Raw genomic sequence first — 57,671 nt, forward strand, 5'->3', positions numbered from 1 at the left:
AAACTGCACTTGCAAACCCGAAACCGCCTCCCTCCTGACCAGCCCGGTCAGGAAAACTGCACTTGCAAACCCGAAACCGCCTCCCTCCTGACCAGCCCGGTCAGAAAAACTACACTTCCCACCCCAAAAACCGCATCCCTCCTGACCAGCATGGTCAGGATAATGACCTTTCCCGTCCCGAAACTGCATCTTTACTTACCAGCGTGGTCAGGAAAGACGCGGTTGTGGTCACATTGGCAGCGGTGCGGCGGTGGATTGGTAAAGAGAAATCACATCTAACGGAGAACACGCTTATCCCACGTCAGTCGGGTAGGGAGATGGGCGCGATTGAAAGAGGGAATGATGCAAGAAAAGGTAGGGGTTTGGGCAGGGGCGGCGATATTGGGGATGAAGAGGTGGTGCGGCGGTGAAAATGTGGGGTGGAGATCAAGGAAGTAGGGAAAAGAAAAACCTTCACGCACCCAACAGAGGCCGCTTACCCTTGCTACGTTCCCGTCCTGGGGGGATTGGGCGACTTGTTGCCGCGTGAAGGCTCTACCAAGTGTACACCATGCCCGGACTTATGGTCATGGAAACGCAAAATGGTATCCCGGACGGGAACGGCTCGAGGTGTGCGGGCCGAGAGTGACATCTCCCGCGATGCGGGATTATGGGGATACGGAAGCAGCATCAAATGGGAATACCCGAGGCTCGCAGGTTAAGTCCGATTTCGGTAGCGCAGAGTTATAGGGATGCAAAACGCATTTCGGACGGGAACGGCTCGAGGTGTGCGGGCCGAGAGTGACATCTCCCGCGAGGCGGGATTATGGGGATATGGAAGCAGCATCAAATGGGAATACCCGAGGCTCGCAGGTTAAGTGGGGCGAGTATGTGGCGAACTGGTGTGGGAATAGGGCCGGAGTGTGCCGTTATCCCCCAGGCCTGTGGGGCGAGTATGTGGCGAACTGGCGGAGGGATAGAGATGGTTGTAGAAACGCGGAAGCGCACCCCGAGGGGCGCGCTTCACGTTATGCCGTTGCGGCGGCCAGTGGAACGGCCGCGTAGCGGCGGAAATAATCAAACAAGAAACGGCGGAACGGATCAGGCCTTCCAGACGTCCTTGCCAGCGGCCTTGGCGGCGGCGACGTCGGCGTCGAGCTGAGCTTCGTCACCCTCGACGTTGCCGGCGATGAACTCTTCAACGAGCTGACGGGCTTCGTTGTCTTCATGCTGCACAGCCGGGGACTTCATGAAGTAGGAGGACGGCGCGAGAATCGGGCCAGCCAGACCGCGGTCGAGAGCGATCTTGGCGGCACGCAGCGCGTCGATGACGATGCCGGCGGAGTTCGGGGAATCCCAAACCTCAAGCTTGTATTCGAGGTTCAGCGGAACATCGCCGAACGTGGTGCCTTCGAGACGCACGAACGCGAACTTGCGGTCGTCGAGCCACGCCACGTAATCGGACGGGCCGATGTGCACGTTGTACGGATCCATATCGTGAGGCACGACGGACGTGACGGCGCGCGTCTTCGAAATCTTCTTGGACTCGAGGCGCGAACGCTGCAGCATGTTCATGAAGTCCATGTTGCCGCCGACGTTGAGCTGGTACGTGCGGTCGAGACGCACACCGCGGTCCTCAAACAGGCGAGCCATCACGCGGTGCGTAATCGTGGCGCCAACCTGGGACTTGATATCATCGCCAACAATCGGCACGCCAGCGTCACGGAACTTCTGAGCCCACACAGGGTCGGAAGCGATGAACACGGGCAGGCAGTTGACGAACGCGACACCAGCGTCCATGGCGGCCTGAGCGTAAGCCTTGTCGGCCTCCTCAGAACCCACGGGCAGATAGGAAATCAGCACGTCAACGTTCTTGTCGCGCAGCACCTGGGCCACGTCCACGGGCTCGGCGTCGGACTCGGTGATCATCTGACGGTAGTACTCGCCCAGACCGTCATTGGTCGGGCCACGCAGCACCTCGACGTCCAGATTCGGCACGTCGGAGAACTTGTACGTGTTGTTCTGCGAGGCGAAGATAGCCTCGGACAGGTCCTTGCCAACCTTCTCGGCATCCACATCGAAAGCCGTGACGAACTCGATGTCGCTGACACGGTAGCCTCCGAAGTTGTTATGCATCAGACCGGGGATCTTGTCTTCATCCTTGGTATCTTTGTAATACTCAACGCCCTGCACGAGTGACGAGGCGCAGTTACCCACGCCTGCAATTGCCACGCGAATGCTCATCTCTAACGGCTCCTCTAAATAGTCCTAGATAGTTAGTTCAACCCTGCGGAAGGTTTCCAACCATATAGCATACCTTGCACTACGCTCAACGTTGCGATATCAAGGATTCCGCACTGATTTTGCGCTGACTTGACTGTGAAGGAAGGAAGGGGTGGGGAGGGAGCAGCGAGGGGGGTTGTCAGCCGGATCTTCGCGTTGGTAGCGAGAATGGACACGGTTTTCGGGCATGGCGGCTACCTTGGAACCTATGGCTTCACAGACACGCACCGCGAGTTCAAGCGCCAATTCAAGTTCCGCACGCACTGCGCGCAGCACTGCCGGCACACGTTCAAACGGCCCGGCACGGCGCTCCGCTTCCAACGCGACTTCTTCATCGACCCAGCGTTCCAACGGCCCACGCCGTAAAGCTCCGAACAGGCATTCCAATAACCCCAAGCGCAAGCACAAAGGTTTGTGGTGGAAGATTCCGCTTGGCATCATTGGCGGACTGTTCGTGATCGGCATCGCCGTGTTCGCGTTCCTTTATGCCACGACGGACATTCCCCAGCCAGACAAGATCGCGTTGTCGGAGAAGACGACGGTCTACTACTCGGACGGCACCACGCGCATCGGTTCGTTCGCTGAGCAAAACCGCGAAGTGATCAACTGTTCGGTATTGCCCAAATATGTGGGGCAAGCCATTGTCGCATCCGAGGACCGTTCGTTCTATTCCAATAACGGCATCGACCCGATCGGCATGACGCGAGCATTGATCAACAACCTGTCGGGCGGCGCGCGCCAAGGCGGTTCCACCATCACACAGCAATACGCCGAACGGTATTATTTGGGCGAAACCACTTCGTATTCGGGCAAGGTCAAGGAAGCCATCCTGGCCATGAAAATCGCCAACTCCCAAGACAAAGACGAAGTGCTGTGCAATTACATGAACACGATCTATCTGGGTCGTGGCGCTTACGGCATCCAGGCTGCGGCACAGGCCTACTATGGCAAAGATGCAAAGGACCTGACGCTTGGTGAGGCGGCGACCATTGCCGGCATCATTCCGGCCCCGAGCGCCTGGAACCCGGGTGTCAACCCCGACAAGGCCAAGCAGCGTTATGACCGCGTGATGAAAATCATGGTCGAAGACGGCTATATCACGCAGCAGCAGGCTGATGACGCGAAGTTTGGCGAGCCAATTCCTGAAACGTTGAACAATGATTTCGCTGGTGAAAACGGGTATTTGCTGACCACTGTGCAAGACGAGCTCGTCAACGCGAAGGCGTTCACGAAGGAAGAGCTTGAAACTGGCGGCTACAAGATTGTGACGACGCTCGACAAAGACATGCAATCACGCATGACTGAAGTCGGCAATGAACGCCCCGAGGGCATGCCCGACACGTTGCAGGTGGGCGGCATCGCCGTCGACCAGAAAACGGGTGAAGTCAAAGCCATGTATGGCGGGCGCGATTACATCAGCAAGGCGTTGAACAACGCGACCCAGGCTGGATTCCAGCCGGGTTCGACGATGAAACCGTTCGGCCTGATCGGAGCCGCCCAAAGCGGCGTGAGCTTCAACACGCTGTTTAACGGCAACTCCCCCGTACTCTTTGAAACCACGCCAGGCGTGTTCGCCGAAGTGCCGAACGCGTTGAACATCAGCTACGGCAACATCAACCTCTACCAGGCCACGGCCAACTCGGTGAACACCGTGTTCATGAATGTCAACCAGAATCTGACGCCAGAGCGTTATGCCGAGATTGTCAAAGACGCCGGCATTACGAGCGAAATCAACCCTGATACGCTCTACAACATTCTGGGCATCAACTCGATCACCGTCTGGGACCTGGCCCAAGGCCACGCGACGATTGCGGCCAATGGCATGAAGACACCGTTGCATGTGGTCTCCGATGTGACCAAGGATGGCAAGGACCTGTACAAGCCGAACGTGACGAGCACGAAGGTGTTTGAGGAGAACGACTGCGCGCTGACGCAAAGCGCCATGCTCGGCACCACGCGTAACGGTACGGCGGCCGGCGTCTCGCAAGCGTTGGGCCGCCCCGTCGCAGGCAAGTCCGGTACGGCCAATGATGAGACAGCCGCCAGCTTTGTGGGATACACGCCACAGCTGATGAATGTGTGGGCTATCTGGAATCCGGCCGCTGATGGCAGCGCACAGGTGGTGCCGCCATTCGCAGGCTATGGTGTGAGCTCCACTGGTTACCCGGCTCATTTGTTCCAAGAATTCATGACGACGGCCGTGGCTTCGATGCCGGTGGAAGAGTTCCCGACGGCTATTGACAATGGCAAGATTGGCGGCCCTGACGGTAAGTGGGGCATCAACGGCGGCAGCAGCGCAGGCTCGCAACGCCCCTACACGCCATTGGAACAGCCGACCACGGAGCCGAGCCCGTCGGATTCGCCGAGCTCGCAGTCCCCGACTCCGAGCTCGCCTCAGCCGGCACAGCCCACTCCTGAGCAGCCGACCACGCCCGAGACGCCGGACACTCCAACGCCGACCGAGTCGCCTACCGAACCAGCGCCGGAACCATCGACGACCACACCGGCAGCGCCGGCAACGCCACAGGCGCAAAACCGTCAGGCATCGAACACCAATGCGAATGCGGCGGCAAAACAGCCATGAGGGTTGCGCGAAAATAAATAAAAACAGCCCCTCGCCCCCCCCCAAAAAAAACGGGAGGGGAGGGGCACACAACGGCCAAGGCCCGGCATCTCAACTTGCGTGAGATGCCGGGCCTTGGCGTTGCGCGGACGGAGCCGACCGAGCCGACCGAGCCGACCGAGCCGACCGAGCGGACGGAGCGGTCCGGTCAGCGCTGGTAACGGTTGATTGCCGAAATGATGGCCTTGAGCGAGCTCGTGACGATCGACGAGTCGATACCGACGCCCCACACGACGCGACGCTCAGCGTGCTCGCCAATCTCACACTTGACGTAAGCCGCAGCGAACGCGTCGGAACCGACGGACATCGTGTGCTCGGCGTAATCCTGGACGGACGCGATGATGCCGAACGTCTTGACAGCGTCGAGGAACGCAGCGATCGGGCCGTTGCCGCTGCCCTCAATCGTGCGTTCGATTTCCTCGTCCTCACCAGGATTGATGCCGCGGTCGAGCAGCGTGGCCTGCAGCTGCGTGTCCGAACCGTCTTCACCCGACGAAACCGACACCTTGAGCAGCTTGAGACGGCCCCACTGTTCGAGCGACTCGTCGTGATCCTGCACGGCCGCACCCTCAATTTCCGTGGCACCGCTCTCCTGGACGGGCAGATACTCGTCCTTGAACAGACGCCAGATGTCGTCGCTCGTCACTTCCTTCTTCGTGCGGTCGGCATGGGCCTGCACCACCTTGTCGAACTCGATTTGCAAGCTCTTGGGCAGGTCAAGATGATGCTTCGTTTTAAGCAGATACGCCATGCCGCCCTTGCCCGACTGCGAATTAACACGGATGATCGCCTCATACGAGCGGCCCACATCCTTGGGATCAATCGGCAGATACGGCACGAGCCAGACGAAGTCCTCAAGCTTGGCACCCTGCTGTTCGGCAGCGAACTCGCGCGCTTCCAAGCCCTTCTTGATCGCGTCCTGATGGGAGCCCGAGAAAGCCGTGAACACGAAGTCGCCGGCATACGGATGACGCTCGGAAATCTTGATCTGGTTGCAGTATTCAACCGTCTTGCGAATCGCCGGCACATCGGACACCTCAAGCTGCGGGTCGATGCCCTGCGTGAGTAGGTTCAGCGCGAGCGTGATCAGATCCACGTTGCCCGTGCGCTCACCATTGCCGAGCAGGCAGCCTTCGATACGGTCGGCACCGGCCAGCATGCCGAGCTCAGCGGCGGCCACGCCCATGCCTTCATCGTTGTGCGGGTGCAGCGACAGCACGACAGAGTCACGATGGTCGAGGTTCGTTGACATGTATTCGACCTGGTCGGCGAACACGTTCGGCGTCGTCATTTCGACGGTGGCCGGCAGGTTGATGATCATTGGATGTTCAGGAGTGGGCTTGATCACGCTGATTACGGCGTTGCACACCTCGAGCGCATACTCGGGTTCGGTACCCGTGAACGATTCGGGCGAATACTCGTAGTAGAGGTCGATGCCCTCGGCTTCGCTTTCGAGCTGCTTGCACAGTTCGGCGGCGTCAGTGGCGAGCTTCGTGATGCCCTCGCGGTCCTTGCGGAACACGACTTCACGCTGCAGCACCGACACGGAGTTGTAGAAGTGCACAATCGCGCGCTTGGCGCCTTTGAGGCATTCATATGTCTTGCGGATCAGATGCTCGCGGGCCTGCGTGAGCACAACAATCGTGACATCATCGGGGATCAGTTCACGTTCAATAAGAATACGGATAAAGTCGTAATCGGTTTCGGACGCGCTCGGGAAACCGACTTCAATCTCTTTGAAACCCATCTTGAGCAACAGGTTCCAGAAACGCAACTTGCGCTCGGAGTCCATAGGGTTGACCAGCGCTTGGTTGCCATCGCGCAAATCCACGGAACACCAGCGTGGGGCGCGGCGCAGCGTCTTATTCGGCCAGGTGCGCTGCGGATAGTCGAACGGCACCTGCTTGTTGTAGGCCAGATACTTCGTATACGGCATTGTGCTGGGCTTCTGCGGGCATCCGATGAATCGTGCCGGAGGCAGCAGCGGATCGTTGTTTCCTCCGTTGGATGCCGCTGCAACTGCGGCAAGATCAAACACTGACGATTGATCCTGTGCCATCTGTCCTCCTTCGTGTTGGTTGGTACGCGGGCTGCTTCATGGTCAGGCCGTTGATCGGTGATCAGGGCATGACTGACCGCGTGGTGTGTTCCGACTTTACCGCGTTACGACACGGATGTTGGTAGACATTTCAAAAATCTGCACAAATAATGAGCAAATCATGCGAAAACACGTGGGGGGTGAGTATGGGGGTGGGGTTGGGGGTGCTCTTGAGGCGTGTTTGGAGAGTCGATTTTTGGGTGCATGGTGCTGGGGTCAGCTGGGATCCGCTGGGGTTCGGCTGAGATTCGGGTTGAATCCGACCGCGATTCAAGCCACATGCAAAACAGATCCGGCAGCCAGCCGTCCTCGGTTGCAGCGCTTACGAAACGTGGGGACGCGCAACGGCACGCTTGCCACGAGGGTATGCAGCAATATAAAAATTTTCAGAAAAACAGCGTCCCCGCTTACAGAACCGTCCGCAACCCAACCGCCCCCAGCCCAACCGCCAGCGCCTCTCTCAGGCCATCAAATTGACGCCCACGCGGTCGACGCAGTACGCGTTGCCGAGCCAGGTGTGACGCGAGTTGGGCCACACGGCGCCGAGGCGCGGGGCGTTCTGGCTCATCCAGATGCTTGGCACGCGGCCGTCGTTCGAGCGCGAGCCGAGCAGATTGAAGCCGTTTTTCTCGAGCAGCCACTCGGGATGCTGCGTGGCGATGGCCAGGCCTTCTTCGAGTGTGAGTGGCAGCCGTTCGTCGGTCTCGATCAGTTTGCGCGCCACGTCGGGCTCGCGGTTGACGTAGCAGGTGCCCGTGTGCGGTTCGATGACGAGATAGAACGGGCCTTCGGGCGGCTCGAACCCGTCGGTGGGCACGAAACTGGCGATATCTCGCGGCGGCATCGTTGTGAAGCCGGCCATGCGGTTGATGGACGTGCGTGCGATCAACGATTCGGGCGTCACGAGCTCGCGCGTGGGCACGAGCAGAATGTTGCGGCCCAAATCAAGCTCGCCTGACTCGGCCTGCTCGTCCAACGAACGCAGCAGCGGGTCGGCGAGGGCCCGGAATGCGGCGGCGCTCATATCCGCCACATCCGGGTAGCCCAACGCGATGATACGTTCAAGCTGTCTGCGTGCTTCTTTCGATGCTTCCGACATGTTTTCCAGCCTAGCGCCCGGTGCCGCACGTCACGGACCGGGCTTGTTGCTCAGAGCTGATCCGCGTAATGCTTGCGGGCGACGATTTCGGCGAGTTCCACGGCGTTGAGCGCGGCTCCCTTGCGCAGGTTGTCGTTCGTGACGAACAGCGCGAGGCCCTTCTTGCCGTCCACAGCCTGATCCTGGCGGATGCGGCCCACAAAGCTCGGCGTCTGGCCGGCTGCCATCTGGGCCGTCGGAATGTCGACGAGCTCAACAGCCTCGGCCTCAGCCAGCACGCGGCGCGCGTCGTCCGGCGTCACGTCGTTCTCAAACTCGGCGTTCACGCTCATGCCGTGCGAAGTGAACACGCCCACGCGCACGCACGTGCACGACGCCTTGAGGTCGGGCAAGTGCAGAATCTTGCGGCTTTCGTTGCGCAGCTTCTGCTCTTCGTCGGTCTCCTCGGAGCCGTCGTCCACGAGGTCGCCGATGAACGGGACTTCGTTGAACGCGATCGTGCGCACGATCTTCGTGGGTTCAGGGAAGTCGATCGCGTCGCCACCGAACACAAGCTTGTCGGCGCCCTGCTCGACGGCCGCGGCAGCCTCGTTCATCAGCTGCTCAACGCCCGCGCGGCCCGCGCCCGACACGGCCTGGTAGGAGCTGACAATCAGGCGCTTGAGGCCGAACGCGTCCGCCAGCGGCTTCATGACAGGCATGATCGCCATTGTCGTGCAGTTCGGGTTGGCCACGATACCGGCCGGAATCTCGTCAAGGTCGTCAGGGTTGACTTCAGCCACGACGAGCGGTACGTCGTCGTGCAGACGCCACTGGGAGGAGTTGTCGATGACGATTGCGCCAGCTTCGGCGAACTTGGGGGCCCACTGCTTGGAGGTGCCGCCACCGGCCGAGAAGATGGCGATATCAATGCCGCTCAGGTCAGCCTTGGCCACGTCCTCGACGGGCACTTCGTGGCCTTCCCATTCGAGCGTCTGGCCGGCCGAGCGGGCCGACGCGAGGAAGCGGATGTCCTTGACCGGGAAGTTCCGTTCGGCCAGCACGCGTCGCATGACCATGCCGACCTGGCCCGTGGCTCCCAACACGGCAACGTTTACGCCGCGTTCATTGATCTGTACCATGTGCAATCTCCTGCCTTGTGGTGGGCGGCGTGGGACCGTCCAAATTCATTCACGTAATTGGAATCGGGTGGGGTGAGAGTGGGTTCAGCGACCCGTGCCGCCGTAGACGACGGCCTCAACCTTGTCGGCGTCCAGACCGTAGGCCGTGTGCAGGGCCTTGACGGCCGCGTCAAGCTGGTCGAGCGGCACGAGCGCGGCGATACGGATTTCGGAAGTGGAAATCATCAGCACATTGATGCCTTCCTCACTGAGCGCCTGGAAGAAGATCGCCGCCAGACCCGAGTGCGTTTTCATGCCGATGCCGACCACGGCCACCTTGCCGACGTTCGTGTCGACGTCAAACGAGTTGAAACCGAGCGTGTCCTGGTGCTGGATCAGCAGTTCGCGTACCTTGCCGGCCGCATCGCCCGGCATCGTGAACGAAATGTCCGCCAGGCCCGTGGAGGCGCCGGCCTGCACGATCATGTCCACGTTGATGCCGGCTTCAGCCAGTCCGCGGAACACGCGCGCCGCCATGCCCGGCTCATCGGTCACGCCGCGCAGCGTGACGAGCGTTTCGGTCTTGTCGTGCGCCACGCCCGAGATAATCGGGGTTTCCTGGCCCAGGTCGGGGAAAAGGTCGCCGAGGTTCTGCTGTGCCGCTTCAGTCATGGGGTTGTTCTCCTACGTTGATGATGAACGTTCGTCAAGTTCAGGTTGGGTGGGGATTGGGTTGGGTGATGTGTTTTGTTTCCCGTATTGCAACTGTGGCGTTCCGTCACAGGTTGGGCAACGCGTCTGCATCAACCCCTGGCGGCACAATCACCGTGCCGCGGCGATGCGAGAACGAGCTGCGCACATGCAATGGCATCTTGAACCGCTGTGCGTATTCCACGCAACGCAGCGCGAGCACCTTGGACCCGCAGGATGCCATTTCAAGAATCTCTTCATACCCGATGGACGGAATGCGCTTGGCTGTGGGCACGATGCGCGGATCGGCCGTGAACACGCCATCAACATCCGTATAAATCTCACATACGTCGGCACCCAATGCCACGGCCAATGCCACAGCCGACGTGTCCGAACCGCCACGGCCCAGCGTAGTGGCGTCGCCTTTCTCATTGCGGCCTTGGAAACCGGCCACAATAGCTACACTGCCCTTGTCGAGCGCGCGGCGCACACGTGCCGGGTTGACGGCCTTGATGTGGGCGGCTCCGAACTGGGCGTCGGTCATGAAACCGGCCTGCGAACCCGTGAACGAATAGGCGTGCGAACCGGCCGCATGGATCGCCATGGCCAGTAGGCTCATCGAGATGCGTTCGCCTGCCGTCATCAGCATGTCCATCTCGCGTGCCGGAGGTTGCGAATCAATGCTCAGCGCTTGGTCAATGAGGTCATCGGTGGTGTCGCCCATGGCCGAAACAACAACGGCGACTTCGTTGCCGGCGTTCTTCGTCTCAATAATGCGTCGAGCGACTCGTTTGATGCCTTCGGCATCAGCCACGGATGATCCGCCATATTTTTGCACGATGAGCGCCACAACAGTCCTGTCTCTCAAATGTTCGGTTCACGTCCCGCATTAACGTCCTGCATTGAAGGAAATCCTGGATGGATACGGGGCTTGTATGGGGTGCCACCGGAACATGGCACGTATCGCGATTATAGAAACCGTTCGCTACACACCCCACAGGTCTCCCATTATGCGAAATGTTGCGGCTTCTGGTCTGTTGCGGCCTTAGGCGTCACGCCGTCCCATCAGCGCGCGAGACAACGTGATTTCATCGGCGTATTCAAGATCCGCGCCCACAGGCAGGCCACTGGCCAGACGCGTGACTTTGATTTCCAGCGGCGACAGCAAGCGGCTCAGATACGTGGTGGTCGCTTCGCCTTCGATGTTGGGGTTGAGCGCCACGATGACTTCGGTCACGCTGTCGTCTTTGAGGCGGTCCAACAATGCGGGGATCGCCAGGTCGTTGGGGCCGATGTTGGCCATCGGGTTGATGGTGCCGCCGAGCACATGGTAGAGGCCACGGTATTCGCGTGTGCGTTCGATGCTCATCACATCCTTGGGCTCCTCGACGACGCAAATCATCGTATGGTCGCGGCGCGGATCGGAACAGATCGCGCAAGGACTCGTTTCGCAAACGTTGCCGCAAATCTCGCAGAAACGCACTTTATGCTTGACTTCCTCAATCGCATCCGCCAGACGCTGCGCCTCCTCGTCGGAAGCGCTGAGCAGATGGAACGCAATGCGCTGCGCACCTTTGGGACCAATGCCCGGCAAGCTTGCGAATGCGTCGATCAGACGCTGGATCGCGCCATCATAAGCCAATGCCATCGTTCATCCTCCAAATGATTGCCTATGGGTCAAGCGCACGCTGCAGGCTGCACGCTACATACGCTCATGAAGACGCGCGCGTGGAAGGCCGCATCATCATGAGCGCTGTGTATGCGAGTTGTGCGGGTTATGCGGGTCGTCGGCGGCGAAATGCTCCTCGGACTTGACTTCAAACATACGCTTGATTTCCTCGATGTCTACAACGCCGGAGCCTTCCAGACTGTCGTCATCAAGCGAATACACATCGTCTTCAGCCGAAACTTCAGGCACTGCAGGTTGGGCTTGCGCAGTGTGCGCGGAGCCCTGACCGGCTTCGGGCTGCTGCGCAGGCGGCACAGCGCCTTGCGGCCCATATGGATCGCCCTGAGGGATGTCCGTGGCCGCGGCTGTGCCAAAGCCGCGGGTGTTTGCCGCCTGACCATGCTGACCATGCTGGCTATGCAGCATCTGGGATGCGGCCCATGGGTCTTCACTGTCGGTCGGTACCGGACGTGAGGGATCGACAGGGGCTGCAGTGCCAGATCCCTGCGCTTCGGAAGCGGCTTGGCGTGCCGCAGCGCCATGTGTCGGCACCCGTGTGGCATCTGCTGGCGTCGATGAGGCTTGCGTGGCTGAATCAAACGAGACGGGAGCCGCCAACGACTGCCCAATGGGCTGTGCCCATGGGTCGCTCAAGTCGATTTGAGGATGCAACACGGCAGCGGCCGTCATCGGCATCGGGTTGCCCCACGGATCCGTTGACGGTTGTGTAACGGGAGCCGATGCCGATGCTGACGTCGATGCTGATGCCGGAGAGACAGCAGTTTGCGCAGCAATCGGAGTGGCGAAAGCAGCGGCAGCGGCCGGGTCGCCGTCGCTGGCCGTATCGTTCGTCGCCTCCCCATGGTCGGCGGCGGCTGATCCTTGAGTGGCGCCATGCGATGTGCGTCCTTGTGACCATTCAGCGCCGACAGCTTTGAGATCGCGCTGCATGATCTGCGCCTTGATCGTCTTGCGCTGTTCATCGGTCAAACGGCTGACCGGAGGAGCCACCTCGCCATTGGCCATTTTCTGCGTGGGAGCCAGCGAGACTTGGTCGCCAAACACCTCATGCACTTTGGCACGCACAATGTCTTGCACTCTGTTCGAGCCGCCAATCGACTCATTGGCCACGGCAAAAGCGAACGCATACTTGCTCAACGGCGTATCGAACTTAATCCACAACCGCTGCGCGCCCGTGCGAGGATCTGCGGCCAGATTGATTCGCGGCACATGGGTGCGATCCACATACATGCGAATCTGCTCGGGCAGCGAGGCGACGAGCGCATCCCAACGCTCATCAGGCGTACCCGACATGGCGGCCGATGTCGATGCCTGTGATGCGTCGGCTGCAGTGCCTGACGCATGCGCGGATGCCGAGCCGTCTGCTGAAGCTGCTGGCGACGATGGTGACGATGGTGATGCTGCAGCTGAGGTTGCTGGCATCACAGGCATCGCCACACCCCAGGCATCAGTCGCCGCGGCATCGGCAGCCGCCGCATGGGTCGCCGCTGACGCATAGGCATCAGCGGGAGCCGCGGCCGCCTGCGATGCTTGACGCTGCGATGTGGCGGCCGGCGAGCCGGATGGGGTCTGAGCGGGAGCGGATGCAGACTGGGTTGTAGCGGATGCAGTCTGGGCTGTTGTTGCGGCAGGCTGCATCTCTTTGCGCCCGGCACCGATGAATCCACCGTGCGGCGCTGGAGCCTTGTGGTGCGTCTCCACATCGGCGTCACCTTCACGCATCGCAGCACCCGACTGCAGCGCTCCGGGTTCACGCGTAGCGAGCAGCCGCGCCGCCAACAGTTCAAGGCGCATGCGAGGTGACACGGCACCCACCATCTGCACCAGAGCCTGGTTGATCGTCTCAGCCATGGCCGTGATTGCGGGCAGCCCCAATGCCTGGGCCTGACGATGCAAATCTTCGCGGTTCTCAGCCGCATCGTCGCTGAGCACGCTTTCAGCTTTGTCGCCGGCCAGCGTCAGCACGAGCAAATCGCGCGCATAAGCCAACAGGTCTTCCACAAAGCGGCGTGCGTCAAAACCGCCGACAATGACTTTTTGAATGACGCCATACAGCGCGGCGCCATCACGATTGATTACGGCATCAACCGCTTCGCTGATCAGCACGTCGGGCGTGAATCCCAGCAATGCGACAGCCGAGTCGTAGGTCATCTCACCATCGACAGCACCGACCATCAGCTGGTCGAGCACCGAAAGCGTATCGCGCACCGAGCCGCCACCTGCACGCATCGCCAAGCGCAGCACACCAGGTTCAGCTTCAATGTGTTCCTGCTCACAGATCTGCTCGAGGTAGGGTCCCATGATTTCTTGCGGCACTAAGCGGAACGGATAGTGATGCGTGCGCGAGCGAATCGTGCCGATCACACGCTCCGGCTCGGTTGTGGCGAAGATGAACATGACATGCTCAGGCGGCTCCTCCACAATCTTGAGCAATGCGTTGAAGCCTTGCGGCGTGACCATGTGGGCCTCGTCGAGGATGAAAATCTTATAGCGGTCGCGTGCCGGCGCGAAGCCTGCGCGGTCGCGCAGTTCACGCGCATCTTCCACACCGTTATGGCTGGCCGCATCAATCTCGACCACGTCAATGGAACCCGGTCCGCCATTGGCCAAATCCTTGCAGCTTTCACATTCGCCGCACGGATGGGATGTGGGACCTTGGGCACAGTTGATGCAACGCGCAAGAATACGCGCCGAGCTGGTTTTGCCACAACCGCGCGGACCTGAGAACAAGTAGGCATGCGTCAGCTTGTTGGCGTCCAGTGCGCGCATCAACGGCACTGTGACCTGGTCCTGACCGACCACACCTTCGAACGTATCGGGCCTATACCTGCGATACAACGCGAGCGCCATGAGTCTTCCCATCCTTCACAACAATATGTATCCACGGTACCGGTAGCCCTCCATCGAGCCTCGCCTCATACCAAGGCCGACACGTGCCGCCCACGTTGGTTTGCAAGCGCGCAGTCAGTCAGCCTTCGGCGCGTCGGGTGCGTCAGATGCAGCCAGGTCGCCCGCCGCTTCCTGCGCCTGCATTTCCTGCTGATCCATGGCTGTGTCAACTTCCATGAACAGGCCTGTCAACGGGTCGCGACCATCACGGCGGATTGCCGCAATCGTCGATTCCTCAGTCGCATTACGGAACGCTTCGGCCACGGCAGGCGGTACGAGTACACGCAACGCGTTGCTCACTGCCTGCACTTCAACAGGCACCGTGCCCACGTATTCGCCATCCGCCGACAGGATTGGCGGCTCGGCGCCTTGACCGCTGTACGACAGTTTCACCGAACGCACGCGCTGCCATCCCATGAACGGACAGCTCAGGATACGTCCCGCATAGCTGCGCTTTACGGCTGTCGCGCATTCACGCAATGTCGGCTTGCGGCTAAGCCAGACCAGGTCGAGCAAACCGTCACCGAACCGCGAATACGGGGAGACCTGGATGCCTCCGCCGATATGCCGCGAGTTCGCCACAGTCAACATCGAGGTGGTCAGGTCGTATTCCACCATGGATCCGTCTGCGAGCTCGGCTTGCACATGATACCCGTACTGCTTCATATGCAGCAGCTCTTGTACGAGAGCCACAAAGTAGCGCACGGAGCCATTGGGCAAATGCGAATGGTTCGCGCGGTCGTTGACGTTGGCGTCCAGTCCGCAAGACAGCATGCCGCCGAAATACTTGTGGATAGGACGTGGTTCGTCAAACTCTTCACCGGTTGAGGTGTCCACGGCATGGCTGCCAGGCAATGAGGTGACCAAGCCAAGGTCCACATCAATCGAGCAATGCTTGACGATGGCGCCCACAACGCCTTCGACGGCGGTTTGCAGGCGGTTGATTGGCAAATCCATGCCACGTGCGAAGTCGTTGCCCGAACCCATGGCCACAATGCCCAGCGGTTTGTTCGTGCCACCTACCGCATTGGCGCCGAGCGCAATCATGCCATCACCACCCACTACCACGAGATAGTCGTAGTCGTCAGCATGGGTTGTTGCGTTCTGCAGTGAAGCGTCAAAACTGTCGCCAGTCAAATCGATCACGTCAAAGCCATACTGCGAGCCACGTTCTTCGAGCAGCTGTTTGGACTGCACCAGAGCCTTGGCACCCGCCCCTTTGCCGGACGTCGGATTGCCAATGACCGCCACCGTACCGAACGACTGCTTCATGGCGGATTGCGGTTGTGTGCTGCGCTCTTGATTCATACAAACCAATGTAACCAGCACAACTCCCCCACACTAGAGCGCTGCAGTTGCCAGCGAACATCGCATGCATCTCACGGCGTTGACCCGATAGCCTCGAACGCGCTGCGCGCCCGTACCATGGGCAGCCTATGTTGCGAACCATCATGACTTCCAGCCATGCACTGCTTGGCCCACCACACTGCTCGATCTGTCGCGCCCCGCTCAACCTGTCGCGCTGTCACACACCACCCGACCTGTCACGCACCGCATGGCACGGGACCGGCACGCGAGCGCGCATTCACCTGCCCAAGCACTGGCAGCATGACGTCGCGCGCCGCTTCCACGCGCACATCGTCACCGTCAACGCGGCACGATACGAACGTGGCGTCATTGCCAAGCACTGTGCGCTGCGCAAGCGCACACGCGTCAGCGTTTCCGTTGCGATACGCTTGCGCACCGGCGAGCGCGGCCATGTCGGCGGCTGATTGCGCCTTGGCGCGGTTGAGCAGCACATCGGCACCCAACAGCACCGCTATGATCAGCAATGCGCACAGCATGACGAGCGCCGCACCTACCACCGTCATGCTTCCTTCATCACTGCCGTTGAGCCAGAGCGCACGCTTGCGCGCCACGCTACGCTGAGTACGCATATCACGCTCCCTTCATGCTCGTTCGTGTCTGGCATCAGATGACAAGCCTTACGGCCATTACGACTCGCAACGTTTCATGTGAAACAAAAGGCTGTTTCCCTACGCTTTATGTTGCACGTGAAGCTTTGATGCACGCGGTCCGAAAACCGACATATTTGTCACTCGCCACACCGCGCCTCCTCCCTTCCTCCAGACGCACTCCATTCCGTTGTGCCACGGCCCCCACGATTCCATCCATGGCTCTGCCGCGGTTGCGCCATGGTTCCGCCATGGCCGTGTCACGGCTCCTTCACGGCAACGGCTTTGCCTTGCACGCGCGTGGGTAGTACACCTAGCGGGTCAGGCACCACAGCACAACTCACCGTCACCTGTGTGCCGCCCGTTGATGCGCCGACGGTTACGCGCACATCATCGCCTGCAGCCTGCCGCGCCGCCATGACGGCGCGACCTTGCGCATCATCGCCTTCCACAACGAGCGCACGCGCCGCGCTCGCCGCAGCATCCTGGCAGCTCAACGACACGACCGAGGCTCGCGCCACATAGAGCAACGACACGGCAAGCACCACCACGACGGGCAGCACGCATGCGAATTCCGCAGTGGCTGCCCCGTCGTCGTGAGCGTTGAACCATTCGCGCAGCATCGCATCAACTAATCGTCAACGCGCGCTGCACAATGCCCTCAAGCAGCGATTGCACGGTGCCGGATTTAAGCAGCGCCACAAGCAATGCGGCAAAACCCGTAGCCGCCACAAGCACCACGGCGTATTCGGCCGTGGCGGCGCCACGTTCAGGTTCGACCATCACAGCGGCCATGCGGCCGCGCCAATCGGCGGCCCAATCGATGCCACGTCGCATCAATTGCCCCATCGGGTCGCTTCCGCCACTGATCAAACGCTCATCCAGCATGGGATTGCAAACAAAGTTCATGCGGTCCATCCAAGTCCCCTTCCTCACTGGGTCTGTCTCATTGGATTGTGTGCCATACCGAAATCCCGCCACACGCCAATCAGCCTGCAGCCAGAATCCGTACCCGGCGCGGTGTTTGCCGCGCTGTGAAGTGCCGCATCATTGCGACAGGCCAGCCTCATCTGGCATGCATCCACTGTGCCTCACGACGCAGCGCAAGTCGAGCCGCTCGGACCTTTGTGGATAACTGAAAAGATATCCACAAAGGTCCGAGTGAATTGACTGCATTGGCTCGGTATGCTTCGCGGCGATTAGTTGATCATGGCGGCGATTGTGGGTATCACGGCAATACAAATGAATGCCGGAAGAAAACACAGCGCTGTCGGCACCAATAAATTGACGGACAGGCGCGAAGCCCGCTGCTCCAGGTCGGCACGTTCGGCAGTGTCAAGCTGCTCAATCATCGCGCGGATCTGCGGCACAGCTTGCGTACCCCGCTCCCAAGGTGCGCGCAAACAATCGCGCACGGCCTGCAGCGTGCGACGCTCACCTGCAGCCAGCGAGCCGTCCATGACCCAAGCGTCGGTCCAGAGCGAACCGTTCAACAGCCGTTGACCTGCCACACGCAATCCGTCCCCCGTCGCGCCAGAAACCACATCCCCGACGGCAATCAGTGCGCGCGGTACGGACGCGCCGTCACCCAACGCAGCGGCCAATAACTCCAACGTCAACGTAGCCGGCAGCGTTACGGACGCTCGTTGACGCTGATTATTGGCACTAGAAAGAGCAAACTTTCTCAACCGCCCAACGACTCCACGTCCACAACCAACCCAGACAATGCCGGCGGCCAGCAACGCCGCCAATACGGGTTGCAACCCTGAAATTGCTTGCATTCCTGCCCTCCTTTGGTATACGGGCAATCGTGTTCCACGAACCGGTCAAGCGTTCCATACCTTGGTCAAGCAGCGACGCGTTCGAGCAGCATGCGCATCCACCACAGTCCCACACCCCAACACAACGCGCCCACACACAAACACACCCACCCCAATACTGAACCGCACAGGAACGCGATTGGATGAGCACCCAACAGTTCTCCGAGCAGCAACGTCAACGCGGGCAGCACCGAAAGCACACGCACCGTGGAACGCGGCATCGCAAACGCGTTGGCCGTCAAATCAGCTTGCAACCGCATGCGCGCATGAGCCAAACGCACGGCCTCACAACACACCGCCGCCCGGCAACCCAATTGGGCGCTCAACATGTGGGCGGCCAACAGCCCTTGGGCCACAAGCGTGAGTTGCTGATCCGAGTCGGCAACGCTGCAATGCTGCGCAAGCATCGCACGCAACAAATGCGGCTGCATGCGCCCCATGCTGTCTCGAATGCGCATGGGCTGATGAGCTTGCGTTACTCGGTGGCTTGAGTGAGCGAGCTGAGATCGCTGGAATCGCAGTGAATGATGAGACTGCGGCGATGGGCCTCGCGCGCCGATGCAGACGTCATCAAACGCGGCGCCGGAACGCAACGCGGCCACAGCTCCGGCAAGCCACACGCCAAGCCCCATGCCGTCGTCATCCGGATGGGACGAACGAGACGAACGAAAGCCGCCGAACAAACCGGCAACGCTCTGAGTATGCGAGGCGTGCAGGTCGGTCTGCCGCGAGCCATTGGTGTTGGCTGCAGACGACATCGATGTGAGCCGCGCGCGCAGGCTTGAGTTTCGTGACACTACCAACCAGGTGAGCATGGCCGCGATCATCGCCGCCACAAGCGGCATCATGCGAGCACCTGCCGTGTCGACGCGGCCATAGCGCACCACGGTTGCATCGCCGAAGCCCACAATGGGTTCGTGACGGGAGCCGACTTACCATCCCAACGCGCCGCCGTACGGGCGGCAAGCGCGCCATTATTCAGACCAAAACAACCGATTTCATCAATGAAACGCCGCGAACCACGGCGCTGCACATGCACAATCGCCTGAAACGCGCCTTGGGCCAGCAACGCGAGCGCTTCAGGCTGCACACCCGCCAACAATCCCAACGCGACCAAGCGGGCCGGCACACGCTCCACACTGTCGGCATGTAACGTCGTCATGCTGCCGCGGTGGCCTGAGTTGAGCGCTCGCAACAAATCGGCGATTTCTTCACCGCGGCATTCCCCGACGACGATGCGGTCGGGGCGCATACGCAACGTGGCCTTGACCAGTTGCGGCAACCCCACGGCGCCCGCGCCTTCGACGTTGGCTTGCCGTGCCACGAGCGACACCAAATGGCTGTGCTGTACGGCGCCAAGTTCACGCACTTCCTCAACGGCCACGATACGTTCCTGCTGTGCCGTGGTCATGAGCAGCGCTTTGAGCAACGTGGTTTTGCCGGCGCCCGTACCACCGCAGATCAGCACATTGGCATGGCCTCGCACCAGGCCTTGCAGCAGTGCACGCCACTGAGCCGGGTACAGGCCCTCACGCTCAAGGTCGTCCAGGCTGACTGCTGTGCGGTCAGGCAAACGGATTGATACGGCGGCTCCTGATGGCACGATTGGCGCGATGACGGCGTGCACGCGCGTGCCATCCACAGCTGACGCGTCGGCGATTGGACTGGCTTCATCAAGGCGCGTGCCAAGCTGGGCGCACAGCCGCACGGCGAACATGCGTTGCACGTCCGCATCATCCATGGGCACGGCTGGTGTGATGCGTTCCATGCCGTGTCCGCAGTCAGCCCATACACGTCCGTCGGGAGTGAGCAGAATATCGGTCACACCGGGTTGGTGTGCGATGGCGGCCAGCGGACCCAAATCCACAGCGCAGCCATGCATGGGTGCTAGTGCGGCCTGTGCCGCATTGCAATCCCCTGGGGCTGCGTGCGCTGACGATCGGGATGTCGCGCTGTGCCGGCCGCTCATCGCGATGCACCTGAGGTGTGGTTGCCGTGGGCGGCACTTGCGGCGCGGGAACCTTGTTCAGCGGCACCTTCGCCATGCCATAGTCGTTGCACGGCGTTGGCCACGTCGCCAATCACACGCGCCATCGGTTTACTGATGCGGTCCAAGCCCATGCCATCGAGCACATCGGAACACAAGCGCGCATCGGCCCTCACGGTACCAAGGAGCGCCATATCCAAGTAATCCTCAGCATCCGGCTGCGGCACGACGCCACGCGCATGCTGTGCTCCGCGCGGGGTTATGCCCACAAGCAATGGTTGTGGTGCGGCATGTGCGGCGAGCGCTTGGCTATTGGGGGATGCGCTCGATGCGTGTTCTTGCCAAAGCTGGTCCAACCATGCCAGATACGCTTTGGTCCGGGCCAAGCCCAGCACCGACAGTTCCACGGCTATGACCATGGCCGACGCCATAAGGTCAGCCACGTGCGTGAACGCGGTACCCAATCCCGCATCCACCACCACAGGTTTGCCTTGTGCGGCGAGCGCGCTGACCGCTGCCTGCACCTCGAACCATTGCGGGGGTTGCTGCGCCATCCACGGGTCAAACGTCAACACCGCAGTGTCTTGCCACAATGGCAGCTCCTGCAGCAACGCCACACCATCAAGCTGTGCCAACGGCGCATGGATATCTTGCCAGCGCCGACCTTGATCATGTTCCATGCCAAGCAGCACGTCAAGACCGGCTCCGTTCATGCGTATGTCCGCATCGATCAGTACTGCGCCTTCATGCTGCTGGCACAGTGTCATCGCGAGCAATGCCGCCAAGGTTGAGGTGCCGATGCCGCCTGTGGCGCTCGTGACGCTCACGGTTTGCGACAATGCATGGCGTGGAGTCAAACCTTCGGGAGGGCGCTGCGCCATGCGTTCTTTGGCTTGTGTAGGCAGTGTTGAGTGCACGCTGCGCGTGGATTCCTGCGTTTTCAGCCGGCCGCCTTCGACTTGGCCCTGGCTGCGGCCAGGCACATAGTAGCGGCGCGGCGAGCACGCTTTGGCTATGATGTTTCGTCCATCGCCCAGGCTGTGGTGTTGCCCTATTGTGATTGCAGTAGTCATGCTCCGATTGAACGGCAGCCGCTGAGTTGGTTCAACTCGGCTGACGTTGTGCATAACCTGACCGTTATCCACCGGCTATGCACAGCCCCCGTCATGAGTGCCGCCCGCTCACCCATGCGCGTTATTGCAAGCCAACGCACCCACCGGTTTGCATCTGGCATGCTGGTGCGCTACACGCTTTTGAGCGCGACACACGCCCCCGCGCTGATCGCTTCCTTCCGGCGCCCCCGTGCTGATCGCTTCCTCCCGACGCCCACGAGCCAGAGAGCATGCGCATGGCACCAGCAACAAGCAATGCCACACCTTTCGCGCGAAAAGTGTGGCATTCCATAACGAACCAAGCCGCCACAGCATGGAGCGGATGCAGTTAGCACAACTGGTTCAGCGAAGCTGATCAGTCGATGACGCCGTAGAGGCGGTCGCCGGCATCACCAAGACCTGGCACGATATACGACTTGTCGTTGAGGCCTTCATCCACGCCGCACACCACAACCTTGAAATCGATGGACGGGTCGATGTTTTCTTCAACGTACTTGATGCCTTCTGGTGCGGCGATGATACACACGGCCGTCACATCCTTGGCGCCACGGTCGGCAAGATAATGCGTGGCTGCCACGAGCGTGCCACCAGTGGCCAGCATCGGGTCAATCAGGAAGCACTGGCGTCCCGTCAAATCATCAGGCAGACGGTTGGCGTAGGTAATCTGCTGCGTTGGATTCTCCTCATCACGCTTCATGCCGAGGAATCCGACTTCGGCCGAAGGCAGCATACGCGTCATGCCGTCCAGCATGCCCAGACCAGCACGCAGCACAGGCACAATGATCGGACGCGGCTTGGCAATGGCCTTGCCGATCATTGGGGCGACCGGCGTTTCAATCGGCTTGTCGACCACGGCGATGTTGCGCGTGGCTTCATAGGCTTCGAGCGTGACGAGCTCAGTGACGAGCTCACGGAAAGTGGAAGATGACGTGTTCTTATCACGCAGAATGGTGAGCTTGTGCTCGACCAGCGGATGATCCAGTACTTGAAGTTCCATGGTTTCTAAGCATAGCGCCGCCCGTTGCCAGCATTTCGCCAGTTCCTCGCTGCATACACCATTAACGCATCGCAACGTATTGCGCCGCATAGTCACGCGCCCCATCATGGGGTAGCCGGCGGCCATGACGGCATGCGGAAATAAAGAAAAGAAAACAGCAGAACAGCGTGGTCGGGAGGAAAAGGCGGCAGAGAGAAAGGGATGGACGCCAAGAGAAAAGGAAGAAAAGGGGGTGGGGAAAGGGGCACGAAAGGGGAAGCACGAAAGGAGAAAAGGAGGAAGAAGAGGAAGGTAAGAGGAAAGATATAGGAAAAGAAAAGAGGGGAAGGAAAAAGGAAAGAAGAAAGAAAACGTCGGACCGCGAAAGCGCCATGTCGGCGCACAGGCCGCTCGCAGCGGCAAAAAATGGAGCCCGGGGCTATGCACGGCCCGACGCGGACTCCACTATACATGAGTGCAGGCGGGCGGCACACCATACTTGGCCGAACGCCAAGCAATCTCGCACGGCTTCTTCACAATCGTGCGGGCCCTGCAGCCGGACCCTGCAGCCGGGCGTCGGCAGCCCGCAGCCCGCAGCCCGCAGCCCGCCGCCACCCGCGTCCCGCAGCGTCCCGCAACCCGCAAGCCTGCCTACTCCAGCCGTCCCCGACGATACAACCTCGCCCCCGTACGCAAGTCATGCGCCGTCGACCCCAAGTTCGCGGCCGTGTGCAGCAGACGCGCGGCCTGCGTGCGCTGCTGCCCAGCGTAGTGACCATCGCGACCGGCATGATCATCACGCTCATCGCGCCCGTCATGCCCATCCCGGCCATCCGCCGCAGCAGTCAGCCGACGGGCTTGCACGCGCAAACCCAGCGACACGACTTCAATGAACGTGGCCGCACGGTCGAGCGCCAACGGAAAATCGCCAGTGAACGCGCCCGCAAGGATCGAATCGGCCGTGCGCACGATGCCGTCGGCGTCCGGCGCGTCGTCCACGCCCGCAATCGCCGACGCGCTCGTGGCCACGGGCTCGCCCAGCCGCCACAGGCGCGCCAAAGAAGCGCGCTGACGAACCATCCACGTACGCAAGCAATACAAGCGCCACAGCACGCCGGGCAACGAGTCGGGCTCGGCATGGCTCCACAACTCGGCGATCAAGTCAATGCCCTCATGGTCCACGAGCGTGAGCGTGCGGCTCACAACCTGCGGATCGTCGGTCTCATGCACATGGCTGAGCAGCGCCCATGCGGTGGCATGGGCGATCTCACTGACCTGCTCAGGGTCAACGCCGCCGGCGATGCCTTCAATCAAACCCGGAGCCAGCTGGCCGGGGCGCGTGGGCCGCGGAGAACCCGCGTGCGTGAACCCGGCAGTGGTGGAAATGATCGAAGCGGACCCGGAGCGGCCAGACGAGCGCATGGAACGGCTGGCAGACGAACTAGTAGACAATAGGTTGCACTTTCTGAATATCAATGATGCGCGGCCCTTGCGGCCCCCGCGCGCTCGTGCCCGACCCGGCACCGGCGCTCGCACCCGGCACGAAAGTCAAGGCCAGCGCACTGCCCGTGGGCATGTACGGAGATTTGGCGATCAGCTGTTTGGCCAGCGACTTGCGCACGCACAAATCGCGCATGCGGTCAAACATGCCGCCAATGACGGGCCGATGCATGCAAATGAGTGTGGAACCAGCATGCTCCCACATCCCATCGATAACGCCGCGGAACGCGCGCCACGACTCGTCAGGCGAGTCGGCGAACGCATCCTCAGTCAACTCGTCGATGCCTTCCGGAGTAAAGCCCGTCTGCCAAGCCAGCATGCGCACGGTCTGCACGCAGCGGCGCCACGGGCTCGTGAACAGCACGGTCGGATTGTAACAGGCCAGTTCACGATCGAGCGCGTACGCGGCCGCCGAACCTTTGGGCGTGATCGGGCGCGAAGCTTCCGTACCGTCCCACGATTTGCGGGACTCGGCTTTGGCATGCCGCACGAGCAGCAGCGTGGCCGCTTGGGCCGCGCCCTCCTCAAGCCGGTCGACGAACACGGCCAGCACATCGCGGTCGGTCGAATGCGTCAACGTCTTGCGCGCCTGCTCGACGGGCATCCAAGCCACCTCGTCAATCTCGCCAATGTCGGCCCGATGCACGGGCCCGAACGCTTCCGACATGCGCTCGGCCTGCGTGCGGTCCAGTGTGGAAGCCATCCAGTACGACACCTGCTTGATCTGGTGCGACGAATTGGAGCAGCGTGTCTTGCGCGTGCGCTTGCCCTCGTTGCAGACCGGGTATTCCACGTCGGTCAAGTACGGTCCGAGCGCCACATGGCAGCCCGTCTCCTCACCGATCTCGCGCACTGCGGCGTGACGGTGCGATTCGTTGGCATCAAGCTTGCCTTTGGGCCAGCTCCAGTCGTCATACTTCGGGCGGTGCACGAGGCAGACTTCCACGTCACCGACGCCGGGTGAACCGGCAGCGGGTGTGGCACTGGCAACGGCCGCCGAACCCGCGCCACCCGCAGCGCCGCCCGCACCAGCACCCGCAGCGCCGCCCGCACCAGCACCCGCAGCTCCCGCACGCAACCTCCACACGATGCCTCCGGCAGCTTGCACCGACGCAGTTCCACTCATGCCGTACGCTTCTTCCGTGAATGCTTGCGGATCAGATACTCCTGGCTGTCCACGAGCGGACGACCGTCGTCATCCTTGGAGTGGCGCACATACGTGCCGTCCGACTCCATATGCCATGACATCGTGGAATCAGCCATCTGCAAGTCCACGTAGTCAATGAGTTCCTTGACCTGCTCGGGTTCGGTGATGCGCACAAGCGCTTCCACACGACGGTCAAGGTTGCGGTGCATCAAATCAGCCGAGCCAATCCACACTTCGGGTCCGGAAATCGGGCCCTCGCCAATCTGCGGACCCGCCGAGTTCGCGAACGCGTAAATACGGCTGTGCTCGAGGAAGCGGCCCAGGATCGAACGCACGCGGATGTTGTCACTCAAGCCCGGAACACCCGGCTTGAGTGCGCAAATGCCACGTTCCACAATGTCAATCTTGACGCCGGCCTGGCTCGCGCGATACAGCGCGTCAATCGTCTTCTCGTCAACAATCGAGTTGACTTTGATCTTGATCCACGCTTCCTTGCCGGCCTTGGCCGCCTCTTCCTCACGCTGGATGCGCTGGATCAGTCCCGCACGCACGTTGCGCGGCGCCACGAGCAGACGGTGGAAACTCGACTTGGGTGCGTAACCCGACAGCTGGTTGAACAGGCGCGCCATATCCTGGCCGACGACCGGATCGCACGTGAGCAGCCCCAGATCCGTGTAAATTCGCGCGGTCTTGGGGTTGTAATTACCCGTGCCCACGTGGCAGTAACGCTTGAGTCCGTCAGCTTCCTGACGCACGACGAGCGAGAGTTTGCAGTGCGTCTTGAGTCCCACGATGCCGTAGACCACGTGCACGCCTGCACGCTCGAGCTTGCGTGCCCAAGCAATGTTCGCGTCCTCGTCGAAACGCGCCTTGAGTTCCACGAGCGCGAGCACCTGCTTGCCCGCGTGGGCCGCGTCAATCAGCGCGTCAATGATCGGCGAGTTGCTCGAGGTTCGGTACAACGTCTGCTTGATGGCCAACACCTTGGGATCGGCCGCGGCTTGCGCCAGGAACGCCTGCACCGACGTCGAGAACGAGTCGTACGGGTGGTGCAGCAGCACGTCATGCTCGCGGATGGCCGCGAAAATATCTTGCGCACGGCTCGACTCGACTTCAGCAATCTGCCGGTTCGTTGTTGGCACGAACGGACGGAACTTCAGGTCGGGACGGTCGATGGCGCCGAGTTCGAACAGCACAGTCGCGTCGAGCGGCGTGGGCAGGCGGTAGACTTCGTCGGCCGTCACGCCCAGCTGGTCGGCGAGCAGTTGCGAAAGGAACGGCGACATCTGATCGCTGATCTCCAGACGGATCGGGGGTCCGAAACGGCGACGCAGCAGCTCTTTCTCGATTGCGTTGAGCAGGTTCTCGGCATCGTCCTCTTCGACGTCGATGTCTTCGTTTCGGGTGACGCGGAACGAGCGCGCTTCTTTGATGATCATGCCTGGGAACAGCGATTCCAGGTGCGCGATGATCAGGTTTTCCATCGTGATGAACCCGTAGCGCACTTCTGACGCGTCGTCCTCGGTCATGTCGTCGACGGGCACGAGACGGTTGAGGTTGTCGGGAATCTTGACCCTTGCGAAATGCGACTTGCCGCTCGTCGGGTTCTCCACAATCACGGCCAGGTTGATCGAGTGGCCCGAAATATAGGGGAACGGGTGGGCCGGGTCCACGGCCAGCGGTGTGAGCACGGGGAACACTTGCTGGCGGTAGTACCGGCTCAGGCGTTCCTGTTCGGCCACGGTCAGCTTGTCCCAGCTCAGCAGCACGATCTGCTCTTTGGCCAGGTCCGGCAGAATATGCTCGGCCACATAGTGGGCATGTTCATCTTGCAGACGGTGGGCCTGGTCGGAGATGGCGCGCATCTGTTGGCGCGGGCTCAGGCCCGAGGCCGACGGCACGGCGATACCCGAGTCGATACGGCGCTTGAGTCCGGCCACACGGACCATGAAGAATTCATCCAAGTTGTTCGCGAAAATCGCGGCGAAACTTGCGCGTTCGATGACGGGGATGTCTTCATCTTGCGCCAGTTCCAGCACGCGTTTGTTGAATTTGAGCCAGCTGAGCTCGCGGTCGAAGAAGCGGTCCGCGGGCAGCGGCTGCTCCCCGTCGTGCGTTTCGCGCCGGTCATTGTTATCGGTTTCGGCGATGTGTTCCGCAATCTGGCTGCGCAGAATCGCCTTTGAAGGTGCGTCAAAAATCTGTGTCATACCCACCACTCTAGGGGATGAATGTATCGTGTGCACGGCTTTTGTGCGTTAGGGCGCGTGAAAGTTTCGTTAAAGTTCCCTGAAAATCCCTCCCCACCCCCTTCTACCTCTCTCCCCACCCCCTTCTCACTCTCTCTTCCTTCCCCACACAACTTCCGTCCGGCCCGAATGCGCCCCCACCCCACTCGGCAAATCCCCTTTCGTACCCCGCACACCTCTCATCCTGCTTTCCACCTCTACTCAACAGACACCCTCCTGCATTTCACTCGCCCTGCGCACAGCTTTTTCCCCTTCAACCGCCTCCTTCAATCGACTCCGCCTTGCCCCTCACGAGGCGACCACCCCATCCAGTCGCCGCCTCTTCCAATCCGCCGCCACTCGTCTCCCACCCTGCTCCTCATTCCTTTCTCCCGTCCTGGTCCCCGACTCCCTTCGGTCGTCCCTTTCTTGCCGCCCAACCGTCCCTTCTCATCCTCTTCACCTTCCCTCCCAACGGCCGCCCGATCCAGCCGTCACCTTTTCCGATCCGCCAGGCGCCCGCCCCCATCCCGTTTCTCCCATCCCCCAGCCTCACTTTCTCTGCCCCTTTGTCCCTTCCTCGCCTCTTTTTACCGTCCCGCCCAACACCCGCCCCATTCAGTCGGCGCCGCTTCCGATCCGCCAGACGCCCTTCACACAACGCTCGCCCCATCCGGCTCTCGCCTCCTCCGACACCCCCTAATGCGACGTTCTCTCCTTTTATGCACAGCGTTGCTTCAGGTAGCGAACAACACGCCGAAGATTATCGCTATTTCTGTTCATTTGAACAAATCGCCGTCGAAACCTCACCAAACTTCACGAAACTGTGTGAGCTTGACCTCCCAAATGGACACATGCAACAAATATCGAACATCTCGCAAAAACCTCGGCGCCGAGGTTGCATCCCACAAAATGCTGAGCATAATTAGGAGCTACAAGGACAACTGAACAGCAGACCCACAAAAGTATATGGTCAGAAAGATTATTACGTTGAGCGGGTATTGGAAGGACTTACCGTTACAACGATGGTGTTGTGCAGAGATTCTGCTGGAGTTGAACTTGCAGGAGACCCGCCTCGGCGGGTCTCTTTTTTTACATATTAGCGTCTAATTTTTCCTCAACCCCCATCCCATTACACCTCAATTTTTCTTCAATCCTCCCCACCCCTTTAGCCACACATTTCCCTCTTCCTCCACCTACCTCCTCATCCCCAACTATGACCCCTAAGCGTCAAAGAGTCACGTACACACGCCCCTTCCCGCCATCCATCTCCTCACCGCCAATCTCCTTCTATCTCCCCACCATCCACCCTCACACCATCAGCCCTTACATCCTGCCCCACAGCTTCTGACCCCTAGATGTCAGAGTGTCACCCGCAATCGACTTGGGCATGGCGTGCTTAACCACTCTGACCCCTAGGTGTCGGAGTGTCACCGCGGTCAACCGTCCGGTCTTGCAGCAATGGGTCTCTGACCCCTGGGTGTCAGAGTGTCACTCTCACATGTTCCTCCCCAACCATTCGTCTTCCCACTAATATCCCTTTCCCCACCACCATCCCTTCTATTCCCCGCCTCTTCGAAGCTCTGACCCCTAGGCGTCAGAGTTTCATACACTCCACTTCCCTCCAGCGCATCCATCATTCCTTCCAGCGCATCCATCACCCTCTCTTCCAACCCATCATCGCCCCCTCAATATTTGACCCCTAGGCGTCAAAGCGTCACTCTCACGCACTCTCCATTCCACCTCCAATTCCCCTCTTCCCAATCGCCCAAACTTTCATACCAAAAATGCATCTTTCCTTACCAAGCCGGTACGGAAAAATGCAGTTTCCAACGTCAAAATGCATGTTTACTGACCAGGCCGGTCAGGAAAGACGCAGTTTCCGCCATCAAACCGTATCTTTACTGACCAAGCTGGCCAGGAAAGACGCAATTTCTGCCGCCAAAACGCCTCTCTACTGACCAGACTGGTCAGGAGAGATACAGTTCCCGTCATCAAATCGCATATTTACTGACCAGGCTGGTCAGGAGAGATGCAGAATATGCTGGCGAGTGTGGCGCGGACGTACCACCGCGGTACAAAACGACACATCTCCGCGTCACGTGCTGCGTCACTACAGCAGGCCCGCACGGAAAGATCACGAATTCACGAACAAACGCATGTTTCCGTATCAGGCCGGTCAGGAAAAATGCGGGTTCTGTCGCCAAAACGCATGTTTACATACCAGACTGGTAAGTAGAGATGCAGTTTCTGCCACCAACCGCATGTTTCCGTACCAGCCTGGTCAGGAAAGATGCAGTTTTCAACGTCAAAATGCATGTTTGCTGATCGGACCGGTCAGGAGAGATACAGTTCCTGGCACCAAAGCGCATGTTCGCTGACCGGACTGGTCAGGAAGGACGCAGTTTCCACCGCCAAAATGCATGTTCCCGTACCAGACTGGTCAGGCGAGATGCAGTTTTCAATGTCAAAATGCATGTTTGCTGACCGGACCGGTCAGGAGAGATACAGTTCCTGGCACCAAACCGCATGTTCGCTGACCGGACTGGTCAGGCGAGATGCAGAATTCGCGGGTGGGAGTGGTGTGGGGGATGGCGGGAGTGGTGCGGAGGTGGTGTAGAGGTGGCGTGGGAGTCGTATGGAGATGGTGTGGGGATGGGATGGGAGTCGTATGGAGGTAGCGTGGGAGTCGTATGGAGGTGGTGTGGGGATGGGATGGAGTGGTGTGGCGGTGGTGGCGCGTGAAACCAAGCTCATCAAGTGGTGTCTCAAGAAGTGGCGGTGGTGGCGCGCGGGTTGGCGCGGGCGGATTGCGGAGCATGAGAACGACGTATTGGTAGGCGGGTTGAGGGGGTCGGCGTGGGGCTCAAGGAAACTTACAGGATTGCGCGTGTAGGGTTAGGGGCAACGGACTTATGCCGGAACAAACGCCGGCCCCGGCGCCGGGCCCAACAGACCCAAGGAGGAAGCCATGGCCAAACTGATCAAGAAGCTGCTTATCGGCGGCGCGCTAGCTGCAGGTGCGAGCGCATTTGCGCTGGCACCGCGCTCATTCAACAACAAGCGCGCCAACTATGTGCCCACAATGCCCAATGTGCGTTATGCGCATCGCGGCTTGCATGACGCGGGTTCGGGACTTGACCCGCAGCACGCTGAAGACAGCGCCGCTTATGTGGCGATGGCGCGCACGATGGCCGAGCGTGCGGGATTCGGCTCGGCGAGCGCCGAAACGGCTATTGCGCCGGAAAACTCGTTGGCTGCGTTCGCGGCTGCCGCAGAAGCCGGGTATGGCATTGAGCTTGATGTGCAGCTGACGGCCGATAAGAAGGTCGTGGTGTTGCACGATCCCGATTTGCTGCGTGTGGCGGGCGATCCGCGCAACGTGCGCGATCTGACCTATGACGAGCTTGTGCGCATCCCGTTGTTCCCGGGTGCCAAGCCTGGCCAAAGCAAGGCTGAGCTGCTGCCGCTGGCCGATGAGAATCCGCCGCTCGTCACTACTCCTGACGAAGCTCCGAAGGGTTACTACCAGCATGTGCCGCTGCTTGAGGATGTGTTGGCGCTCGTCAATGGACGCGTACCGATCATTGTGGAGTTCAAGTTCCGTGATGTGCGCGCTTGGGATCCGGAAGACGATGAGCTTATGGAGCAAGCTTCCGATTTGCTTGAGGCCTACAAGGGCCCTTACGTCGTTGAATCGTTCAGCCCCGTGGCCATGAACTGGTATCGCAACCATTATCCGCAAGTGTGCCGCGGCCAGCTCGCGGAAAACGCGTCGCTCGGCAATGGGCCTGTGCCGTGGCTCGCGGGCATGCTCGCGCTTGATTGGCTGTCGCGTCCTGATTTTGTGGCGTATGACTGGAAAGACGGCAACAATGGCGCCTTGCGCCTCGTGCGCCAAATGGGTGCGCTGACCGTAGCATGGACTGTGCGCAGCCCGCTTGAACTCGCACAGGCCGAGCCTTACTTCGACCGTGTGATCTTCGAGGCGTTCGTGCCTGAAGCGCAAACGATTGAAGTCGTCACCGAGCACTGACGGCCGCTGCGGCCGCCCGTCGCAAGCCACGACGGCCGCATAGGACCGCCAAAGGCCGTGACCGCCGCCTTGGCATAGCAATGGGGTCGCGGGAATGCATGCATAGCATTTCCGCGACCCCATTGATATGTATGACGCTTGCCATTATTTGCGCCGTCGCGCCCGCTTGCGTGCCCGGTTCTTCATGAAGATGTCGACCACAATCCACACCGACAGCACGAACGCGGCCAGATACCCGAGGAATCCGACAACGGGAATGCCGAAGATAATCGGCTTCATGCCCGCGTAGTACACAATCGACGAGCCGACGAACAAGCCGACCACAATCAACGCCATCGTCAGACGGTTGACCATGTCGCTCATCGCAGCCAACGGCTCACGCGACCCCACGAGTTCAAAGTTCATGCGCAAATCGCCACGCGTGAGCATATGCAACGCCGTTTGCGCTTCTTTCACAGCCTTGAGCCCCGCATGTAACGCCGTGTGGCTTTCGAGCGCCACATTGCGCATCTCATCTTTGGCGAGCTGGATCTTGCCCGTGCCCGATGCAATGTGTTCGGAAATGATCTGGATCATGTTGACGTTCGGAATGAACTCGGTCAACAGTCCTTCCAACGTAACGAGCGCACGCCCCACCGTCGTGATCGAGCTCGGCATTTCAATGCCATGGCGATGCGCCATCGAGGTCAGCGCCCCCATGTATTGCGCCAAATCCAAATCCACAAGATCCACCGTGCCAAACTGTTGCACGATGCCGTCCAGATCGGCCAGCAGTTCGGGATAATCCACGGAATCGGCTTGCGATCGTGTGAACCGCAGCAGCGCGTCGGCCAATCCCGGCGAATCCTGCTTAGCTACGGCGAACAACATCTGTTTGAGTGCGGCGCGCGTCGGAGCATCAAGCCGGCCTGTCATACCCAAATCAAGCAGCACGATCTGGCCGCCATGAATCATGATGTTGCCCGGATGCGGATCGGCGTGGAAGAATCCCACATCCAAAATTTGCGACGCATAATTGTCAACGAGTTTCGTGCCGATTTCGGTCAGCGAGTAGCCGTCGGCCACGAGCTCCTTCGTATGCGCAATCGGAATGCCTGTCATGTATTCCATCACGAGCACATGTTCCGTGCACAGCTCGGGGAACGGCGTAGGGCAATCCATGTAGGCATACTGGTTGCAAAATTTCTTGAATTCCCACAGGTTACGCGCCTCGTTGAGGAAGTTCGTTTCTTCATCGAACGTGTCCCAGAGTTCCTCGATCACGCCTTGCAAATCCACGACTTGCGAATTGTGCATGATGTGCGTGGCGCCACGGGCTATGGAACGCATCAGCGAAATATCTTCGGCCATTGTTTCTCGCACGCCCGGCCGCTGCACTTTGACGGCCACATCCTCGCCCGTCACAAGCCTGGCGCGATGCACTTGCGCGAGCGACGCCGACCCCAGCGGCGTGGGATCCACGGACTCAAACACGTCGTCAAGCCGGCGCCCGTATTCGGTTTCGAGCGTATCGACGACCACGGCATACGGCATCGGGTCGGCGTCGGCACGCAGTTTGGCCAGCTCGTCGCAGAACGCTTGCGGCAGGATTTCCGAGCGCATCGACAGCACTTGCCCGACCTTGACAAACGTGGGTCCCAGGGCTTCGAGCATGTGCCGCAACTTGACGGGCGTGAGCCCTTTGAGCGCATCGTATTGCATCGCGATGCGCATGATTTGGCGCAGTCTCTTGATTTTCGAACGTCGCGTCAGATGGTATTCAGCTGCAATATTCTTGTGCCGTGCTCCAAACAGCCCAATCGTTTCGCTGGCCGCACGCTGCGTTTCAAACTGTTTGAGCCCGGGCACCTCGTCGTTGCCGGGTTCGTTATCAAGTTCGTTGCGGTTCGTCAGCTGGTCAGCGGCCGTGCCACTGCCGTTGGCCGCGTCACCATTGTCGCTCGCGATTTGAGCGAAATCAGCGTCTTCAACAGTTGTGGCGCTGTCTACGATGTTGTTCGCTTCATCCACGCGCTCACTCGCGCCAGGCGCTGTTGTGCTCATCTCTTCTCCAATCCCGCAACACTCCAGTTACACACCCCGTTCAGGCAGCAACACTCGAGTCACGCAACGCTTCAGTTCCGCAACACGGTCACTCCCGCAACCCGTTCAGGCATGCGTATGCCGCGGTTCGTGCGAGACGAATCGCGGCATGACAATTTCTCGGTTTGCCCGAAGGCGAGACCCGTAGAGGCTCACTCGCCTTCTTCCACATCCTTTTCGGCGTCCTTGACGGCCTTCTTGGCCGCATGCGAAATGCCCGTGGCGGCATTGTGCAGCTGCTCACCGGCCGCGTGCACGCGGTCCTTGGCTTCCGCGGATTCCTTCGACGCCTTGTGGGCCAGTTCCTCGTTCAGCGCCTTGCCCTGGTTGACGGTCAGTTCGCCCTTCTTGACGAGGTCGTTGATGATTTCGCTGCCCTTCTCGGCCGTCGTGGCCAGCGCGCCCACGCCCGCAAGGAACACCTTGCGCAGGCCCTCGCCCAATCCGTCCGCGAAGCTGTTGTTGTTATCCGCCATGTTGACCTCCTTAGGTCCCGGCATTGCCGTGGTTACCGGCGCCCCTTCGGCCGCCGCTCGTTGGCTCCACTCTACACTCGCGCGCCCGAAAGTTTGCTGAATGTGGGCTGTGCCTTCTTCGGTAACGCAACTGGCCGTCCGTACACTGATTTTTTGTATTTCCGCCCAGGCCTCGTGGGGCCGCCATGCGCTCAGCGCGGCCGTTGCATGGCTACCTCGCGCGCATGCGTGGCATCCGCGTCGATCCTCACCAATTCATCACGCAGGGCTTGGCTCTGTTGCGGCTCAAACGCGCCATAGCGATGTTCAGCCGCCTTATGGATCAGGAAGTCGGCGACCACAGGATTCTTCGGCAGCAACGAACCATGCATGTACGTGCCGATCACGTTATGCACGCGCGCACCTTCGGTATGATCCTGCCCGTTGTTGCCCATGCCGTCGGACTCCACAAATCCCAAGGGCTGAGCATGTTCGCCCAAGAACGTTTGGCCCGAATGGTTCTCATAGCCCACAATCGGGCCAAAGTCGTCCGAGGTTTCCATAAGGTTGCCGATCATGCGCACATCACGACCCACCGTATACGCGTCAATGATGCCGATACCCTCGATTTTCACGCCATCCTGCGTTTCAAAATAGCTGCCAAACAACTGGTACAGGCCACAAATCACGAGCATTGGCACATCATTGGCAGCCAAATCACGCAACGCGTCGGCACGGCGCTGGAAGTCCTCGCCAATCTTCTTCTGGCCCGTATCCTGGCCGCCGCCACCAAGCACCATGTCCACATGGTCAGGCCAAGCATCGTTCTGGTTGTAAGCATGGATGCGCGGTTCGTAGCCATAAAGCGCAAGGCGGCGCTCAATCGTGAGCACATTGCCCGTGTCGCCATAAATGTTCATGTCGCGCGGATACAACCACAGCACGTCGATTGGGCGTGCGGAGGGGGAAGTGGCATCTGTGGCGTGATCAGAAATCATCATGAAGCTCCTTACCTGCCCACACCCGCGTCGGACACGGACGTGAAATCGGCGAGACGCGAACGCACAGCCAACATGGACGTGTACGTGCAATAAATGTGCTTGACGGGCGCCGGGTCCTGTAAAAACTTGGGCAGAGCCGTATCAATGTCGGGATCGACGGCCGCATGCGGCACGTTGTCGTAATCAAGACGCAACGCCATATCCCAAGCGCGCACGCCCGAAACCATGGCGACACCCTGCTCACGCAGGCTTGTGAAATCAACATCCCACAGCCAACTCATGTCACGGCCGTCGGCGTACTCGTCGTTGATCACGATCATCGTAGCCGCATCGTCGGGCGGGAATGACGCGAGCGAAAGGCGGAAACCCATCGGATTCTTGACGAGCAGCAACTCGACAACGGAGCCGTTGACTTCGATGCGCTCGCCGCGGCCGAACGCCGGGGTGACGGCTGCGAGCGCGTCCAGCTGGGCGTCAATTCCAGCTTCAGCGAAACGTGTGAGACGCATATGGAAGCCATCAGAACCGAGCCGTTCCATGCGGCGGAACGTGGCCGGGTCGAGCAGCGCGGCCTGCGCGTCGCGTTGCACGGCGCGCACGACGGCCAGCGCCGCCGCGGCATTGTAGAGATTGTAGACGCCCTCAAGCTGCACGTCAGTCTCATGTACGGCGCCGTCGAGTCCGAAGCTGGCATGCTGGACGCCGAACGATTCGAGCGTGACGTCAGCGTCGATTGCGTCGGCGTAGGAACCAGAGTCAATCGTGTCAACGTCGACCGTCACGGGCGCGCCAGCTGATTGTGCGTCGAACGTCGTGGCCATGTCGTCGTCGGTCGGGAAATAGTGGCGTAGCGCGGGATTGAGTCCGAAGAACGTGGTCGACACGCCTTGCGGCACGAGTTCGGCGAGTGCTGAGATGCGCGGGTCTTCGCGGTTGAGCACGACACAACCCGTCGTGGCCTGGGCTACGGTGCCGAGCAGACGCGCCGTGTTGTCGATTTCGCCGAAGCGGTCGAGCTGGTCGCGCATCACGTTGAGCAGCAGCGCGTGACGCGGTTGCATCTGATGTACAAAATGCACGGCGTAGGCTTCATCGAGTTCGAGCACGGCGATGTCGGCGTCCAAAGCGCCAGACAGTGTGACTTCGTTCAGCAATGCCGAGACAACGCCGCGTGTGAAGTTCGAGCCCGTCGGGTTCGTGAACACATGCAAGCCCATGTCAGACAGCATTGAAGCGACCATGCGCGTCGTTGTGGTCTTGCCATTGGTGCCCGACACGAGCACGACGCCCAACGGCAGGCGGCTCAATGTGCGGCGCAGGAATCCGGGGTCGATGCGTTCAATGACTTTGCCTGGGAACGCCGAACCGCCATGGCGTGTCAGACGTGCGGCCCAGCGCACGGCTTTGCCGATAGCCGGCGTGGCGAACGCGTGCCAACTGCGCGGTGAGGGCGGCATCGATGCCGGTGCTGCGGGCAGGGATGACTGCCGGGCGCTCTGAGCTGCCTGGGCTGGCTGGACGTCGGCAGCCGATGCGAGCGCGGATTGCCCGTTAGGTTGCCCGTTGGATTGCGATGCGGGTTTGACCATCTCACACTCCCTGTGCGTAGTCTTGCGGCATGTCTTGGAAGCGTGAGAACGCGCCTTGGAATGCCAGGTTGAACGTGTCGGTCGGGCCGTTGCGGTGCTTGGCCATGATGATGTCGGCCTCGCCCGGACGGTCTTCCTTGTCGTAAAAATCGGGACGGTGCACCAAAAACACGACGTCGGCGTCCTGTTCGATCGAACCTGATTCACGCAGGTCCGACAGCTGCGGTTTCTTGTCGTTGCGCATTTCGGGACCACGGTTGAGCTGGCTCAACGCCACCACAGGCACCTCAAGCTCCTTGGCCAGCAGCTTGAGCGCACGCGAAAACTCGGACACTTCCTGCTGGCGGCTCTCAATCTGCTTACCCGAACTCATCAGCTGCAAATAATCGATGACGACAAGCTTCAAATCGTTCGTCTGCTTGAGCCGGCGGCACTTGGCGCGGATTTCCATCAGGCTCATGTTCGGCGAATCGTCAATGAACAACGGCGCGTTGTTCAACCGTGAATAGAACTGGTTGAGCGTGCCCCAACGCTCCACCGTCACGTCCTCGGGCCGTCGCATCGCGGCCAACGGAATGTCGGTCTCGGCCGCGATGATACGCTGCGCAAGCTCGACCTTGCTCATCTCGAGACTGAACACGATCGTCGTCAACCCGTGATGCAACGACGCGGCACGCGCGAAATCAATGCCGAGCGTCGACTTGCCCATGGCCGGACGGCCCGCGACCACGACCATCTGGCCCGGTTGCAAGCCTTGCGTCACATCGTCAATGTCACGGAACCCCGTCGGCACGCCCTTGGCGATATTGCCCTTCTGGATCTCGTCAATCTGCGTCAACGCCTCGTTGACCACGTCGCTGATCGGCGCGTAATCCTGGCGCACACGGCCCGCGCCCATCTCGTAGACTTCGGACTGCGCGAGGTTGACCACATCCTCGGCCTGCGCGCCGTCGGCGCTGAACCCCAACTGCACGATGCGCGTGCCCGACGCGATGACCTGACGCAAAATGGCCGCGTCATGCACGATTTTCGCGTAATACGTGGCATTGGCCGCAGTCGGCACACTGGCCACGAGACTATGCAGATAATCCGACCCGCCCACCTTCTCAAGGTTGCCCTCATCGTTGAGCTTGTTGGCCACAAGCACCACGTCGGCCGGCTCCGACTTGGAAAACAGGTCAATGATCGCGTGATAGATCGTCTGATGCTGCGGCTGATAGAAATCAGTGGGCTCAATCATCTGCGAAACCTCACCGATCGCGTCCTTGCTCATCAACATGCCACCCAACACTGCCATCTCGGCGTTATCGTCATGCGGCGGCACACGGTCGAACAGCGCGACATTGTTGCGGTCGTCCTGTGAATGTGTGTAGCTCGATGAAGAAGATTGCGATTCTGCCATAGCCATGAGTATAAGCGTGGGGCTAAGCAGAGGCACCCCCACCACTGCGCCACATCACCCCGACACGCGCGGTGCACAACAGTGTGGATTACTTTTTGGCAAATTGTCCACTTATCCACATGATGGGGATAACCTTGTGGATAAGTGCACTTGTTATCCACAACGGTGGAATAACTCTGTGGATAACACGGGGATAACTACCCGGCGCACTCCACAATGTGCCCAACCGACTTGCACAACACGCACTGGTTGTGCTAAAGGGCGGCCAAAAACTGGCCGCCCCGCGTCCCAATCCCCATTACTTGCGCTGCCGCCTTACTTGCATTGCCGGCGCACGGCTCGCGCCATCGTCGTCACGAGTGAGGATTGCCAACTGCTCCAGCCTGTGCGCCCCGAAATCGTTTCGCCCGATGTGGCGCCCAACGAGTTCATGTCGGCGCGCGTCAGATCGAACAGCATGTCGAGCAGCACGGCATCGTGCCGCACAGCCTCGGCCAAGGCGCCCGTAACGGCCTGATCCTGCGGGCTGGCCGAACTGGCCGCTTCCGAAAGCTTCAAATGCAACTGCACGAGCAATGTGACCCAATCGGCGATCTGCGCGCCATATCCCAGACGTTCCACAATCACACGCGCATGACGCATGCCCTCGGCCGCATGGTCGTCAATGCCGGGTCGCTTGCCAATGTCGTGCAGAATGCCGGCCAACAGCAGCGCTGTGTAATGCGCATCGTCATACTCGCCGCCTGCGCCCAGTTCCACGGGCCGCGTGCGCGTCAGACGTGACGTGACCTCGACCATATGCCGGTCAATCGTGTAGCGGTGCGCGGCCGAGGCCGACGGCCTGTTGCGGATCGCTTCCCATTCGGGCATCATGCGCGCAGGAATGCCTGCAAAATCAAGGCTTTCCCAGACAGGCAGCAGCCGGTCGCCCGATCCGAGCAGCTCAAGCAACAGCGCGCGCATCTCGTCGTTCCAATCGTGGTCGCGCATCGGCACTTGCGCGAGGTTGGCCAGCGTCGTGGGGTGGATCGCGCACGCATGCTGTGCCGCCTGCACGGCCGCGCGCAACGCGAGCGCGGAATCAGCCGTCACGTCCGTGTCGGGTGCGAGCACAATCTCGCCCTCGTGCAACGCAAGTCCTGGAGCCACCGTCTCGAACTTCGGCGCTTCACGCTTGCCTTGCGCGCGCGGATGGCGGATCTGGAAGAACGAGAACCGCGGCTTGCCTTGTGGCAGCGTGCGTTGCGCCCTCGAAGCCGTCGAGTCGAGTGAGAACGCGATTGTGCGGCCCAGACGCGCGAGCATCGTTTGCAGATCGTCAATCGAGCGCGCCGCCCGCTCGTCTTGCGGCAACGTGGGGTCGGCAAGGCCGAGCATGGCCGCGACGGGCGCCTGGTATGCCGACAACAGCAGGTTCGTATCTTTGCGCGCGGCCAGGTGGATCGCGTCACGCGCGTCCAGCAAGCGTTCGAACGCCACATCGTAACGTCCGTGCGGCCGGTCCGCGAGCCATGAGGCCGCGATCGCCTCGAGCAGCACGGCGTCACGCAATCCGCCGCGCGCTTCCTTGACGTCGGGCTGGTTCACGTAAGGCAGCCGGCCGAAGCGGTCCAGTCGCGTTTTCGCCGACTCGAGCAGCTCGGGCAACCGTTGGCGCGCGGCCTTGCGCCAGCGTTCGAGAATTGTTAACGCTGTTTGATTAATGATTTCCGCATCCCCTGCCAGTGGCTTAACATCCAACCATCCCATCGCCGCAGGTAAATCGTGGTCGGTCACAGCCTGGCATTGCGCACGCGTGCGCACCGAATGGTCGAGGTCCAAGCCCGCATCCCAAATCGGGTACCAGATCGCATTGGCCAACATGTTGAGCTGGTCGGCAGACAGCGCATGCGGATCGTGGATGATCACAAGGTCAAGGTCCGAGTAGGGGCCAATCTGGCCGCGCGCAAGCGAGCCAACTGCGGCCAAACCGATGCCTTGGGTTGGCACGTCGAAGTCCAAGCCGTCCACAGCTTCCTGCCACAAGTTGCGCAATGCGCACTCCACAGCTTCGGTACGCGCCGCACGCTTGGCTGCACCGTTGCGGTACACGCCGTCGTCATCAAGGCGGCTGATCGTTAGCAGTTGGTCTTTGAGGCCATCAAGGCTCGAGGTCATGGCAATCCTTTGTGCAAACAGGTGGGTAGTGGGGCGGCGAGTGGGGACTGACAGCGGCTATGTGGCGTTGGCGGAAATCAAGAAAAACAGCGCCCAATAAGCCGTCGAACAGTGCGATAGGTATGAAAAACCCCGCGTCCGGACTGGATGCGGGGCGGGACAGGATCAGATGGCGGCCGAACCCGTTTCACCTGTGCGCACGCGAGCGACCATGTCGAGCGGCGTGACCCAGACCTTACCGTCACCGATCGTGCCCGTGTTGGCTGCCTGGATGACCACGTCGACGAGAGCCTCATAGTCGGCGTCATCGCAGATGACTTCCACACGCACCTTCGGCATGAGGTCGACCGTGTATTCGGCGCCGCGGTAGATCTCGGTGTGGCCGCGCTGACGGCCGTAACCGTTGGCTTCGGAAACCGTCAGGCCGTGCACGCCGGCGGCGGCCAACGATTCCTTGACTTCGTCGAGCTTGTGCGGCTGAATGATTGCGGTAATGAGCTTCATGGATTACTTCGCCTCCCTGATGACGGAGCTGGCGGTGCCAGCGAAATCGTATGCACGTTCGCCCTGGTCGGCCAAATCGATGCCGGCGACTTCCTGGGCTGGCGTGACGCGCCAACCCACAGTCTTCTCGAGCGCGAACGCGATGATCGTGGTGATGACGGCGGAGAATGCGATAGCCACCAGCGCGATCACAATCTGTACGACGAGTTGTCGCCAATCGCCGCCGCAGAACAGGCCCGTGTCTTCCATGAAGAAGCCGAGCGCGACGGTACCAATCAGACCGCCGACACCATGCACGCCGACGACGTCAAGCGAGTCGTCATAGCCGAGCTTGTACTTGAGGCTGCAGGCGAAGCAGGTGACAATACCGGCGATCAGGCCGAGCACGATGGACCAGATCGGCGACACGACATCGGCGGCCGGCGTGATCGCGACGAGACCGGCAACGATGCCCGAAGCGGCGCCGATGGCCGTGTAGTGGCCCGTACGGATCTTCTCGGTGAAGCCCCAGCCGAGCATTGCTGCGGCAGCGGCGAGCGACGTGGACACCCAGGCGTAGCCGGCCGTACCGTTGGCGGCAAAAGCCGAACCGGCGTTGAAGCCGAACCAGCCGAACCACAGCAGGAATGCGCCGAGCATGACGAACGGCACGTTGTGCGGACGCATCGGTTCCACACCGAAGCCCTTACGCTTGCCAATGATCAACACGATGACCAGGGCAGCGACTGCGGCGTTGATGTGGACGACGGTGCCTCCAGCGAAGTCGTGGGCATGGGCGCCGATGGCCTGCGAAATCGGGCCGTCAGCGGACAGCAGGCCGCCGTTCCATACCATGTGGGCCATTGGGGCGTAGTCGAACGTGACCCACAAGGCCACAAAGATCATCCACGTGCTGTACTTGACACGTTCGGCGATGGCGCCACAAATCAGAGCGACCGTGATCATCGCGAACGCGGCCTGGAACGCCACATCAACGCTGGCCGGGTAATCGTTGGCGTTGAGCGTGGCCGATGTGAACACACCATCTTGGGCGACCATCGTGTCCTTGAGCAGGAAGCCCGTGGCGGGGTCACCGAACACGCCGCCGACCGAATTGCCGGCGTAAGCGATGGACCAGCCCCACAGGCCCCAGATAATCATCGTCACTGACAGGGCCGCAGCCTCCATCATCAGCATGTTCAGCACAGCCTTGGCGCGCACCATGCCGCCATAGAACAGTGCCACGCCCGGTGTCATGAGGAACACAAGCGCCGCGGACGTCAGGATCCACGCGGTATTGCCGGAATTGAGCACTCCCATGCGGTTACCTCCTCCTATGTCTTCTTAGATGCTGTTCGCGTCGTTCCTTGACTGAACGGAACGACGATGCAGATTTGTCTCTCCATGTACATGCGGCGCTGCAGCAGGCAGGCCATCACGGGTCCTATGCAACGGCGCGCTCATGTTGCCAATGTTTCGTGCGTTACAGGCATGTAAATGCCCCCGTCAGAAAATCTTGATTTTTCAAGGTTTCTGCGGGGGTACGCCCGAGCGTTCCATAATGTGGACCCGCAGGTTCAGTGTTTTTAGTCGAGAATGCCGTCCACGAACGACTCGGGATCGAACGGTGCAAGGTCATCAGGGCCTTCACCTACGCCAACGAGCTTGACCGGCACGCCAAGCTCCTTTTGCACGGCAATGACAATGCCACCCTTGGCCGAGCCGTCGAGCTTGGTCAGCACGACGCCCGTAATGCCGATGGCCTGAGCGAACACCTTGGCCTGAGCCATGCCGTTCTGACCCGTCGTGGCATCAAGCACAAGCAGCACTTCGTCCACGGGCAGGTTCTTCTCGGTCACGCGGCGGATTTTGCCGAGCTCATCCATCAGGTTGGCCTTGTTTTGTAAACGGCCGGCCGTGTCGATGATCAGTACATCAGTGTCAAGTTCCTTGGCTTTGGCCGACGCTTCAAACGCCACAGAAGCCGGGTCGGCGCCATCGCGTTCCGAACGCACAATCGGCACACCGACCTTCGCGCCCCACGTCTCGAGCTGGTCAGCGGCAGCGGCGCGGAACGTGTCGGCCGCACCAAGCAGCACCTGCTTGTCTTGGCTGACAAACAGTCGAGCCAGTTTGCCGGCCGTCGTGGTTTTGCCCGTGCCATTGACACCAACCATGATGATGACGCTGGGCTTGTCGGCATCAGGCTTGTCGGCATTCAGACGCCGGTCCACGTCAGTACCCACGAGTTCAAGCAATTGCGAGCGCAGCGCATTGCGCACTTCGGACGCATCGGCCGTGCCCGTCACGCGCGCGTCACGGCGCAGTTCCTCCACGAGATGTTCGGAAGCTTCGGCGCCCACATCGGCCATGAGCAATGTGTCTTCCACATCTTCCCAGTCGGCTTCGGTCAAATGGTCTTTGGCCAAAATGTTGAACAACGCTTTGCCGAACGGGTTCGCCGATTTCGACAGGCGTTCGCGCAGCCGCTCAAGACGGCTCTTGCGACCTGCTGGCTTTTCAATGTGTTGTTCAACCGGCACCGGCACTTCCACGTCGAGGTCGAGGTCGGTGACGAGCATTTCGGATTCCGGCAGACCCTCGGACGTTTCGGCTGTTTCGCGCTGCGCTTCTTCATCGGCGCGCTGCATCGGCGTCAGCGGTGGCGCATTGGCCTGCGCTGTGGATTCCTGACTGGATTCGTTGGGCTGCTGCGTGGCGGTTTGGGCGGCTTTGGCTTCGGCAGCGCGTTCAGCCGCGAGACGCGCGTCAGCTTTGGCTTTGGCGGCTTCCTCATTGCGCCGCAGATTGCGTTTGCGTGAGCGGTCGAGCCAGATCCCTCCGACAATGAACAGGGCGGCGACCACAACCACCGCAACAATGGCGATAATCGTATTCGTATCCATGCCTCAAGGCTAGAAGCCGAGCGTGACACCCAGTTGGCGGGTGGTGGGACACTGGAACACATGGCCAATGCTTCGAGAATGTCGTCATACCAACGTCGTGAACAGCTGATTCGCGTGGGACGTTCACTGTTCGCATCCAAAGGGTTCGAATCGGTCAGTGTGGAAGAAATCGCCGCGCATGCCAAAGTCAGCAAACCGATTGTCTATGAGCATTTCGGCGGCAAGGAAGGCTTGTATGCCGTGATTGTGGACCGCGAGATGCGTTCGCTGACCGAAACGCTGTTCGACGCGCTGTCGGAAAACGGTGACGCGCATCCACGCCAGATTGTGGAGCATACGACGCTGGCGCTGTTCACTTATATTGAGGAGCATTCCGAAGGGTTCCAGGTGCTTGTGCGCGATTCGCCGTCCACCGCCGACTCGCAAAGCTCGTTCTATTCATTGTGGGGCGACGTGTGTTTGCGCGTTGAGGAAGTGCTTGAGCAATGGTTCAAACGCCAGCATCTGCCCACAAAATATGTGGGCCATTATGCGCAGATGCTCGTGGGCATGACCGTGTTCACGGGCCAGTATTGGGCCAATCAGCGCAGCACGCTGAGCCGTGAGGAGTTGGCCGCGTTGACCGTGAATCTGGCTTGGCATGGACTGTCACGCTTGGAGCCCAAGCCGTCTCTGATATTCGATGAGGACGATGACATGGCCCTGGAGGTTGGCGGAAATACCAATCAAGAAGACGACGGACTTGAGGAAATCGTGTCGGCCGTGCCCTCCACAGCCCGTAGCGGCAAAGTTGATGCGCGCGAACGCAAGCGCATGCTCAAGGAAGCTGAAAAGGCCCAGAAAGAAGCCAAACGGGCGCAGCTGGCGGCTGAGCGCGCGCAACAGCGGGCGATGCTGGCCAGCGCCAAAGCCAAGGAAATCAGCGAACAACTTGAGGCGACGACCGCGCCAACCGAGGAATACAAGCCAACACCCGACGTGCCGGAATCCGAACGTTGCGCTGGCGACGATGCCGAACCCGCAGCGCACTGAACTTGACGACAATGGCTGATAACAGCTCATGACGGACTGTACCTGACCAATTTGCGGGCGCTGCGGTAGACTGGCTGACGCTGGCGACACCGGCTGGCCGCGTCTTGCAGACGCTGGTTTTGCAAGTGCGGTTCGGGCGGGGCCAGACCACAGTTTGCACGGACACTGCTCAACCATGCCACCATGGACGCAGCTGAACTTAGGAGAATCCCATGAGCGCGGAACACGACAAGACACTGACGTTCGTCGTACCGGCATACAACATGGAGGAGTATCTGCCGCGCTGTGTCGATACGCTCGTGTCCGCACGCAAGACGGACGATATTGAAGTGCTGATTGTGGATGACGGGTCGAGCGACGGCACGCTCGCGTGCGCACAACGCTATGAACAGCGGTATCCGGGCGTCGTCAAGGCCGTGCACCAAGAGAACAAAGGGCACGGCGGCGCGGTGAACACGGGCGTGGAACTTGCGCAAGGCATGTATGTGAAAGTTGTGGACGCCGATGATTGGGTCGGCACGGACGCGCTCGAACAAGTGCTTGACGTGCTGCGCGCCCAGAACGGCAGCGACGATCCGCTCGACATGGTCGTGACTGATTATGTGTACGACAAAGTGGGCAAAAAACACAAGCATGTCGTCGATTTCCGGAACGTGATGCCAGCGAACCGGCGTATCGACTGGGATGACCTGGGGTCATTTGGCATTGCGCAATATCTGATCATGCATGCGATCACGTTCCGCACGCAGGTCGTGCGCGAATCGGCGATGAAATTGCCTGAGCATACGTTCTATGTGGACTTCATTTACTCGTATGCGCCGTTCCCGTGGGTGCATTCGATGATGTATCTGCCGGTGCCGTTCTACCACTATTTCATTGGCCGCGAAGGGCAGAGCGTGCAGACCGACGTGATGATCCGCCGCGTCAACCAGCTGTTGCTCGTCAACAAATGTATGCTGGCCGCCACGCCTGAACGTGATGAAGTCAGCGAAGGCCTGTACCGCTACATGATTCACTTCCTGGCCATTGAACCGTCGATTACGTCAACATTCCTCGTGTTGTCGCGCAACCAAGACAACTATCGCGTCAAGAAGCAGCTGTGGCGCGACATCAACAGCTATTCGCCGCGCATTGGCCATGATGTGCATCACCAGCTCGTGTCGCGCGCGCTCAATCTGCCGGGCCCTGGCGGCCGGTTTGCGATTCGTGTGGGATACCGCATCGCGAACGGGATTCTTGGGTTCAACTGATTGAGCTGATTCAACTGATTGAGCTGGTCGCACGATGACGCGCGGCGGCACGGGTGTTGTGCGGCACGCGAACCGTCAGTCGCGCGCCATGCGATCAGCAAACCGGCACTGTCAGATCCACTTGTCGCTCATTTTGAACGCATTGTGCATATTATTGCTGCAAATGTAGAGCACCTGGAACAGCAGCTTCTTCGTGCGCTGTTCAAGGAACTCGGCCATTTGCTCGTTGCTGTGCTCCAATTGCAGCCGCACAGCCTGCGGATCGCGCTCATCATCTGGCATCTGGTCGAGTTCTTGAGCTAGCTCACGGTCTTCCTGCTCCACATGGCGATGGCCATAGGCTTGCACATCTTCGATGTATTGCTCGATTTCACCGTTCGTCTCGTACCAGTGGGCATCGGCCAGAGCCGCGATGAGACGGTTCGACCAGTAGAGAGAATCGGTGGATGCTTCGTCGGCGGGAGTATCACGCAGATAGGCCGGTGTGCCTGTCACATTCGCGTAGAATGGCGCAGCCGTTGTGAACGCTCCGCTGCCAAAGCTGATCCACATGATCGAGCGCATCGCAGCGGGCACATATGGCCGGATCTGGATCGCCACCATGTGGCCTGTGCGGTTCACACCGATTGGACGGTAGCGATGGCGGCTTTCCGGCGTGCCCGTGGTGCCATACGGATCATAGTCGGTGCCTTCATAGTGTGAGCCCAGCACAAAGTCCACGTCTTCGATCGTGATCTTATGTTCGGGCACGCGGCAGAACGCCTGACCGTCCGATTCGGGTCCCAGTCCTTCAGCCTCCACGGCTTCCGGGTTGAAATAACGCTGCATATACCAGGCACGAGGCGTGTTATAGATATGGCCCTTGGCGTTGGCCGTGCCGAATGCGGCTCGCGCGTCAAGCAGGCGTGAGTTGTCCGAAGCGTCCGCCCCCATCACCAAGTCGAGATGGTTGTCGCGCACAAAGTCTTCCAAATCAGGCGAGCACAGGTTGTTGCGGCCTTCGCCATAGGCGTCGGCAAAGTCCAGCGTGTCGATACTCAACTGGTTGGGGATGGCCGCGTAGCAGTCATCGGGGATGCGCCGCGCCATCCAATGATGGCCACCCAGCGTTTCGACATACCAAATGTCGTTCACGTCGGAAATGATCACGCCGTTGGACTCATAGGTGCCATGCTCTTCGAGCAGCAATCCCAACCGCTGCACACCTTCACGCGCCGAACGCACATACGGCAGCACGAGCGTGATGATGTCTTCCTCACCAAACCCCGTTTCCTTCTCGAACGGGTCGGCGGCCAGCACTCGCGGATTCACGGCGATCGTTTCGGTGGCGCTCATCGCCACATTATGCTCGTTGGCACCGGCCTCAGCCAGCACGCCACGGTCATGCTTCACATTGGGTACTATCGCATAGCGGCATGGGTCGTCGGGCAAATCAATCTCGAATTTCGACAGCACACTGCGATAATGGCGCGGCTGCTCGTCAGGGTTGACGGCGATGAAGCGTTTGGGATCATAGCGGCCCGATCCCGAATCATCGTCGCGCGCAATAATCGTGGATCCGTCGAAACTCGCTGATTTTCCTACAAGAAGCGTGGTGCAAGACATAGTCCCATTGTGAGCGCGGCCTGTGACGAGCAACCGCCAGTCATGCCACACCTCCACCATACATGCGCCATCTGTCGCACGAGTGAACCGCCTGCGAACCATACGCAAACCACGCGGCCGCAGGCGAAACTTGCATTTTCCGGAGCAATCCCTATAATGGCTCAGTGTTGCCCCTCTAGCTCAACGGTTAGAGCAGCGTCCTTTTAAGTCGTGGGTTCAGGGTTCGAATCCCTGGGGGGGCACCAAAAACAACGGCGCAACCGCGGTAAGTTCCCGGTTGCGCCGTTGTTTATTTCAGCATCCCCAAGCTACCCTTTAGTAGCGGCTGGCGCTCTTGGGGTTCAGCGTCATTGTTTGGAAGCGGTTCTGCATGAACTGGTCATCGAAGTAATGCGCGAAGAACTTGGCCACGGGGCTTGTCTGCGGCAGGCCGGCCATACGGCCGAACCAGGCGTCCAACGCCATCAGCGTCATCACGCCATCAATCAAGATCAGCACAAAGCACACGGCCGTCAGCCAGTAGCGCACCTTCCACGGGATCATCTGGATCAGTTTGAGCAGTGGCGGAAGCAACCATTTGACCCAGACCATGCCGAGCAGACCCCACATGGCCATGAACATGACCGACGTGCGGCCGTCGATGTTGCCCCATTCATTCGAATAGTTCCAGGCCGTGATGCCGAACGCCGTCTGCATGAACCAGCTCGTGAAGTATTCGAACGCGCCACCGATCACAGCCGAAGCGCAGAAAATCAGCAGTGGCGACGACTTGTACAAATGGTTCAGGAACACGGTCATCAGCACGGCGCCAAAGCCGTAAATCGGCGAGAACGGTCCCCAGAGCATGCCCGCGCGGTCCTGCCACTGGCCAAACACGATCAGATGGAAAATCGTCTCAATGACCAGGCCAAACACCGAAGCGGCCACGAACATCCAGAAAATGTTGAAGAAGTTCAGCGTCATGTAGCCTTTGCCGCTCAAATCGCGACCGGCCATACCTTCCGCCAACGCCTTCTCGTAATGCTGTTCGCGGTTCATGCGTTGCAGCGCGCGCTCCATTTGCCGTTCAGCGCGCAGGTCGGGATCAACGTTGATTGAAATCACCACGAGGATCACAAGCTGCACGGTCGGCAAAATCAGATGCAAGTCAAAACCGCGCAACGCAATCGACAGCAGGATTTCAATGATTGTCAGCGGAATCAGCACATACGTCCAGTTCAACGCATACCGGCGTTTGTTCAGCAGCAACACGATGCCGAACACCACAAGGAAAATCGCGCTGACCGTTTGCATGGCCAAATCCACGCATTCAAGGATGAACGTCAGGCTCTTGACTTCCTCGCCGATTTCACCATCACGCAGCGCGCGGAACAGATGCATGATCAGCAGAGCCATGAACGGAATCGTAGCCAGACCCACAAGCGCCACCAGCACACCATATATGCGTGCAATCAACGCGATTTTGCGTGTATCACGCGTCTCCTCGAGCATGGCTTTGTGGAACGCTTCGTGCGCCTCATGCTTGGCTTTGGCGTCGGCCACGCCTTGCTGCACGGCCTGCACAGTGGCCGTACCGGCTTGCGTAATCTCGTCTTTGGCCTGCTCGGCGACTTTTGTGGCCGTCTGCCCCACTTTGGCGGCCACTTGCGCGGCGCTGCGGCGCACATCACCGCCCGCTGGCTTGGCCGCACCCACTGCCGCGGCGCGCTTGGGTTCCTCGGGAGCTGTGGAGCCCGAACCCTTGGTTTCATTGTGCTCGTTCGTCATACCTCCACTCTAAGGCATGGCACGGTGCGGCACGGAACGCTTCACGCGCGGCTTGGTGCGCCCTGTGTGGCCCGTACAGCAGGCTCGCCCGTCAGCGCCTGCCACAGCAGCGCGGCCACCGAGCCGACCCAATCGTCATCGTCCGTCGGGGCCAGCGCGCGGTTCGCGAGCATCGAGCCCAGCAACGTGCGGAACAGGAATGGAACGTCAAGTTCGGCCAAAAACACGTGCGCTTGCTGCCCGCGCCGCACGAACGCCGCGAACCGCTGTTCAGCCGGTTCCAGCACTTGCAACGCCAGACCGCGCAGCACGGTGTTGCGCGACGAGAGCACGAGACCCACGGCGCGCAGGCCAAAATGCTCGTCGAATCCGTGCAGCAGGCGCGTCAACAATGCCACGACGCCTTCCGGACTCGCGTCCAGATCGTCTAGTGGCAACGGCTCGCCAATCGTCAGCGGCAGTTTGTTCAGCAGGTCTTCCGTGTTGCGGTAACGCCGGTAAATCGTGGTTTTGGCCACTCCCGAGCGCCGTGCCACCTCCTCGATAGTCACGGCCGCCACGCCGTCCTCCACGAGAATCGCCATGACGGCATCGGCGATCTTGCGGTCCGTCGCCTCACGTCGCCGCTGGCGCCGCTGCGTCATCATTGGCACCGCCATGGCGCCCTCCTTGGGTTGTATGTGTTGTATTTCCGCACGGCCGCACATCGCCGCCGTCATCCGCAATCCGCCGCCCCACTGTTGGGGCACCGGCGATCAGGTCAACACTTGCGTGCTTTCGACTTTTGCCAGATACCAGGTGTTGAACTTCATCAGCGGTTTACGCAGCACAAGTCCGATCAGCAGCAACGGTGGCACAAAGCACAGCAGTTTGCCCATAGCCACCCAATACGTGTTGCCATATACTCCGGCAATGGCGCCACGCATCATCGTCACCGCATAGCTCACCGGCAGGAACGGATGCACGTCGCTGATCAACGCGGGCAGGATCGAAATCGGATACGCACCGTCTGAACCGGAGATCTGCATGATCAGCATGAGCACGCTGATTGCCTTGCCCACATTTGCAAAACTGACAATCATCGTATATACGAACAGCGAGAACACGAACGAAGCGGTCCAGCCCGACAGCATGAACAGCCATGGATGCACGACGGGCAGCTTCAAAAACAGCAGTGTGCCGCCGCAGTCGAATGTGGCCTGGCACAACGCCAGCAGACAATAAATCCCATAATGGCCCAGGAACTCCTGATGCGGTTTGAGCTTGTCGCCCAGCTTGGCACGGCGCTTTTTGGACAATTCGGGTTGCAACGTGACGCCCAACAGCAACGCGCCGACCCACAACGGTATGAATGTGTAGAACGGTGCCAGAGAAGCACCAAATGTGCTGACGGGGAACACGGCATGACGTTTGAGGGCCACGGGAGCCGAGAGCGCCGAAGCGAGCGACGACGGGTCGGAACCCAGCAGCTGTTTGATTGTGTTGGCATCACCGCTTTCGAGTGCCGCGCTGAACTTGCTCTGGAAATCCGTGAGCTGTTTACCGGCGCGAGACAACGATTCGGAAGCCTTCGTGATCGTCTCATTGGCGCGCGTCAACTGTTCATTGGCCGTACCGGTGATGGAATCAAGGTCGCCAAACGAGTCTTTGATGTCGCCAGCCGTGGACGCCAGTTGCGTACCGGCCGAGGAGAACGAGGCGAGCATCGAGTCAAGATCGGGCTTGAGTGATGATGAAAAATCAGTGTTGATGCCTGAAATCATTGAGCGGGCCTGGCTGAACAGATTGTTGATCTGCTCGCGTTTGCCTTGGCTGACCGATACGTTCGAGTCGATGTCGGACGCGGCTGAATTGAGCTTGTCGGCAAGCGAGTGCTGCAGTGAAACCAACGCATCGAAGCGGCTGACAATGGTCTTGAGCGACTGCTGAGCCTGCTGCGGCAGCTGGTTCGACAGCGCGTCAAGACGGTTGCGCAACTGCTCGTAGGTGGCGGCCTGATCATTGACGCGCGTGGCCATCGCGCGCAACGCTGAAGCCGAGTCCCCGGCCTGCGTGTCGGCGTCGGAAAACAGCGACTTGGCCTTGGAGCCCACAGCCGAGAACGCGTCGGCACTGCTCGACAGCGCCCCCGACAACGCCGAGGCCGACGTGCCGAGCGCGGCGGAGAGGTCAGCCACGCTTTGCTTGGCCGTGGTGAGCTCGCCCGATGCCGAGGAAGCCGCGTCGTCGGCGCTGTGCACGAGGCTGGCGGTGGACGTCAGCAATGTTTGGGCGCCGCCCGTCAATGCCGAGTAGGTGCTCAAGGCAGTGGCCGCGTCGGTGAGCGTACCGGCCAACGCGCTGATGTTCTGGTTGAACGTGGCCAAACGCTGTTGGGCTTCGGGTTTGTCCAAGTTGTTGATCAGGGCTGTAGCGATGCCCAACGCCGAGCTGACGAGTTCTTTGGCGAACATCTGGTTGATCGTGGCCGAGATTTCATCGGCACCCTCCCCTGTCAAATGCGGGGCGAGCGCGTTTGATTTCTCGTTGTCGTAATAGTCGAGCGTGGCGTGGTGGGCGTCCGCGTCGAAGAACGTCATCATATTGCGACTGAAATCCTTCGGAATCACGACTGCCGCATAATATTCGCCTGATTTGGTGCCGTCAATGGCCTGGTCGGCGGTGGTGAACGTCCAATCAAGCTGCGAGTTGGCGCGCAACGAGTTGACAATCTCGCTGCCGACCGAAATCTTCATCGGCAGCAAATCGGAGGAATAGCCTTCGTCCTCGTTGGCGATTGCGAACTGCAGGTTCTTCGTGTTGGCGAACGGATCCCAGCAGGCGCTCACGTTGAACCAGGTGAACAAGCCTGGAATCACGACGAGTCCGATCGTGATGATGATCGATACGACATTGGACGCCATGCGGCGCACGTCGCCTGTGAAGATATGCCACATCGTCTTCATGACCGCCTCCCGCCATCGGTTTCGTCTGCATCGTTCGTAGCCTGTGCCGCGTCGGTGTGTCCACTCGACGTTGAGCTTGCTGAAGTGGGCAGTTCGGCTGGTTCAGTCGGTTCTGTCGGTTCAGTTGGTTCAACAGCGTCCATTTCGATCGTGTCGGCCAGATCGGGGTCGCTACGTTCTGGTGTCTGCGAGGCATCCGCATGCGTCGGTATCCCAGCCGCGTGTTTGGCGGCATGCGTGTGCAATCGCTGATGATGGCGTGTGCGACGGAACAGCATGGTGGTCAACGCTTCGTCGCTCAATCCGCTGATGGCCACGCGCCGGCGGAATGAATCGCGGATCACTTCCACAATCATCAGGAACAGCATGATCAGCAGCAGCCAAATGATCCATACCGCCAATGCCACGAGTTTCGTGCCTGTGGTCAACGAGAACGTGATGCTCAAAACAATCGGCACCACAAGACCTGCGATTAACGCGCCGCGCAGCAGCTTGGGATACAGTTGCGCGAAACGTTGTGCACGCGCTTCGATTTCTTTGCGGTAGCCGCCTTTGTCGGCCAATGCGAGCAACGCGTCGGCTGTGCCCACCGTGCGTTCGGGCAAATAGACTTCCTCTTTGAGGAACATGTCTGATTCGTTCATCTCGCGTGCGAACAGGCGGATGAAGTTGGCCATGAGCGGGCGCAAGGTCAGGCCCACGAAGAACGAGAGCACCGCGAAAATCAGCAGCACGGCCACGCGTTTGATCCAGGTGCCGTCATAGAAACCGCCAATCGTTTCACGGAACGCGTCAATTGAATACGTGAACGGGAAGAACGGATATAGCACGCGGAAGAACTTCGGCATCATCTCGATCGGATACAAGCCTGAGGCGCCTGGTATTTGCACCATGATCAGCGCAACCACAAGGCCTTTGCCCACGAGCATGAATGTGGTCGACAACGCGTAGACCAGCGACAGGTAGACGAGGGAAGCAATCACGCCCGTCAATACGAACATGAATGCGTTGACTGTTTGCACGCCCACCACCAGATCGCCCACTGTGGTGACGACTGCTTGCATCGTTGCGATTTGTGCGAGCACGAGGTAGCGTCCCATATATTTTTGGCTTGTCGTGACGCCCAGCCCTTCGAGACCTTCATCGTCCACTTCGAGCTTGGGAATGACCATCAGCATGAACGTACCCCCCCACAACGCCAGGTTCGTGAACAATGGCGCCATGCCTGTGCCATACGAGTTGATCGGATACAGGTTGTGCGTGTTGAGCACGGTAGGCGAGTTCATGAAGTCCGCGATGGTGGTCGCATCCAGCTTGCCGTCCACACCCAAAAGGCTCGTGAGCGCATTAGCTGACGACAATGAGGTCAAATCGGTTTTCAACGTGTCGATGCGCCCGTTCATCGTGCCTAGCAGCGTGTCGGTGTTTTGCAAAGCGGTTTTGGCTGAGCTCGCCACCGCATCAAGCTGGTCGAGCACAGTGCGTGTTTGTTCCACGAGCGACTGTTGGCCGCTCAATCCGCCGGCCAGCGTGCCGGCCGTTGTGGCCAACGAGTTCAGGCCCATATTGAGTTTGGGCAGTGCGCCTGTGGAGATTTGTGTGCGCGCGTTGCCTGCGGCGCGCAACGAGTCTTGCACCGACGTGTTGGTTTGTGTGGCCAGCGCGCTCACGGTGTTCGCCGTGGTTTGCGTGTCGCTGTTCAGCGTTTGCAAATCGGTGATGATCACACCCGTATCGGTGTTCTTTTGCTGCAGATCAGTGATGATCGCTTGCAATTGTTGCTGCAGTTCCGGGCTCAAGGCGCTCACGTCAATCGCTTGCAAATCGCTCAGAATTGAGGCCATCGACGAGTTCACGCCCTGCATGCCTGTCAATGCGCTGCCTGTTTGACCGGTGCCCGAACTGATGGCCGAACTGATTGTGGTGATGTTGGACGCGGTGTCTCCTGAAGCTTGTGAAAGCAACGCCGAGCCTTCGTCCAGCGTCGAGGAAGCTTGGGACGAGAATGTGCCGATCTTGGTTTGTGTTTGATTGAGCAGATCTTGACCTGTTTTTAGACCCGTGGATGCGCTCGATGCGGCGCTGACAGCCTGGTCGATGGCTGTGCGTGCCGCCTGCGTGCGCTCAGGGGTTTGTTCGAGGGTATGCGTCAACTCGCTGATCGTGTCGCGGCCATCTTTGATTGATTGTTGTGCGGCATTCAATTCGTTCGTCGTTTTCGCAATGGCCTGGTCCGTGCGATTCGACAGTTCGGCATTGGTCGAGTTGATCGTTTCACTGACCGTGTTGGCCACTGTGGCCACAAACGTGTTGTTGATTTGTCGGTCGACCGTGGTGGCGCCCACATCAGTGATTTTGGGTGAGATTGCGTTGATTTTCTCGTTGACGTAATAGTCCAATGCTGGAGTATGAGCATCCGCGGTGAAGATGGAGGCCACGTTGGCGCTGAAATCGCGGGGAATCACAATGGCCGCATAACATTCGCCTGATTCGACGCATTGCATGGCTTCGGATTCGGATTCAAAACGCCAACCGAGTTGGTGGTTGTCTTTGAGTTTGCCAATGATTTGCTTGCCCAAATCAAGATGGCCGAGCTGTTTACTTGTCGTGCCTTCATCCTCATTGGCTACGGCGACCGTAATGCCCGACGTGTTGTTGTATGGATTCCAAAACCCGTAGATGTTGAACCACGCATACATGGCCGGGATGAACGTCAAGCCGATAAGGATGACCCAAGCCGCAGGCGCGCGCAACAAACGCAGAGTATCGCGCTTGACAATCGTCCAAACGTTACGCATGGTCCTCCCTCGCTTACCGCTGTTTCCTATTGGTCTTACGTCCATGGTCTCTGAGCAGGTGCGGCATGCCACCGCGGTTCACGCATAGCCCAAACCATGCGGGTTCCAGCTTGCAGGATCGCAATCTGCACCCATAGCCACAACGTGCACACGAATGCACTCAGCTTCAATAACGATACGAATATCGTAGCGCTACGCAACAAGTAGCGTAAGGAAACATATCGACCACAGACACCCGGTGGCACTATGCGAAACATGTCAGAACACCAAGCAATACCGCACAGCACCAAGCAACAGGCGGAAAATCAATCATTATCTGACCCGCACGCCAATGCTGGAGGAATGGACAACAAGGGTGCGAACGTTATCATTCGCTGTTAGAATAACGCCCTATCGCCTCCACCCATGTCCCTATTCGGTCGAGGTGGTCATCATGATGCGAACATGACGTAGGTATCTCAACATAGTTCATATTCAAAGTTGAAGGATTTCCATGAATCTCACTCGATTCCGTAAGGCTGCCACGGCTCTGTGCGCCACGGCAGCACTTGCCTTGACCGGCATGATGGGCGTGGCGACCGCTCACGCTGATGACACCACTCCCGTTATTGGCCACAGTTCCGCGTTGATGGGGAACGGTGATGGCAGCTATTCGCTGACCGTGTCCGTCAGCAGCACCGATATGGATACCGCCCAGCAGCAGACCGAGTCTGACGTCGTGGTGCTGATGGACGTTTCCGGCAGCATGACGACCACTGATATGAAGGTCGCCAAGAACGCCGTCAACGGCTTGGCCAACCAGCTGCTCAACGACGAGAACGATACCGTGCGCATGTCGATTGTGCGGTTCTCCTCGGAAGCGAAGACGCTTGAATTCTCGAACGGTTCAGAGTGGACGCATAGCCCCGCACTCGTCGCGCAAGCCCTGAACACCTTGACCTCGCGAGGCAACACGAATTGGGATGGCGCGCTGCAAAATGCCTCCGCTCTTGTGCAGGGTGACTCTGCTCGCAAGTCGTATGTGGTGCTGATGTCTGACGGCTACCCCAATACGATCAACTCGTGCTATCCGGCCGTAGCGAACTGCACCGACACCTCATGGAGTGAGCCCAACGCAGTGCCCAAGGCCATTGAAGCGGCCAACACGATGCCAAACACGCAAATTTACGCCGTGTCCACACGCACCAGCGCAAGCGAGTCGATGAAGGAGCTCGTGGACGGCATCAATGCCAAGGCGCCGAAGTATCCTGCACAAATCATGTATGGCACCGACCAGCAGTCGCTGAACAATGCGTTCGACACGATTGCCGACGCCATCCGCAAGCGCTTCACCGATGTGACCGTCGATACGCAGCTGACCGAATACGTCGATCCTGTGGTGGAAGCCGACGCTGACGCCGCATCAGCTGCCACGCTGAACAAGGCTGCCACCGACGCAGGCGCCACCGTGCAGTACAACGCCGATACACGCTCCTACTCGATGGCGTTCCCAGCCGGTTACGAACTCGTGCCGGGCGAAATCTACTCGATGACGCTCAAGTTCACTCCGAATGCGAAGGCCCAGGAGCATGCCAAGGAAACCAATGGCGCGGTGGCTCCCGCCACCGCATCAGCCACGTACAAGCTGACCACGGCCACGAACGGTCAGCTGACGGTCAGCGACCCGCAGACCACGCCGATCACGGTTGCCGACATGACGTTGACTGTGGATGATGAGCAAGATGAACCTGCTGATGAGCCCACCGACGAGCCTACGGATCAGCCGGCCGACGAGCCGACCGAAGACACGAAGGATGAGGCCGCCGTAGACACGAAGCCTGCCGACGAGACCAAGCCGCAGGCTCCAGCCAACAACGCTGAAGCACCGCTGGCCAACACGGGTTCCGACACCGTCACAATGCTGATCGCAATGGGCATCGCCCTGGCCGCCGGCCTCGGTACGCTCGGTGTTTCCGCGCTGCGTCGCCGCCACTGAGATCCAGCACCAATCAGCATTCATCACCTAATCAATGAGTGCTGATTTGCGAGGGGGATGACTTCAAGTCATCCCCCTCGTTGCATAAGAAAGCTAGTTCGCATCGCGGTGGTGCAGCGGATAGCGCCAGAGGCAAAAAGCGCCGAACACCACGAACCAGACCAGACTCACCACGGCGGAGCCACGTGTGGATGGGCCGATGAACAACGTGATGTAGATGAAAGTAAAGAACACGACGGCCAACGGATCGAAGACCTTGTAGGCCGGCATCAGAAATCCATCTGGTAAAAATTCAGCAGACCGGCGATACCGGAAGTGGGCCACCATCGTCAGGATGTAAATGAGGATGATGACGGCCGAAGCGGCCGACGAAAACAGCACGAACGAGCCCGAAACCTGCGGGAACATGCTGACGATCACGCAGATGCCCACGAACGCGCCAGACACGACGATGGCTTTGGCCGGCACTTTCTGATGCGAAACCTGCGCCAAGCCTTTGATACGCGGAGAGGAGGAGTTGCCGGCGATCTGGAACAGATGACGGCCGGCGGAATAGAGCAGCGAATTGAGCGCGGACGACGATGCCGTCAACACGACGAAGAAGACGAGCGCGGCAGCCCAGTCGAGCCCGGCGTATTCGAACACCATGATGAACGGCGAGGCGTAAGAGCCGTCTTCGTTGGGCTGGAAGTTGCGCCATGGCACAATGGCCATGATTGAAATCAGCGCGCCCACATAGAAAATCAGCACGCGCATGATGATGTTGTTGATCGCCTTCGGAATCACGCGGCGCGGATTCTTCGTCTCCGAAACGGTCACGCCCACAAACTCGATCAGCGTGTAAGCAAAGAACACCATCTGGAAGCTCATCAGGAACTTGGCCCAGCCGTTGGGCGCAATCTGGAAGCCGTTAATAATGTTCATCAAGCTGACGGAAGCTCCGGGAGAAGGATGGTCCTGACCGGGAATCTGGGTCTGGCCATATTTGAAACCGATCACGAGCATGACGACG

The 57,671-nt window shown here is 59.9% G+C and carries 40 protein-coding genes, 1 tRNA gene and 1 other RNA gene (1 of these 42 running past the window's edge); 6 read left to right on the plus strand and 36 right to left on the minus strand.

Going from position 1 to position 57,671, the window contains the following annotated elements; genetic code table 11:
* Positions 1 to 441: 441 nt before the first annotated feature.
* Together ffs and BGLCM_RS00010 are read right to left on the minus strand one after the other, a co-directional pair.
* An RNA gene (ffs, locus tag BGLCM_RS08140) (signal recognition particle sRNA small type) lies at positions 442 to 538 on the minus strand.
* Positions 539 to 1,080: 542 nt separating this feature from the next.
* Entirely contained in the window at positions 1,081 to 2,223 is a 1,143-nt protein-coding gene (locus BGLCM_RS00010) for an inositol-3-phosphate synthase (RefSeq protein WP_006295459.1), read from the minus strand.
* 247 nt (positions 2,224 to 2,470) lie between these two features.
* On the opposite strand from BGLCM_RS00010, the gene BGLCM_RS00015 reads away from it, so the two are divergent.
* On the plus strand, positions 2,471 to 4,846 hold the full coding sequence (locus BGLCM_RS00015; protein ID WP_081450411.1) for a transglycosylase domain-containing protein: 2,376 nt from the start codon (positions 2,471 to 2,473) through the stop codon (positions 4,844 to 4,846).
* Between the two features lie 187 nt (positions 4,847 to 5,033).
* On the opposite strand, the gene leuA is transcribed toward BGLCM_RS00015, so the two are convergent.
* The 19 genes from leuA to BGLCM_RS00110 form a co-directional block, all read right to left on the minus strand.
* On the minus strand, positions 5,034 to 6,944 hold the full coding sequence (gene leuA / locus BGLCM_RS00020; protein ID WP_006295462.1) for a 2-isopropylmalate synthase: 1,911 nt from the start codon (positions 6,942 to 6,944) through the stop codon (positions 5,034 to 5,036).
* Between the two features lie 499 nt (positions 6,945 to 7,443).
* Entirely contained in the window at positions 7,444 to 8,082 is a 639-nt protein-coding gene (locus tag BGLCM_RS00025) for a DUF5701 family protein (protein ID WP_006295463.1), read from the minus strand.
* Positions 8,083 to 8,132: 50 nt separating this feature from the next.
* A complete protein-coding gene (locus tag BGLCM_RS00030) occupies positions 8,133 to 9,203 on the minus strand; it encodes an aspartate-semialdehyde dehydrogenase (protein ID WP_006295464.1) in 1,071 nt (356 codons plus the stop codon).
* Between the two features lie 84 nt (positions 9,204 to 9,287).
* On the minus strand, positions 9,288 to 9,854 hold the full coding sequence (locus tag BGLCM_RS00035) for an ACT domain-containing protein (RefSeq protein WP_006295465.1): 567 nt from the start codon (positions 9,852 to 9,854) through the stop codon (positions 9,288 to 9,290).
* A 106-nt stretch (positions 9,855 to 9,960) separates the two neighbouring features.
* Entirely contained in the window at positions 9,961 to 10,722 is a 762-nt protein-coding gene (locus tag BGLCM_RS00040; protein WP_006295466.1) for an aspartate kinase, read from the minus strand.
* Positions 10,723 to 10,917: 195 nt separating this feature from the next.
* Entirely contained in the window at positions 10,918 to 11,520 is a 603-nt protein-coding gene (recR, locus tag BGLCM_RS00045) for a recombination mediator RecR (protein ID WP_006295467.1), read from the minus strand.
* A 96-nt stretch (positions 11,521 to 11,616) separates the two neighbouring features.
* Positions 11,617 to 14,412, minus strand: coding sequence for a DNA polymerase III subunit gamma/tau (dnaX, locus tag BGLCM_RS00050; protein WP_044084326.1), 2,796 nt, complete (start codon positions 14,410 to 14,412; stop codon positions 11,617 to 11,619).
* A gap of 114 nt (positions 14,413 to 14,526) precedes the next feature.
* Positions 14,527 to 15,759 carry a diacylglycerol/lipid kinase family protein gene (locus BGLCM_RS00055; RefSeq protein ID WP_006295469.1) on the minus strand — a complete coding sequence of 411 codons (1,233 nt, stop codon included), beginning with the start codon at positions 15,757 to 15,759 and terminating at the stop codon, positions 14,527 to 14,529.
* 236 nt (positions 15,760 to 15,995) lie between these two features.
* Entirely contained in the window at positions 15,996 to 16,388 is a 393-nt protein-coding gene (locus BGLCM_RS00060) for an Rv3654c family TadE-like protein (RefSeq protein WP_006295470.1), read from the minus strand.
* 278 nt (positions 16,389 to 16,666) lie between these two features.
* Positions 16,667 to 17,029 carry a TadE family type IV pilus minor pilin gene (locus BGLCM_RS00065; protein WP_006295472.1) on the minus strand — a complete coding sequence of 121 codons (363 nt, stop codon included), beginning with the start codon at positions 17,027 to 17,029 and terminating at the stop codon, positions 16,667 to 16,669.
* A gap of 4 nt (positions 17,030 to 17,033) precedes the next feature.
* Positions 17,034 to 17,324 (minus strand): DUF4244 domain-containing protein, encoded by a 291-nt coding sequence (locus BGLCM_RS00070; RefSeq protein WP_006295473.1) that lies wholly within the window; start codon positions 17,322 to 17,324, stop codon positions 17,034 to 17,036.
* 281 nt (positions 17,325 to 17,605) lie between these two features.
* On the minus strand, positions 17,606 to 18,187 hold the full coding sequence (locus BGLCM_RS00075) for a hypothetical protein (RefSeq protein ID WP_006295475.1): 582 nt from the start codon (positions 18,185 to 18,187) through the stop codon (positions 17,606 to 17,608).
* A 65-nt stretch (positions 18,188 to 18,252) separates the two neighbouring features.
* On the minus strand, positions 18,253 to 19,074 hold the full coding sequence (locus BGLCM_RS07870) for a hypothetical protein (RefSeq protein WP_006295476.1): 822 nt from the start codon (positions 19,072 to 19,074) through the stop codon (positions 18,253 to 18,255).
* Positions 19,071 to 20,108 carry a TadA family conjugal transfer-associated ATPase gene (locus BGLCM_RS00085; protein WP_006295477.1) on the minus strand — a complete coding sequence of 346 codons (1,038 nt, stop codon included), beginning with the start codon at positions 20,106 to 20,108 and terminating at the stop codon, positions 19,071 to 19,073. The genes BGLCM_RS07870 and BGLCM_RS00085 overlap by 4 nt, the downstream gene beginning before the upstream one ends.
* A gap of 83 nt (positions 20,109 to 20,191) precedes the next feature.
* Positions 20,192 to 21,286, minus strand: a complete 1,095-nt coding sequence (locus tag BGLCM_RS00090; protein WP_006295478.1) for a P-loop NTPase — start codon at positions 21,284 to 21,286, stop codon at positions 20,192 to 20,194.
* Between the two features lie 394 nt (positions 21,287 to 21,680).
* A complete protein-coding gene (upp, locus tag BGLCM_RS00095) occupies positions 21,681 to 22,322 on the minus strand; it encodes a uracil phosphoribosyltransferase (protein WP_044084328.1) in 642 nt (213 codons plus the stop codon).
* 630 nt (positions 22,323 to 22,952) lie between these two features.
* Entirely contained in the window at positions 22,953 to 23,723 is a 771-nt protein-coding gene (locus tag BGLCM_RS00100; RefSeq protein ID WP_006295482.1) for a hypothetical protein, read from the minus strand.
* A 19-nt stretch (positions 23,724 to 23,742) separates the two neighbouring features.
* On the minus strand, positions 23,743 to 24,927 hold the full coding sequence (locus BGLCM_RS00105) for an NUDIX hydrolase (RefSeq protein ID WP_006295483.1): 1,185 nt from the start codon (positions 24,925 to 24,927) through the stop codon (positions 23,743 to 23,745).
* Positions 24,924 to 27,158 carry an RNA degradosome polyphosphate kinase gene (locus BGLCM_RS00110; protein ID WP_006295484.1) on the minus strand — a complete coding sequence of 745 codons (2,235 nt, stop codon included), beginning with the start codon at positions 27,156 to 27,158 and terminating at the stop codon, positions 24,924 to 24,926. Before BGLCM_RS00110 ends, BGLCM_RS00105 begins: the two co-directional genes overlap by 4 nt.
* Positions 27,159 to 30,147: 2,989 nt before the next feature.
* On the opposite strand from BGLCM_RS00110, the gene BGLCM_RS00130 reads away from it, so the two are divergent.
* On the plus strand, positions 30,148 to 31,212 hold the full coding sequence (locus BGLCM_RS00130; protein WP_006295491.1) for a glycerophosphodiester phosphodiesterase family protein: 1,065 nt from the start codon (positions 30,148 to 30,150) through the stop codon (positions 31,210 to 31,212).
* Between the two features lie 144 nt (positions 31,213 to 31,356).
* Here BGLCM_RS00130 and BGLCM_RS00135 read toward each other — a convergent pair whose 3' ends face one another.
* The 9 genes from BGLCM_RS00135 to ftsY all read right to left on the minus strand — a co-directional run bounded on the left by BGLCM_RS00135 (position 31,357) and on the right by ftsY (position 43,287).
* On the minus strand, positions 31,357 to 33,255 hold the full coding sequence (locus BGLCM_RS00135; RefSeq protein ID WP_006295492.1) for an ABC1 kinase family protein: 1,899 nt from the start codon (positions 33,253 to 33,255) through the stop codon (positions 31,357 to 31,359).
* 191 nt (positions 33,256 to 33,446) lie between these two features.
* Entirely contained in the window at positions 33,447 to 33,770 is a 324-nt protein-coding gene (locus BGLCM_RS00140; RefSeq protein WP_081450412.1) for a phasin family protein, read from the minus strand.
* Between the two features lie 191 nt (positions 33,771 to 33,961).
* Positions 33,962 to 34,750, minus strand: coding sequence for a type 1 glutamine amidotransferase (locus tag BGLCM_RS00145; protein WP_006295494.1), 789 nt, complete (start codon positions 34,748 to 34,750; stop codon positions 33,962 to 33,964).
* An 8-nt stretch (positions 34,751 to 34,758) separates the two neighbouring features.
* Positions 34,759 to 36,207 carry a Mur ligase family protein gene (locus BGLCM_RS00150; RefSeq protein ID WP_044084376.1) on the minus strand — a complete coding sequence of 483 codons (1,449 nt, stop codon included), beginning with the start codon at positions 36,205 to 36,207 and terminating at the stop codon, positions 34,759 to 34,761.
* A gap of 133 nt (positions 36,208 to 36,340) precedes the next feature.
* Positions 36,341 to 37,747, minus strand: a complete 1,407-nt coding sequence (dnaB, locus tag BGLCM_RS00155; protein ID WP_006295496.1) for a replicative DNA helicase — start codon at positions 37,745 to 37,747, stop codon at positions 36,341 to 36,343.
* 309 nt (positions 37,748 to 38,056) lie between these two features.
* The gene (locus tag BGLCM_RS00160; RefSeq protein WP_006295497.1) at positions 38,057 to 39,898 is read right to left on the minus strand and encodes a nucleotidyltransferase domain-containing protein; all 1,842 of its coding nucleotides are present in this window, start codon (positions 39,896 to 39,898) and stop codon (positions 38,057 to 38,059) included.
* Between the two features lie 165 nt (positions 39,899 to 40,063).
* The gene (locus BGLCM_RS00165) at positions 40,064 to 40,402 is read right to left on the minus strand and encodes a P-II family nitrogen regulator (protein WP_006295498.1); all 339 of its coding nucleotides are present in this window, start codon (positions 40,400 to 40,402) and stop codon (positions 40,064 to 40,066) included.
* Positions 40,403 to 40,405: 3 nt separating this feature from the next.
* Positions 40,406 to 41,701 carry an ammonium transporter gene (locus BGLCM_RS00170; protein ID WP_006295499.1) on the minus strand — a complete coding sequence of 432 codons (1,296 nt, stop codon included), beginning with the start codon at positions 41,699 to 41,701 and terminating at the stop codon, positions 40,406 to 40,408.
* A gap of 266 nt (positions 41,702 to 41,967) precedes the next feature.
* Positions 41,968 to 43,287 carry a signal recognition particle-docking protein FtsY gene (gene ftsY / locus BGLCM_RS00175; protein WP_006295500.1) on the minus strand — a complete coding sequence of 440 codons (1,320 nt, stop codon included), beginning with the start codon at positions 43,285 to 43,287 and terminating at the stop codon, positions 41,968 to 41,970.
* Between the two features lie 78 nt (positions 43,288 to 43,365).
* Between ftsY and BGLCM_RS08730 the strand changes: the two genes are divergently transcribed.
* Together BGLCM_RS08730 and BGLCM_RS00185 are read left to right on the plus strand one after the other, a co-directional pair.
* On the plus strand, positions 43,366 to 44,319 hold the full coding sequence (locus tag BGLCM_RS08730; RefSeq protein ID WP_420796137.1) for a TetR/AcrR family transcriptional regulator: 954 nt from the start codon (positions 43,366 to 43,368) through the stop codon (positions 44,317 to 44,319).
* A gap of 212 nt (positions 44,320 to 44,531) precedes the next feature.
* Positions 44,532 to 45,569, plus strand: coding sequence for a glycosyltransferase family 2 protein (locus tag BGLCM_RS00185; protein ID WP_006295502.1), 1,038 nt, complete (start codon positions 44,532 to 44,534; stop codon positions 45,567 to 45,569).
* A 111-nt stretch (positions 45,570 to 45,680) separates the two neighbouring features.
* Here the strand turns inward: BGLCM_RS00185 and BGLCM_RS00190 are convergent, their stop codons facing one another.
* Positions 45,681 to 47,174, minus strand: a complete 1,494-nt coding sequence (locus BGLCM_RS00190; RefSeq protein ID WP_044084330.1) for a C69 family dipeptidase — start codon at positions 47,172 to 47,174, stop codon at positions 45,681 to 45,683.
* Between the two features lie 169 nt (positions 47,175 to 47,343).
* Between BGLCM_RS00190 and BGLCM_RS00195 the strand changes: the two genes are divergently transcribed.
* Positions 47,344 to 47,419: transfer RNA gene (locus tag BGLCM_RS00195), tRNA-Lys, on the plus strand.
* 70 nt (positions 47,420 to 47,489) lie between these two features.
* Here BGLCM_RS00195 and BGLCM_RS00200 read toward each other — a convergent pair.
* The 4 genes from BGLCM_RS00200 to BGLCM_RS00215 form a co-directional block, all read right to left on the minus strand.
* On the minus strand, positions 47,490 to 48,941 hold the full coding sequence (locus tag BGLCM_RS00200) for a putative ABC transporter permease (protein ID WP_006295504.1): 1,452 nt from the start codon (positions 48,939 to 48,941) through the stop codon (positions 47,490 to 47,492).
* Between the two features lie 41 nt (positions 48,942 to 48,982).
* A complete protein-coding gene (locus BGLCM_RS00205; protein ID WP_052295128.1) occupies positions 48,983 to 49,600 on the minus strand; it encodes a TetR/AcrR family transcriptional regulator in 618 nt (205 codons plus the stop codon).
* 96 nt (positions 49,601 to 49,696) lie between these two features.
* Positions 49,697 to 51,886, minus strand: coding sequence for a YhgE/Pip domain-containing protein (locus BGLCM_RS00210; protein WP_006295506.1), 2,190 nt, complete (start codon positions 51,884 to 51,886; stop codon positions 49,697 to 49,699).
* Entirely contained in the window at positions 51,883 to 54,684 is a 2,802-nt protein-coding gene (locus BGLCM_RS00215; RefSeq protein WP_006295507.1) for a YhgE/Pip domain-containing protein, read from the minus strand. The genes BGLCM_RS00210 and BGLCM_RS00215 overlap by 4 nt, the downstream gene beginning before the upstream one ends.
* Before the next feature lie 493 nt (positions 54,685 to 55,177).
* Here BGLCM_RS00215 and BGLCM_RS00220 point away from each other — a divergent pair, with 493 nt between their 5' ends.
* On the plus strand, positions 55,178 to 56,659 hold the full coding sequence (locus tag BGLCM_RS00220) for a vWA domain-containing protein (RefSeq protein ID WP_006295508.1): 1,482 nt from the start codon (positions 55,178 to 55,180) through the stop codon (positions 56,657 to 56,659).
* A gap of 93 nt (positions 56,660 to 56,752) precedes the next feature.
* On the opposite strand, the gene BGLCM_RS00225 is transcribed toward BGLCM_RS00220, so the two are convergent.
* Positions 56,753 to 57,671, minus strand: partial view of an amino acid permease gene (locus BGLCM_RS00225; protein WP_044084331.1) — the 3' portion only. It continues 569 nt past the right edge of the window; the window shows 919 of its 1,488 coding nt (coding positions 570-1,488); its start codon lies beyond the right edge, outside the window; its stop codon occupies positions 56,753 to 56,755.

The sequence above is a fragment of the Bifidobacterium gallicum DSM 20093 = LMG 11596 genome (assembly GCF_000741205.1).
Lineage (GTDB): Bacteria > Actinomycetota > Actinomycetes > Actinomycetales > Bifidobacteriaceae > Bifidobacterium > Bifidobacterium gallicum.

Bases quoted from the DNA above. Each gene is read 5' to 3' on its own strand.
- BGLCM_RS00010 (WP_006295459.1), bottom strand. From the start codon at position 2,223: ATGAGCATTCGCGTGGCAATTGCAGGCGTGGGTAACTGCGCCTCGTCA.
- BGLCM_RS00015 (WP_081450411.1), top strand. From the start codon at position 2,471: ATGGCTTCACAGACACGCACCGCGAGTTCAAGCGCCAATTCAAGTTCC.
- leuA (WP_006295462.1), bottom strand. From the start codon at position 6,944: ATGGCACAGGATCAATCGTCAGTGTTTGATCTTGCCGCAGTTGCAGCG.
- BGLCM_RS00025 (WP_006295463.1), bottom strand. From the start codon at position 8,082: ATGTCGGAAGCATCGAAAGAAGCACGCAGACAGCTTGAACGTATCATC.
- BGLCM_RS00030 (WP_006295464.1), bottom strand. From the start codon at position 9,203: ATGGTACAGATCAATGAACGCGGCGTAAACGTTGCCGTGTTGGGAGCC.
- BGLCM_RS00035 (WP_006295465.1), bottom strand. From the start codon at position 9,854: ATGACTGAAGCGGCACAGCAGAACCTCGGCGACCTTTTCCCCGACCTG.
- recR (WP_006295467.1), bottom strand. From the start codon at position 11,520: ATGGCATTGGCTTATGATGGCGCGATCCAGCGTCTGATCGACGCATTC.
- dnaX (WP_044084326.1), bottom strand. From the start codon at position 14,412: ATGGCGCTCGCGTTGTATCGCAGGTATAGGCCCGATACGTTCGAAGGT.
- BGLCM_RS00055 (WP_006295469.1), bottom strand. From the start codon at position 15,759: ATGAATCAAGAGCGCAGCACACAACCGCAATCCGCCATGAAGCAGTCG.
- BGLCM_RS00060 (WP_006295470.1), bottom strand. From the start codon at position 16,388: ATGCGTACTCAGCGTAGCGTGGCGCGCAAGCGTGCGCTCTGGCTCAAC.
- BGLCM_RS00065 (WP_006295472.1), bottom strand. From the start codon at position 17,029: ATGCTGCGCGAATGGTTCAACGCTCACGACGACGGGGCAGCCACTGCG.
- BGLCM_RS00070 (WP_006295473.1), bottom strand. From the start codon at position 17,324: ATGGACCGCATGAACTTTGTTTGCAATCCCATGCTGGATGAGCGTTTG.
- BGLCM_RS00075 (WP_006295475.1), bottom strand. From the start codon at position 18,187: ATGCAAGCAATTTCAGGGTTGCAACCCGTATTGGCGGCGTTGCTGGCC.
- BGLCM_RS07870 (WP_006295476.1), bottom strand. From the start codon at position 19,074: ATGATGCCGCTTGTGGCGGCGATGATCGCGGCCATGCTCACCTGGTTG.
- BGLCM_RS00085 (WP_006295477.1), bottom strand. From the start codon at position 20,108: ATGCATGGCTGCGCTGTGGATTTGGGTCCGCTGGCCGCCATCGCACAC.
- BGLCM_RS00090 (WP_006295478.1), bottom strand. From the start codon at position 21,286: ATGACTACTGCAATCACAATAGGGCAACACCACAGCCTGGGCGATGGA.
- upp (WP_044084328.1), bottom strand. From the start codon at position 22,322: ATGGAACTTCAAGTACTGGATCATCCGCTGGTCGAGCACAAGCTCACC.
- BGLCM_RS00100 (WP_006295482.1), bottom strand. From the start codon at position 23,723: ATGCGCTCGTCTGGCCGCTCCGGGTCCGCTTCGATCATTTCCACCACT.
- BGLCM_RS00105 (WP_006295483.1), bottom strand. From the start codon at position 24,927: ATGAGTGGAACTGCGTCGGTGCAAGCTGCCGGAGGCATCGTGTGGAGG.
- BGLCM_RS00110 (WP_006295484.1), bottom strand. From the start codon at position 27,158: ATGACACAGATTTTTGACGCACCTTCAAAGGCGATTCTGCGCAGCCAG.
- BGLCM_RS00130 (WP_006295491.1), top strand. From the start codon at position 30,148: ATGGCCAAACTGATCAAGAAGCTGCTTATCGGCGGCGCGCTAGCTGCA.
- BGLCM_RS00135 (WP_006295492.1), bottom strand. From the start codon at position 33,255: ATGAGCACAACAGCGCCTGGCGCGAGTGAGCGCGTGGATGAAGCGAAC.
- BGLCM_RS00140 (WP_081450412.1), bottom strand. From the start codon at position 33,770: ATGGCGGATAACAACAACAGCTTCGCGGACGGATTGGGCGAGGGCCTG.
- BGLCM_RS00145 (WP_006295494.1), bottom strand. From the start codon at position 34,750: ATGATGATTTCTGATCACGCCACAGATGCCACTTCCCCCTCCGCACGC.
- BGLCM_RS00150 (WP_044084376.1), bottom strand. From the start codon at position 36,207: ATGCCGCCCTCACCGCGCAGTTGGCACGCGTTCGCCACGCCGGCTATC.
- dnaB (WP_006295496.1), bottom strand. From the start codon at position 37,747: ATGGCTATGGCAGAATCGCAATCTTCTTCATCGAGCTACACACATTCA.
- BGLCM_RS00160 (WP_006295497.1), bottom strand. From the start codon at position 39,898: ATGACCTCGAGCCTTGATGGCCTCAAAGACCAACTGCTAACGATCAGC.
- BGLCM_RS00165 (WP_006295498.1), bottom strand. From the start codon at position 40,402: ATGAAGCTCATTACCGCAATCATTCAGCCGCACAAGCTCGACGAAGTC.
- BGLCM_RS00170 (WP_006295499.1), bottom strand. From the start codon at position 41,701: ATGGGAGTGCTCAATTCCGGCAATACCGCGTGGATCCTGACGTCCGCG.
- ftsY (WP_006295500.1), bottom strand. From the start codon at position 43,287: ATGGATACGAATACGATTATCGCCATTGTTGCGGTGGTTGTGGTCGCC.
- BGLCM_RS08730 (WP_420796137.1), top strand. From the start codon at position 43,366: ATGTCGTCATACCAACGTCGTGAACAGCTGATTCGCGTGGGACGTTCA.
- BGLCM_RS00185 (WP_006295502.1), top strand. From the start codon at position 44,532: ATGAGCGCGGAACACGACAAGACACTGACGTTCGTCGTACCGGCATAC.
- BGLCM_RS00190 (WP_044084330.1), bottom strand. From the start codon at position 47,174: ATGTCTTGCACCACGCTTCTTGTAGGAAAATCAGCGAGTTTCGACGGA.
- BGLCM_RS00200 (WP_006295504.1), bottom strand. From the start codon at position 48,941: ATGACGAACGAGCACAATGAAACCAAGGGTTCGGGCTCCACAGCTCCC.
- BGLCM_RS00205 (WP_052295128.1), bottom strand. From the start codon at position 49,600: ATGGCGGTGCCAATGATGACGCAGCGGCGCCAGCGGCGACGTGAGGCG.
- BGLCM_RS00210 (WP_006295506.1), bottom strand. From the start codon at position 51,886: ATGAAGACGATGTGGCATATCTTCACAGGCGACGTGCGCCGCATGGCG.
- BGLCM_RS00215 (WP_006295507.1), bottom strand. From the start codon at position 54,684: ATGCGTAACGTTTGGACGATTGTCAAGCGCGATACTCTGCGTTTGTTG.
- BGLCM_RS00220 (WP_006295508.1), top strand. From the start codon at position 55,178: ATGAATCTCACTCGATTCCGTAAGGCTGCCACGGCTCTGTGCGCCACG.